The following is a 57047-nucleotide window of genomic DNA, read 5'->3' on the forward strand; positions in this document are numbered from 1 at the left end:
TCCGCAGCCGCGTGACGCCGACACCGCCGACGAGGACGGGCGCGGCCTCTTCCTCGTCGCCGCCCTCGCCCGCGCCTGGGGGCATCGCCCCGGTTACGACGGCGGGACCACCGTCTGGTTCGAGCTCGACACCTAGACCGCGCGGCGGGCGGGTGCGCCTCTCTCCGGACCCCGTCCGCCGTGTGACCCAACAAGACGAACGGCCCCGGCCCGCTGCGCGAACAGCGGGAGTTCCGGGGCCTCGGACAGACTCAGGAGGTCTGACCTATGGGCAAGCCTAAGCTCCCCGACACCCTGGACATCACGTTCGACGCCGAAGCCGGAACCATGTCGTGCCCGGCGACACCCCACACCGCTACCCGTACCGAGGGCGGCGACTGGGCGGTGTCCTGGCTGCCCGGCCGGCACCTCACGCGGGAGCGGGCCCGGGACGCCATCCGCGTCGCCGTCCTGGCCACCCTGCCGACCGGGGACCCGCGCCGCTGCCTCATCGGCGACCTCGCCGGGCCGCTCGGCCTGGACCCTGACGACGCGATCGTCCGGGCGTCCGCCCCGGTCGGTTCCGCTCTCCCGCCACGGCTGGAGCCGCCACGGCCCGGCCCGGAGTCCCGGCCGCCTGTCGCCGCGCCGCTCGCGCACGACCTGGCCGCCGCGCTGATCGAAGCGCACGCCGCGACGGTGGAGGCGTTCGCGATCCCCGCGGACCTCGGTGCCGTGGCGGCCCGTCGGCTGCTGGCGGCGCGGCGGGACGCGGTGCGGCTGCTGATCGCGCTCGACCGGCCCGGCCTGACCGCAGCCGGACTCCTGCACGACGTCGCCCGGCTGCGCGCGGAGATCGCCCGGACCGACCGGGAGATCGTCGAGCCCGAACGGACGCGGGCCGCCGAACGTGCGGCGCGTGCCGTCGCGCGGAAGGCGGCCAAGGGGGCCGAGCCGCAGGTCGAGGTCGCGAACGCCGCCGAGTCCCTGCCCGAGATCGGCGCCGCGCCTCAGGCCGACGTCGAAGCCGTTCCCGCGCTGTCGCCCGACGACGATCAGGAGCCGGTCGCCGAGCTGCGGCCGGTCACCTGGCTGGACGACCGTCGCCTCGCCCTCGCCCCCGCCTCGGCGTTGCCGTCCGTCGGCGCCCGCTCGGTGACGCTGTTCGATCGCGAGCTCCTGCGTGAGGCCCTCCGGCCGCGCGTCCTGGACCTGCTCGCCCGTCAGCCGCAGCCCGTTCCCGCCCATGGCGTTCGGGCCCGGTGGTCGGCGTGACCACTCTGACCGTTCGTCCGTCCGGTGCGTGGATCCCCGTCGGCGAGGACGGCGCGCGTGTGGTCCATCCGGGGGTGGCCCGGCGTGTCGGCGATGTGGCGGTGCGGGTGCGGGAGCGTGCGTTGGCTGAGGCGTTCCCGGGGGCGCTGGTCTGGTTCGGTCGGGGGCTCGGCGAGGACGGGTCCGGTACCGGGACCTGGTGGGCGATGGTGCCTGACCACGACCGTCTGATCGAGGCGCCGGGCCCGGTCGCTCTGGCCGCCGAGCTGCGCCAGATGACGCCGCCGCCGTCCAGGCCGGGGCCGGTGCGCGCCAGGCCGCGCACGCCGCTGCCTGCCGCCGCTGCGTCCCGTATGCGGCCGCCACCCGATCCGCCATGCCCCCCGATGAACATCAGCCGATGGCTCGACCCCGACCCCGATCCTGGCCCTGCTCGTCCGACCTTGCTCGCGCGGGCGCTCGCCTGGGTGCGGGCGTGGGCCGCATGAACTTCTTGGAGGTATCTGTGACAGATCATCCGCCCAGTGGTCATCCGCTTACCCGTGGCTGTCCTGTCGACTGTCTTATCCCGCATATCGCTGTGTTCGGGGGTGCGGGCAACGGCGGGCGGGTCGTGGTGGCGGTGAAGCACGCCGGGTGCCGGACGGTGGGTGATGTGGCCGATCGTGTCGCTGCCGGGAGGCTGACTCGGGTGGGGGGTGTGGGTGAGAAGGTTCTCGGCTGGACGGTCGCTGTTCTGGCCGAGCACGGGATCGTCGGCCTGTCCGCCTCCGATGTCTCGCGGCCCTGTGCTGATGTCGCGCCGTTGGGGGCCGCTGTGTCGGTCGGGTTGCGGGCACGTCTGACGGCGCTGCTCATCAGCGAGGGCCTGCTTGATCCGGCGTTCGGCACGGTGGCGGTGTCCCGTACTCATCACAGCCGGGATTGCGCGACCGACTGCCTCGCCCCCGACCTGGGGCACGGTCTTGTGGCGCCGCTGCGCGCACACGGCCTGGCCACCCTCGGTGACGTCATCGACCTCGCCCAGGGGCACGGCACCGACCTCACCTCGGTGCCCGGGATCGGCGACCAGAACCAGCAGCAGATCCGCGACCTCCTGCGGGAGTGGGGATTCCTGCCCCGCCCGCCCGAGCCACCCGGCCAGGACGACGCGTCGGCCAGCGTCATCGAGCGCCTTGACCGCATCGAACAGCACCTCGCCGACCTTGTCGCGGCGTCCAGGAAGGAATAGCGCGTGCCGCTCGATCACCCGTTGGGTGCCGACTGTGAACTGGCGTGCCTGGCCGTGCTCGTGAATGAGCACTCGTCTCGGAGCGGCCCTGGGAACGGTGCCCGTGTCATCAACGCGGCGCGGCGTGAAGGGTGCGCGACCGTCGGGCACATCGCGGTCATGGCCGCCAGCGGCGAACTGCGCGACCTGCGTAACGTCGGCCCGGTCAGTTTCGCCGCCGTCACCGAGATCCTCGCCGAGCACGGTATGGACGTCGCCCCGCCCGACCCGTGGCAGCAACTCATGCTGCACCGCATCGCCAGGATCGAGCGCCTCCTACGCGAGCGCCTCACCACCCTCACCCAGGAGGACTGACGAGCATGCATCTGCATCTGGACTCGCATGCCGAACCCCACCCTGTCGGCCGGGACTGTCTGGTCGCGTGCATGACCGCAGACATCGAGCGACATGGTGACGGACGCGGCGTCGGCCCCCGCGTGGTGAGTCTGGCGCGGCAGGCCGGTATCCACAACGTCGGCCAGCTCGTCGCCGCCGTGGTCGCGGCCCGCCTGGACGTTGTGCGGGGAATCGGGCCCCGGGCGATCCTCGCGGTTCGGGCCGCGCTCGCCGACCACGGTCTTGATCCCCTCCACACCCGCGACTGCCCCATCGACTGTCTCGGCGACGTCCTTGGCGGGCGGACTGTCACCGTGCTGCGTGCCTACGGCCTGCCCACTCTCGGGCACGTCACCGACCTGGCGGGTACACCCCACCCCGACGGGGACCGTCTCCTGGCCGTCCCGCAGATCGCGGCGGCCACCTCGGCCCGCATCCGGAACGTGCTACGGGACTGGGGCCTGCTGCCGCCCACGCCTGAACCTGCCGCGCCGGGTGCCTTGGCACCCTCGGTCCTGGAGCGGTTGGGCCAGCTTGAACGCCAGGTGGCGGCCCTACTCGCAGCGAAGGAGGGCGGGGCATGACCTCAGCGGGCCTGGTCGCCGCCCTCGTCCTCCTGCCGTTCGCCACCGTCATCCTGGCCGGGATCACCGCCGCCCACCTCGCCCTCACGATGGACGGAACCTCCTGAACCGGCCAGGGCGGTGAGAACCGGGTGCCCGGAGCGGAGGAGGGGCCGCACCGGGCACCTTCCGGCGTACACATCGCCACGGTGAGCAGGTTGGTTTGTTGGCCTGGGTTGCTGTTGATGTGGGGGGAGGGATTTTGGGGGATCGTTGTGCGGGGTGGGGGGGATTCTCGGATGATGGGTAGGGAGGGAGGGGTGGTTGTGGCACAGGAGCGGGATCCGAATATCAATGCGCGGAGGTTGGGGCTTTACCTGCAGCGGGTGCGGGAGTTTGTGGGGGGGTCGTATGGGGAGGTGGCTTTGGCGGTGGGGTGTGAGGTTGACTGGCTTGTTCGGGTGGAGACGGGGTTTGGGCGGCCCACGCCCGAAGAGGTTGAAGGGCTTCTTGTTGCTTATGGGGTGCGGGAGGCCAACGTCGCGGAGATCATGATTGATCTGGCGTCGCGGCCGGACGGGCCCGAGTGGCTCGCCGCGCACGAAGAGCGGTTCCGGCGCGGGCAGCGGGACGTGCTGATCTCCGAGTCGGAGGCTTCGGTGGTGCGGACGTTCGGGTCGTTGCTCGTCCCGTACCTCGCGCGGTCGGAGGTGTACTTCCGGTGCACCGAGCCGCAACTGCATCCGGACAACGACGTCGAACTGGAATGGGACCTGCTGAGCAACCGGCAGCGGTACCGGCCCGGCGGCCGCCGCAGGGAGCTCCAGGTGATCATCGACGAGCGGGTGCTGGACCCGCGCGGAGAAGAGGAGATGATGGAAGCCCAGCTCCGCCACCTGCTGGAACTCGGCGCGGGCCCGGACACGACGGTCCACGTCATCCCCAAGGAGGCGGCGTTCTACGAGGAGCGCGCCCACCCCTTCGACGTCCTCGAGTTCCCCGGCGTCGCCGACCACATCAGCATCGCGCACATGCCGCACGGCAGCGAGATCACCCCGTACGACCTCACCGACATCTGGCACTTCATCAAGGACAAGTCAGCCCTTTCCCCCTCGGACAGCCGCGACCTGATCGTTGACCACCTGGCCGGACGCCGCCGCGTCTGACCGGACGCGGAGAGCCGTCGCGGCCACCGCGCCTCAGAGGTCCAGGACCCGGGCGTGCAGGACGGTGCGTTGGTGGAGGGCGGCGCGGAGGGCGCGGTGGAGGCCGTCCTCCAGGTAGTAGGAGCCCTGCCAGTGGACGACGTGGGGGAAGAGGTCGCCGTAGAAGGTGGAGTCCTTGGCCAGGAGGGAGTGGAGGTCGAGTTCGCGTTTGGTGGTGACGAGCTCGTCGAGGCGGATCTGGCGCGGGGGGATCTTGGCCCAGTCCCGCGCCTGCAGGCCGTGGTCGGGGTAAGGGCGTCCGTCGCCCACCGCTTTGAAGATCACACTTCGGAGTCTAGGGCCGGAGGCCGGGGCCGGTCATCCGTGCCCACCCTGAGCCGGACCGCTAGATCGCGCCCCGGAACGTGTCGCATCGGGTCGGCTCCCCTGAGGAATAACCCGTAGTCAGCCATTTCACCCGCTGCTCGGACGTCCCATGCGTAAAGCCATCGGGACGGACATATCCCTGGGCGCGGCTCTGGATCCTGTCGTCCCCGACGGCCTCAGCCGCGCTCACGGCCTGATCGATGTCACGCTGCGTGATCTGCGCGAGGTAGCCCGTCTGGACGGCGTTGCGCATCCACACGCCCGCGTAGCAGTCCGCCTGGAGTTCGAGCCTTACCGCGCCGCTGGACGCGCCCGTGCTCCGGTCGACGCGGTTCATCACGCCGAGCAGGTTCTGCACGTGGTGCCCGTACTCGTGTCCGATGACGTAAGCCTGCGCGGCCGGGCCTCCCTGGGCGCCGAACTGCGACTGGAGGTCGTCGAAGAACGTGAGGTCAAGGTAGACCTTCTGATCCGCCGGGCAGTAGAAGGGGCCTGCTTTCGCCGTCGCGTATCCGCAGCCCGTCTGGGTGGCCGCCTCGAAGAGTTGGGTCTTGGCGGGCGTGTAGGTGAGGCCGCTGTTGGCGAAGACCTTCGACCAGTAGTCCTGGACGCTGTTGACGACGCCGACCACGAGGCAGTCGGCGTCCTTCTCGGCGTCCAGGCCGGTCAGGCACTTCTTCTGGACGTCGCTCGCCTCCTGCACCTGCTGCGGCGACCCCTGCGCGCCCGGCTGCTGCGGCTGGGGCTCCTCGAAGGGGTTCACGCCGAAGAACAGCACGGCGAGCAGGCCGAGGATGCCGACGAGGCCACCGCCCGCGGCGGCGGTCCGGCGGCCGCCGCCCCTGCGCACCTCGACCTGGGACGGGTCGAGCCGCACGTCGTCATTGAAATCCACAAATCCGCTGATAGCCGGAAAAGTCTCCAGGCAACCCCAAGCCCGTGCCTTGCTCACCCCACGGCGGCGGGCGCGCGGCGGTCACGGGGCCGTCACGGGGACGCCAGGGCGGCCGTGGGGGCCAGCCGGGCGGCGCGGGTGGCCGGGTACAGCCCGGCGAGCGCGCCGATCGCCAGCGTGGCCGTGAGGGCCGCGAACGGGGTCCACGGCGGGATCGCCACCGGCCAGGAGCGCGAGACCGCGTACAGGGCGGTGATGGCCGTCGAGAGCGCCACCCCGGCCACGCCGCCGAGCGCCGACAGCAGCAGCGATTCGGTGAGGAACTGCAGCAGCACCTGCCTACGGGTCGCGCCCAGCGCGCGGCGGAGCCCGATCTCCGCGCGCCGCTCCAACACCGAGATGATCATCGTGTTGGCCACGCCGACGCCGCCCACGAGCAGCGCGACGGCGCCCAGGCCGAGGAGCAGCCCGGTGAAAGCACGGTCGGTCGCCTGCCGGGCGGCGAGCACGTCGGACGGCCGCGAGACGTTCACCTCGCTCGGCGCCTCCGGGTTGGCCGTCGCCGCGAGAACCGCGCGCACCGCCTCCACGTGCGCGTCCCCCGACCGCGTGTAGACGGCGGTGGGCCGTCCGTCGAAGCCGAGGTGCTCGCGCGCGGCGGGCCAGCCGACCAGCGCGGAGGAGTCGAGCTCGGGGGCGAGTTCGACGGGCGCGAGGACACCGGCGACGGTGAACCAGGTGCCGCCGAGAAGTACGCGTGCGCCAGGCGAGCCGATGCCTAGTCGGGCGGCCGCGTCGGCGCCCAGGACGACGACGGGATAGCGCGCTGTCGCCTCGGTCAGCCACGACCCCGCCGCGACGCGGCCCGCCACGGTGCCGAGTAGGCCGAGGTGCGCGGCCTGCACCTGGAGGCCGCCGGTCTGCGCCGCCGGGATCTTGTCCGACCTGTACGCCTTGGCTCCCGGCACCGTGCCTGTGGCGGCGACCCTGCGCACGGGGCCTATCCGCGCGATCATCGCCACCGACTCCTCCGGCAGCACCGCCTGCTCACCGAAGACGGTCTGGCCGGGGGCGACGGTGAGCAGGTCGGTGCCCAGCGCGGCGAGCCTACGGTCCACTTCGGCGCGGCTGGAGGAGGAGATCCCCAGGACCGACACCATGGCCGCGATGCCGAGCGCGATGCCCAGCGCCGAAAGGAAGGCCCGCACCTTGCGGGTGCGTAGGCCGACGGCTCCGGTACGCAGCACGTCGCGCGGGGAGAGACGGGACGACGGGGTCACGGCAGCACCCTCCCGTCCCGCATCCGCACCCGGCGGGGCAGCGCGTCGGCGATCTCCCGGTCGTGCGTGATCACCACGACCGTCGTGCCGCCCGCGTGCAGCTCGCGCAGCAGCGCCATGACGCCCGCGCCCGACGCCGAGTCCAGGTTGCCCGTCGGCTCGTCCGCCAGGAGCAGCGCCGGTTCCCCGACGACGGCCCTGGCGATCGCGACCCGCTGCCGCTCCCCGCCCGAAAGCTGGTCGGGCCGGTGCCGCGTCCGATGGGCGAGCCCGACCCTCGCGAGCGACTCCTCGGCCCGCGCAAGCCGCTCCCGCAAGGGGACGCCGGTGTAGAGGAGGCCGTCAGCGACGTTGTCCAGGGCGGTGCGGCCCGCGGTGAGGTGGAACTGCTGGAACACAAAGCCGATCCGGTGCGCGCGCAGCGCCGACAGCCTCTGATCCGACAGCCGCGACACCTCGTGCCCCGCCACCCGCACCGTTCCCTCGGACGGCCTGTCGAGCGTGCCCATCAGATGCAGCATCGTGGACTTCCCAGACCCCGAAGGCCCGACGACGCCTACGAGCTCACCCTCCTCGATCGTGAGGGAGACGTCCCGGACGGCCGCCACACCGCCCCCATAACGCTTGCTGACACCGGCCAGTTCGAGGACGTGCCTTGCGTTCACGCGGGCACCCCCACCTTGTCGCCCTCGGCCAGCTCGGACGAGGCGACCTCGACCATGCCCGCCGCGAACAGGCCCGTCTCCACCGCGACGACCCGCGTGGTGCCGCCCCGCACGACCTCAACGCCGTACCCGCCTTCCGCCAGCGCAAGGAGGGCCTGGACGGGCACGGCGAGGACGTTCTCGCGTACCTCGGCGGTGAAGGAGACCGACACGGAAGCGTCCCCGAAGGAGGCGACGTCCTTGGGCCGGTCCAGGGAGACCGTCACCTTGATCTCCGTCTCCGGATCGGACCTGTCGTCGGGGGCGGGGGTGACCACGGTCTCGACCCCTGTGACCCTTCCGGTGGTCTTCTCGCCGTCCGGGAGGGTGAGCCCGACCCTCGCGCCCTTCTTCGCCAGGCGCTGGTCGTCCACGTCGAGGGTGACGGAGACGGCGCGGTCCCTTCCCGTCACCGTGAGGATCGTGCCTCCGGGCTGTACGGGGTCGCCCTTGGCCGCCTGAAGGGACTGGACGCGCAGGGGTCCGTCCGCGTAGTGGACGCGAGAAGGTTCGACGGTGCCCGTCTCGGGGAGTCCCAGGTCGTCCTGCCACTTCTTCACGGCGGCGGCCGTCGCCCACGTGTAGGCGTCGTCCACGGTGAAGCCCCGGTAGCCGAGCGCCCACAGGTTCTTCTCGAACTGGAGGACGTCCCTTCCGGACAGGCCGGTGGACAGCGTCCGATAGGCGGGCAGGCCGCCTTGGAGCAGGACGACCGGGTCGTCGTCCACCCGGTAGAGGGTCTGCCCACGACGGATCGTCCTTCCGCTCGTCGGCAGCCCGGTGACGACGCCGGACAGGCCCGTCAGGAGCTTCGTCTCCTTGCCGTGGCCCAGGGTGCCCGTCACGTTCTCGGTGTCCTTGAGGGTCTGCCGGACGACGTCGGCTGTCGCGGGCGGTAGCGCGGCGTCGCCCTTCGCGCCCGGCCCGTCGTCGCGGAGGCCGAGCGCGGCGGCGGACGCGGCCACAACGCCGACGGCGGCGAGCGCGAGGCCCGCGATCAGGGGGCGGCGCATCACTCGTCCTCGCGCGTCTCGGTCTTGACGTCGGGGCCCTTAGGACCGCACTTGGCTTCCGCCGCCTTGAACGCGGGGTCCGAGGGGTTCACCCCGGTCTCGGGGGTGAGCTGGATGCCTCCGTCGGGCGACGGGTCGGGGAAGTTCGGTACCCCGTTCTCCCGCATACAGCGGGACATCTCGCGCATCTCGGCCAACTGCTCGGGGTTCGGCTTGGCCATGGCGCCGCCGCTCGGCAGGAGCTTGCGGCATGTGTCCTCCGCCGCGTCCACCACGTCCTTGCCGACGCCCGACCCGTCGATCTTGATCGAGACCCCGCCGCCCGGACCGAACTCCGGGTCCTCCATCGGCACGCCGTTCTCGCGCATGCAGGCGGCGAACGCCAGATGCGCGTCCCGCTCGTTCGTCTCCGCGGAGCCCTGAGAGGCCGCTGTGGACGCCGACGGCGTGTTCCCGGCCGTCGCGACGCCCGGGGTCTCGGCCGAGCCGCAGGCGGCCGCCAGGAGGATCAGGGCCGCCGCGCACACGGTGCTGAGGCGCATGGTTCACCCTTCCGGCCGGGACCTTCCCGGCCTTCGGTGTGAAGTAGACCGAGCACGGCGTTTCCCGGCGGTTACCGTGGAACTTAACGCCGAGGCAACGCCGCGACCGGTATCGAAGGGCCATGAGGATCCTTGTGGTGGAGGACGAGCCGATACTCGCGGAGGCCGTCGCGGAGTGGCTGCGCGACGACGCGCACGCCGTCGACGTCGCCGGAGACGGCGCGGCCGCCCTGGAACGCATCGGAGTGCACGACTACGACCTCGTCGTCCTGGACCGCGACCTCCCGATCGTGCACGGCGACGACGTCTGCCGGAAGCTGGCGGGCGGCCCCGCGCGTGTCCTCCTATTGACGGCTGCGGGCGACATCTCCTCCCGCGTCGAAGGCTTCGCCCTCGGGGCCGACGACTACCTACCGAAGCCCTTCGCGTTCGCCGAACTCGCCGCGAGGGTGACGGCCCTGGGCAGGCGCGGCGGAGCCGGTGACGTGCCTCCGGTGCTGGAACGCGCCGGGATCAGGCTCGACCCGCACCGCCGCGAGGTGTACCGGGACGGCCGCTACGTCGCGCTGTCCCGCAAGGAGTTCGCCGTCCTCGCCGAACTGCTGCGCGCCGACGGCGGCGTGGTCTCCGCCGAACGGCTGCTGGAGAAGGCGTGGGACGAGCACGCCGACCCGTTCACCGGCGCGGTCAGGGTCGCGGTGCTCAAGCTGCGCCGCAAGCTCGGCCCGCCCGCCGTGATCACCACCGAGCCCGGCGCCGGATACCGGATCCCATGAGGGCCCGCCTGACGATCCGGATGCGGCTCACCACCGTGTTCGGTGTCCTGTTCCTGCTGGCCGGGATCGTCCTCCTGGGCGTCACCTACGTGCTCGTCTCCGCGAGCCTGCCTGAGGGATCGCAGGTGTTCGCGCACTCGAAGCGCCTGGCTGACGGCGGCGGAGGCACCCTCGTCCCCTCCCCGGAGCAGGCCATGGAGGTCGACCAGCTCCGCGTCAGGGCGGTGCAGGAGGGCGTCCTCGCCTCGGTGCTGAGCCAGGGCGCGGTCGCGCTTGTCGTCGTCGGGGCGGCGGCGACGGCTTTCGGCTGGCTGCTCGCCGGGCGGCTCCTCCAGCCGCTCCAGCGGGTCACCGAGACGGCCCGGCGCATCGCCCACGCGCCCGCCGCCGACCGTGGCCTGCACGAGCGGATCGGGATGGCGGGGCCGCGCGACGAGGTCAGGGAGCTGGCCGACACCTTCGACCTGATGCTGGAAAGGCTCGACGCGTCCTTCGACGGGCAGCGCCGCTTCATCGCCGACGCCTCCCACGAGCTGCGCACGCCGCTCACCCTGAACCGGGCGCTCCTTGAGGTGGCGCACCGGCGCGGGGCGTCGGCGGAGGTCGTCCAGCTCACTGAGACGCTGCTGGAGGTCAACGCGCGGCACGAACGGCTTATCGAGGGGCTGCTTATGCTGGCCCGCTCCGACGCGGAGATAGGAGAACGCGCTTACGTGGACCTCGCCGACATCGTTGAGCACGTCGCCTACCAGCTTCCGCGCGAAGGGGTCGTCCTGGAGGCCGACCTGAGGGAGGCGCCCACGATGGGCGATTCGGTGCTTCTGGAGCGGCTCGCCCTGAACCTGCTGGAGAACGCCTTCCGGCACAACCTCCCTACGGGCGGCTGGGTGCGCGTCGCCACGGACACCGGCCCTGACGGCGCCGCCTCCCTGACCATCACGAACACCGGCCCTCTGGTGGCGCCCTACGAGATCCCGTCTCTCTTCGCGCCCTTCCACCGCCGCAACAGGAGCAGGCTGCACGCGCCCGGGGCTGGCCTCGGGCTGTCCATCGTGAAGTCCATCGCGCACGCCCACGGCGCCCGCCTCCACACCGCGCCGCGCCCCGAAGGCGGCCTCACCCACACCCTCACCTTCCCGCCCGTCCCCGCCGGGGGTTACGCGGAGAGAGCGGCGTAGTCGTGGAGGGGACGGTCACCGGGGGAGGGGCCAGGCTTTGAGGTTCCACCAGGGGCCGCCGGTGAGGCCGTGGTCGTGGGGTTCGAGTTGGGTGGTGAGGTTGGAGTGGGGGGCGGCCACGACGTAGACGTGGTCGACGAAGGTGAGGAAGGTGTAGCCGGGGTTGTCGGCGAAGCGTTCCTGGACGGTGTCGTAGGCGACCTGCCGCTCGGTCGGGTCGCCGCTCTCGCGGCCGATCGCCAGCGCGTCGTCGACGGCGGCGTCGGCGTAGCGCGGCATGTTGTTCCAGCCGTCGCCCGCCAGCGACGAGTGCAGCGCCGGGTAGAGGTCGAAGTCGGGGTCGTGCCCGGCGCCGCCGCCCGCCAGCATCGCGTCCACGCCGAGTCGCGGTTTGACGACCTCGCGCGTCCCGGCCTGGACGTTCACCTCAACGCCGATCTTCCTGGCGTCGGAGGCGTAGGCGAGGGCGTGGTCCTGGCGGAGCCGGTCGCCGGAGAAGTACCAGAGCGTGAACGACGCGCGCCGCCCGTTCCTCTGGCGGACGCCGTCCTCGCCGGGCTTCCATCCGGCGTCGTCGAGGATCCGCGCGGCCTCGGCCGGGTCGTGCGCGACCTCGCCGCCGGTGCGGAACCACGGGTCGTCGCTCGGGATCGGCAGGTAGGCGGGGCGTCCCGCGCCCTTCAGGATCGAGTCGACCATGCGGGAGCGGTCCACGGCGCGGTTGAGCGCGCGCCGGATCGCCCGGTCGCCGGTCACCGGGTTGGCGGTGGGCAGCGTCACGGTCCGGTAGTCGACGGACCTGGCGGTCAGCACGGTGACGCCGTCACGGCCCCGGAAGGATTCGGCGAGCGCGGGCGGCAGCGTCGTGCCGTCGAGGTCGCCCGCCCGCATCCGGGTGGCGCGCAGGTCGTCGTCGGCGATGAACGCGACGGTGAAGTCAGTGATGGCAGGAGCGCCGCCCCAGTAGTCCGGGTTCGCCTTGAACGTCATCTTCTCGCCCCTGCGCCAGGAGACGAGGACGTACGGGCCGGTCCCGACGGGCTGGGTGTTGTAGGCGCCGGTGTTCGGGTCCTGCCCGCCTGCCGCCTGCGCGGACGCGATCGGCAGCACGGTCCGCTGGACGAACGGGGCATACGGGTACTTCAGTGTGAAGACGACCTTGTGTTCCCCGTCGGCGGCGACGTTCTTGATCGCGTCGAGCTCGTTGGCGTGGCCGTTGTTGGTGTTCGCGTCGAGGATCTTCGTGTAGGTGAAGACGACGTCGACGGCGGTGAACGGCTTCCCGTCGCTGAACCTGACGCCTTCGCGGAGCGTGTAGGTGTAGGTGAGCCCGTCGCCTGACACCTCGGGCAGGGCGGTGGCCAGAGCGGGTTCCAGCTCCATCCGCTGGTTCCGCTGGAGCAGCCCGTCGAAGATCTTGGAGTCGCCGTCCTTGCCGTAGCCGAGCAGCGGGCTGAGGCTCTCCGGCTCGTAGGGGACGCCGATGGTCACCGAGGCGCGGGCGGCGTCGTCCGGCGCGGAGCAGGCGCTGAGCCCCGCCAGCAGCACGGACGCCGCGACGGCCCCCATCCTCAGCACGCGCACGGATGCCCACCTCTCAGCAGTAATTGCAAAATTCTCGCAATAAGCCACTGCATGAGAGCACACCGGGACATATCTGTCTAATCAGGTATGTAAGTGGAGGAATCCCCGGGGTGCGCGGCCGATGTTTCACGTGGAACCTGCGGCGCGGGGCGTCACCCGCGCTACTGCACCGGCGTGAGCGCGAGCCGTGCCGCGCGCAGGCTGGCGCGCGCCTTGGCCAGCCGCGACGGCCTGGGCACCGGCGCGAACGAAGGCAGCGCGTCCAAGCGGCGCTGGAGCCTTACGAAGCTCTCCACCTGCCGCTGGAGCGAGGGGAGGTCGGTGAGTGACGCGTCATGCGAGGACTCGGCGAGCAGGTACTGCGGAGGAGTCACGAGGCACACCGCCGGGATACGGTGCTCGTAGAGCGGCTCGCCCTCCCCGAAGTGCACCAGCGGGCCCGGCGCGCACACGTGTGTCGGCTCGGGCTCCGAGCCCGTCCACTCCGCCAGGACGAGGTCGCGCAGCTGTGACGTCGTCGCGTACAGGAGTTCGGGTTCCAGGGCGCCCGTGGGGCCGTACACGCCCGTCCGGGGGTCGTCGGCGAACTCGCGGGCGCCCAGGTGCTCGATGACCAGCCCGGCGACGGCACGGGACCGGCCGGGGCCGCCCTCCCACAGCTCGGGGTGGGCCTCCAGCCACGCGGTCGTGGCCTGCCCGTGCGACGTCACGGCGGGGATGCGCAGGTGGCCCGACGTGAGCACGAACACCATCCGGCGCCGGTGCGGCCGCTCCACCGCGTCCCTCGCGAGCTCCAGCAGGCCGATATGCCCGTTCTCCTCGATCGCGTTGACGCCGTCGCTGTGCGTCACGGCCAGGAGGGACTCCTCGTCCGTCTCACCCTCGGAGACCGCCCAGAGGGTCTCGGTCGTGGTGTTCGGCGTGAGGTCGGCGTCCAGGGTGAGGTGCGCGTTGTCGCCCCTCCGCGCGGCCTCAAGGACGCGTTCACCCTCCTTGCCCGCCACCCACAGCGCAGGCAGATCCCGGTACGGGAAGGTGAAAGGCAAGTACTGGCCTTCGGCGTTGCCGGGGGACAGCCCGCGCCACACCGCCACGACAGCGAGGACACCCGCCTTCCGCGCCGCCTCCAGGGCGGGCCCGAACAGCGTCGCCGTCACCACGGGGTTGGCCACCGGGGGACGGCCGCCCGCGCCGCCGTCCCACTCACCGATGAGGAGGTCGTACGGGACGGCCCGGTGCGGCACCTCCACCACGGCGATGCCGCCACGAGCCCTGCTCCACCGCTTCACCAAGCCGTCAAGAAGGGTGAGCTGTCCGGAGACGCCCGCAGGGCCGGTCGTCCCGGAGTAGGGGTAGGCGGAGGAGACCCTGACGTCGGTTCCGCCGACGCTGAGCCGGGCCCTGCCCGCGCCCACCTCCCAGCGGGTGAAGGAGTGCTCGTCCCGGTGCACCTTCAGGCCGAGGTCGGACAGCCGCGCGGCCACGTCCTCCACCAGCGCCCGGTGCTGCGCGGAGCCGGTGGGCCGGGCCCCGAGCCCGACGAGGAAGCGCACCTGCTCTTCCAGGGCACTGATCTCCATGCGTCCTCCCGGGTGTGTTCGTCCGGCCCTGGACGGACCGCGCGGCGGCGGTCACTCCTCCGCAGGCAGGAGAACCTTGTCGATGACGTGGACAGTGGCGTTGCCCGTCCTGATGTTGCCACACACGATTGTGGCGTCCGCCACCTTGTAGGCCCCGTCTGCGCCGCTCACCTTCAACTCGCCGCCTCCGAGCGTCTCCAGTGCGCCGGAAGCGAGTTCGTCCGGGCCCTGGCGTCCCTCGACGATGAGGTTGAGGAGGATGCCGGTGAGCGCCATGCCGTCGTCGAGGTCGGCCTGGGGCAGCGCGGCCCAGGCGGCGTTGCTCGGGGCGAACACGGTGATCTCGGGCGCGGAGTCGAGCGTCTCCACCATGCCCGCCTTCTTCACCACGGTGGCGAACGAGTTCAGCTCCGGGCTCCCGGAGACGGCGGCGACGACCGGCGCGGCGGCCATGCCCGCGAACCCTCCGGCGGTGCTCGGCACGCCGGCGCAGCCGGTGCCGAACGTCTGCGCCGCCTCGGTGGCGACGGGCGCGGCGGGGGCGGCCGCCGGGGTCTCGGTGCGCTGCGGCGACGCGGCGGGCTCATCCCCGCCGCCGCACCCCGCGGCCCCCGAACCCAGTAGCAGCACGGCCCCCGCCGCCAGCACGAGACGTTTCATGATCCCCCCGAATCGCAGGTTTCCGGCCTTCACCGCCGTCCGGAACATTCGATGATCAAGCCCGTTCCCGCCCTTTCCACCGTTCACACCCGATCTCGCGGCCCGTGGTGTCCCGGCCGGGGGCGCCGGACCGCGTGGGTTTGGGCCGTGCGGCATCAGCCTGGACGTGCGACCCTGGGGAGGTGAAGACGGACAGCGCGCAACGGAGGGCGCGGCCCGCTCTCGGCAGGCCGCAGGTCACCTCACGGGCCGCCCTGGAGCGGCTCGCCTTCGAGCTCTTCGCCCGCGACGGCTTCGACGAGACCACGGTCGACGACATAGCCGCCGCCGCGGGGATCGGCCGCCGTACGTTCTTCCGCTACTTCGCCTCCAAGAACGACCTCGTCTGGGGCGACTTCGAGCACGAGCTGGCCCGGCTGCGGGCGCTGCTGGCGGAGACGGGCCCCGACGTCCCGATGATGGAAGCCGTCCGGGCCGCTGTCGTCGCGTTCAACCGGTACGACCCGCGCGACGTGCCCTGGCACCGGCAGCGGATGGAACTGATCCTGCGGGTGCCGACGCTCCAGGCCGACGCCACCCTCAGGTACGCGTCGTGGCGGGGGATCATCACCGAGTTCGTCGCCGCCCGCACCGGGCAGCCGCCCGCCGCGATGCTGCCCACGCTCGCGGGCCACACCGCCCTGGCGGCCTGCATCGCCGCGTACGAGCACTGGTTGTCGGCGGACACCCCCGAGGACCTCACGGACCTCCTGGACGCCGCCATCCGCCGTCTCGCGGACGGCCTCGACTCCGCCGACCCCACGCCGCCCTGACCGTCCGTCGGTTCGGCTCGGTTCGGCTAGGCGAAGGTCGGGGCGAGGAGTTCGGCGACAAGGACGGCGGTGTTGGCGGGGCCGCGCAGGGGGGCCGTCGGGAGGATCGAGGTGTCGGCGACCCGGAGGCGCGCGACGCCGTGGACCCGGCCGCGCGGGTCGACGGCGGAGCCCAGCGGGACGGTGCCGCAGGTGTGCTGCGCGGTGCCGAGACGGGTCCTGATCCACGCGTCGAGGGCGGCGTCGTCGGCCAGCACGGAAGGCGTCGGCTCGACCAGGCCGGAGGCGACCTCGGCGAAGGCGTCCGTGGTGATGACGGCGGCGGCCGTCCTGACGGCCTCGCGCAGCCTCCGGCGGTCGTCTTCGGTCTCCAGGTAGCCGTAGTCGATCTGCGGGGGCACCCTCGGGTCGGCAGCCACCGTGCGCAGCCTTCCGCCGCGCCGTGGGGTCTGCACGGAGGCGAGGAAGGCGAGCGGCGCGCCCGGCACCCCGGTGCGGCCCCCGACGAGCCCGGCCATCGGCACGAGCGACTGGAGCACCTCCAGGTCGCCCCGGTCGGCGGCCCCTGAGGACGTCGTGTGCAGCACCCCTCCGAGCCACGACCCCTGCGGCTCCGGTAGCGGCCCGCGCGGCGTCCACTCCACGACGACCTGGGGGTGATCGCTCAGCGCGGCCCCGATGGCGGGCACGTCGGAGGCCACCCGGATACCAGCGCGCGCGAGGTCGTGCGCGGGGCCGACGCCCGAGAGGTGCAGCAGGTGAGGGGACCCGAAGGCGCCCGCGCACAGGACGACCTCGCCCGCCTCGATGAAGGACTCCCGTTCACCCTGCACGACCATCACGCCGACGGCCTTACCGCCCCGGATGACGACCGACTGGACGGCACAGCCCCCTTCGACCGTCAGGTTCGGCCGGTGCAGGGCGTCGAGCAGGTAGGCGATCCCCGTGTTGATCCGCAGCCCGTCCACCGCGTTGGACGGCACGGGCCCGAACCCCGGCGCGTCCTGGGCGTTCTTGTCGGGTTCGGCGGGGAAGCCCAGCTCGTGGGACGCGGCCCGGAAGGCGGCGGCGGCCGGATGGCCGAGATCCGTCCGTCGTACAGCGACCGGCCCTGTGTCGCCGTGCAGGGGTCCCGCGCCGAGGTCGAGGTCGTTCTCCAGGGCGCGCAGGACGGGCAGCACTCTTTCGTACGACCACAGGGGATCGCCTGCGATCGCCGCCCATCGGGTGAAGTCCTCCCGACGGGCCCGGATGAAGTAGCCGCCGTTCACCGTCGTCGAGCCGCCCAGGTACCTCCCCCTGGGCGCGGCATACGCGTGGTCGGGGGTGAGCCGCGCGAGGTGGGTGCTGACCGCCGGGTGCCCCGCCTGCGCGCCGGGGACGAACCGGGCGTCGAGCAGGTCGTCCGGAAAACCCGACAAGGTGCGCGGCGCGGGCCCCGCTTCCAGGACCAGCACACGCCGCCCAGGATCCTCGCTGAGCCGCGCGGCGAGCGCCGCCCCGCTCGCCCCCGCGCCGACCACCAGCACGTCCGCACGGGTCATCTCAGGGCCGCCGAGCGCGGCGCCGCCGCAGGTGGTCCGCTGTTCATCCGGGCCCGCCCTTCCTTTTGGCACTCGATGTAACTAGTATCCGTCATATCAGCACCGGTGTGAGCGGCGTCTCAGTCGCCGCGCGCCACGAGCCAGGGAGGTCCCCGTGAACGAGAACCAGGAACTCGTCGAGTCGCTGATCGAGGAGGTCTCGATCGACGGCATGTGCGGCGTCTACTAGCCGACGCATGACAGTCCTCGACCTCGACCGCGCCTGGGACCTGCACCCGCAGGTCTCGGTGCGGCCGGAACCCTTCGGCGCGCTCCTGTACCACTTCGGGACCCGCAAGCTCTCGTTCCTCAAGGACCGCGTGCTGCTGGAGGTCGTCCGCGCACTGAAGGACGCGCCTTCCGCACGGGCCGCCTGCGCGGCCGCAGGGGTCCCCGACTCCGATCTGGCCCGGTACGGCGCCGCGCTCGGCGCGCTCGCCGGGTCGGCCATGGTCGTCGAAAGGACATCAGCATGACCGTCACCCCTGAGCGGGCCGCCTCGCCCGCGCCCGGGACACGGCTGGTCGACCTGTTCGAGCACGGGCTCGACGCGCCGATCTGCCTGACCTGGGAACTCACCTACGCCTGCAATCTCGCCTGTGCGCACTGCCTGTCGAGCTCGGGGCGGCGCGACCCGCGCGAACTGAGCACCGACGAGTGCAAGGCGGTCATCGACGAGCTCCAGCGCATGCAGGTGTTCTACGTGAACATCGGCGGAGGCGAGCCCACCGTCAGGTCCGACTTCTGGGAACTGCTGGACTACGCCACCTCCCACAGCGTCGGTGTGAAGTTCTCCACCAACGGTGTGCGCATCACCCCCGAGGCGGCCCGCCGCCTCGCCGCCAACGACTACGTGGACGTCCAGATCTCCCTCGACGGCGCCACGCCCGAGGTGAACGACGCCGTACGCGGCCCCGGCTCCTACGCGACGGCCATCCGCGCGATGGAGAACCTCGCCGAGGCCGGGATGAGGAACTTCAAGCTGTCCGTCGTCTGCACCCGGCACAACATCCCGCAGATGGACGCGTTCAAGGAGATCGCCGACAGGTACGGCGCCCAGCTACGGCTCACCCGCCTGCGTCCCTCCGGGCGGGGCGCCGACGTGTGGGACGAGCTGCACCCCCTGCCCGGACAGCAGCGCGAGCTGTACGACTGGCTCATCGCCAACGGGGACAAGGTCCTCACGGGTGACTCCTTCTTCCACCTGTCCGCTTACGGGCAGGCCCTTCCGGGCCTCAACCTGTGCGGCGCCGGGCGCGTCGTCTGCCTCATCGACCCCATCGGCGACGTGTACGCCTGCCCCTTCGCCATCCATGACGAGTTCCTCGCGGGCAACGTCAGGCAGCCGGGCGGCTTCGCCGAGGTGTGGCGGCAGTCGGAGCTGTTCCTTGGCCTACGCGAGCCGCAGACGGGCGGGGCGTGCAGCTCCTGCTCCTTCTACAGCACGTGCAAGGGCGGCTGCATGGCCGCCAAGTTCTTCACCGGCCTGCCCCTGGACGGGCCCGACCCCGAGTGCGTGCGCGGCCACGGAGAAGCACTCCTCGCCGGACGCCCCGAGGACCGCTCCTCCATCCCCAGGCCCTCCGCCGACCACTCCAGGACGGCGAAGCCGCGCAGGGCCGTCCCCGTGAAACTGTCGCTCACCCGCCCCGATCCCGAGCGCCGCCCCGTGAGCGCGTGCGAGGAGAACCCCCTGGCGGGGCTCACCCTCTGAACCCCCGGCAAGGAGAAACCCATGGGCAGGAACCCCTGGTTCGAAACGGTCGCCGAGGCCCAACGCAGGGCCAAAAAGCGGCTTCCCGGCATGGTCTACGGCGCGCTCGTCGCCGGATCAGAGCGGGGCCGCACCATCGACGACAACATCGACGCGTTCGCCAGGCTCGGCTTCGCCCCGCGCGTCGCCGGACACAAGGCCGAGCGCGACCTCAGCACGACGATCCTCGGGGTGGAGTCGTCGTTCCCGGTCATGATCTCGCCCACCGGCGTGCAGGCCGTCGACCCCGAGGGCGAGGTGGCCGTGGCGCGCGCCGCCGCGAACCGTGGCGTCATCATGGGCCTCAGCTCGTTCGCGAGCCGCTCCGTCGAGGACGTCGCCGCCGTCAACCCGAACGTCTTCTACCAGATGTACTGGATGGGCGACCGGGACACGATGGTGCGGCGGATGGAGCGCGCGCGCGAGGCGGGCGCCAAGGCGCTCATCGCCACCCTCGACTGGTCGTTCTCCAACGGACGCGACTGGGGCAGCCCCCAGATCCCCGAGAAGATCGACTTCAGGACGGCCGTGAAGCTCGCGCCCAAGGTCGTCAACCGGCCCGGCTGGCTGTGGCGGTTCGGCAAGGCAGGCAGGATCCCCGACCTGACCGCCCCCAACCTCCAGCCTCCCGGCGGCGAGGCGCCCACGTTCTTCGGCGCCTACTACGAGTGGATGCAGACGCCTCCGCCCAGTTGGGAGGACGTCGAGTGGATGCGCAAGGAGTGGGGCGGCCCGTTCCTGCTCAAGGGCGTCACCCGGATCGACGACGCCAAGCGCGCGGTGGACGCCGGGGTCTCGGCCATCTCCGTGTCCAACCACGGCGGCAACAACCTCGACACCACGCCCGCGACGATCCGGCTCCTGCCGGGCGTCGCCGAGGCCGTCGGCGACCAGATCGAGGTGCTGCTCGACGGCGGCGTCCGGCGCGGCGGCGACGTCGCCAAGGCGCTCGCGCTCGGCGCCCGCGCGGTGCTCGTCGGCCGCGCCTACCTGTGGGGCCTGGCCGCCAACGGCACGGCCGGGGTCGAGAACGTGCTGGACATCCTGCGCGGCGGCCTGGACTCGGCGGTCCTCGGGCTCGGCCACGCGTCGGTGCACGACCTGTCGCCCGCCGACCTGCACGTCCCCGCCGACTTCAAGGTCACCCTGGGCGCCTGACATGCCCTCTCCCGGCCCCCAGAACGCCGCCACGGCGCCCGTCACCCTCGGTACGGCAGTGACTACCGGAAAGCCCGGCTCGGGGCCGCACCGGCCCGCTCAGCGCCTCGCGACGCGCGGCGACGGCCAAGGCGTGGCGAGCGCTTTCGGGGAGTCTGTCGGCTTTGGGCGGGTGGTGCGGCTCGGCGACGTGGTGTGGCCGGAGGTGCCGGAGAAGACGCTGGTCGTGGTGCCGGTGGGGGCGACCGAGCAGCACGGGCCGCATCTGCCGGTGGACACCGACACCGTCGTCGCGGAGGCCGTCGCGGCGGGGGTCGCGGCGGCGCTCGCGGCGGACGGGCCGGTGCTGCTGGCCCCGGCGATCGCGTTCGGGGCCAGCAGCGAGCACGCGGGCTTCCCCGGGACGGTCTCGATCGGACACGAGGCGCTGCGCGCGGTGCTCGTGGAGACCGTGCGGTCGCTCGCGCTGTGGGCGGGCCGCACCGTCCTCGTCAACGGGCACGGCGGCAACGTCGCGACGCTGGAGACGGCCGTCGCCCAGTTGAGCGCGGAGGGCCACGACGTCCGGTGGGCGCCCTGCGCGGCGCCCGGAGGAGACCCGCACGCGGGCTTCACCGAGACCTCGGTGATGCTTCACCTCGCGCCGGAAAGAGTCCGCCTGGAGGCGGCCGTACCGGGCGACACGCGCCCGCTCTCCGTCCTGCTGCCCGAACTGCGCGCGCGCGGCGTCAGGGCCGTCTCCCCGACGGGAGTCCTTGGCGATCCCACCGGCGCGACGGCCGCCCACGGCGCCGAGATCCTGCGGACCATGATCACCACCGCCCTGACCGTCCTCGCCCATGCGTGACGCCGGCCCGCCGCCGCGCGGGGCGGCGCTGCCCGAGGGGTTCCGGGTGGCGTTGGCGGAAGGCACGCAGTTGTGGGCCGGGGGCCGGGTCGCGACCGGAGGCGCACCGTGGAAGGTGATCCGGCTGGGCGCGGCGGCGGTGCCGTACCTGGAGGAGCTGCGGGCGGCCGGGGAGCGCGGCGTCGTCCTCCGTGACGGCCTCGCGCGCGCGCTGGCCCGGCAACTGCTCGACACCGGGTTCGCCAGGCCCGTCCCGGCGCGGCGTCCGGGGCCGCACGACGTCACCGTGGTGGTGCCCGCCTACGGGCGGCCCACGGAGCTGGAACGGACGCTCAGGGCCGTCAAGGGGCTGCCGGTGATCGTCGTCGACGACGCGTCGCCGGATCCGGGGCCGCTGCGGCGGGTGGCGCGGGCGCACGGCGCGCGGCTGGTCCGGCACGCCGAGAACCGGGGCCCGGCGGCGGCCCGCGACACCGGCCTCCGGCTCGTGCGGACGGCCCTCACCGCGTTCGTGGACTCCGACTGCAGGCCGGAGCCCGGCTGGCTCGACCTCCTCGTCCCCTACTTCGACGACCCGAAGGTGGCCGTGGTGGCTCCCGAGGTCGTGGCGGACGCGCGGGGCGGCGGTCTCCTGGCCCGCTACGAGGCGGTCCGCTCCGCGCTCGACATGGGCCCCGACCCCGCTCTCGTGCGCCCCGGCGCCAAGCTGGGCTTCGTCCCCTCCGCGACGCTCCTGGTGCGGACGTCGGCTCTCGCCTCCCCGGCTTTCGACGCCGACCTACGTCTCGGTGAGGACGTGGACTTCGTCTGGCGCATGGCCGACCTGGGCTGGCACGTCCGCTACCAGCCCGAGGCGCGGGTCCTGCACACGCCGAGGCTCGACCCTCGGGAGTGGGCGAGGAGGCGGCACGAGTACGGCACGTCGGCCACGGACCTGGAGCGGCGCCATCCGGGACGGCTCGTCCCCGCCCGTCCCTCCGCGTGGAACCTCGCGACCCTCGCCTTCCTCGCCTACGGACGTCCCGTCCCGGCCGCCCTGGGCGCCGCCGCCACGACGTACCTGCTGCGCCGCTCCCTGGCGGGCGTCTCGGACGACTGGAGGTTGAGCGCCTCGATCGTCGCGAAGGGCGTCCTGGCCGACGCCTCCTCCGTGGGGCACGCCCTGCGCCGCGAATGGTGGCCCCTCGGGTTGGTCGCCCTGGCCGCCTCCCCGCGCAGCCGCCTGGCCCGCGCCGCCTCCGTGACGATGCTGACGCCCATCGCCCTGGAGTGGATCAGACGGCGACCGGCCATGGACCCCTTCCGGTACACCGTCATGCGGCTGCTGGAGGATGTCGCCTACGGCTCGGGCGTCACCGCGTCCGCCTACCGGGCCCGTACCTGGGCGCCGCTGCTCCCACGCATCCGCTTCCCCAACACGAAGAACCCCGCCAAGCCGTAGCGGGACGGCTTGACGGGGCTCCGTAGGTACGCGCGTTCAGGTGGTCACGGCACGGCCCGTGGCGGCGCGCCGCGCGGGCGCGTCGTACTCGGCGAGGTGCACGGCCGCCAGGTGGGCCGCCTGGGCGCGGATCTCCGGCACGGCGGTGGTCTCGTAGCGCAGGCCGCGCAGCGGCGGGCCGAGGGTGAACAGGCCGGGGCGGGACTCGCCCTCGGGGCCGAGGAGGCAGCCGCAGCCGTCGGCGGACAGGCCGAGGCCGAGCGGGTCGGCGGCGACGACGTCGGTGTCGATCAGGTCGCGCAGCAGCGCGTCCGTGCGCGGGTCGGCGGCCGGGCCGGTGCTGTTGACGATCCAGCCGACCTCGACGTCACGGCGCGTCCCGTTGGTCTCGACGGCGACGGTCAGGCCGTCCGGACGGGCGTCCACGCGGTCGAGGAAGCCCTTGATGACGCGGAGGCGGCCGGTGGCGCGCAGGTCGTCGATCCGGGCGACGGACGCGGGCGGGATCCGGTGCCGCCGGACCTCCCAGCCACGCGCGAAGAACGTGAGGAACCGCTGCTTCTCGGACAGGCTCAGCCTGCCCCACATCTCGGGGACGTGCGGCCTGAGCCCGTCGACGACCCCGCGCCACTCGCCGTCGTTGCGCTCGACGGCCTCGTGGTAGATCCGGTGAAGGTCGGCGACGGTGACGTCGCCCGAGGGAGGGGTGAAGGGGACGGCCGGAGGGTTCGGACATCGGTGCGGACGCGGCAGGAGCCCGTGCCGGGACACCGCGTAGACGACGGTCTCAGGGTTCCGGGACGTGAAGGTCGTCGCCAGGTCGACCATGGTCAGGCCGGTGCCTACGACGAGGACGTCACGGGCGTCGTCCACCCGGTCGAGCGCGCCGGGCGCCCACGGGTCGGCGATGTAACGCGGGTCGCCTTCGGGCTGCCACGGCCACGCGGTAGGCGCCCGGTTGCCTGTGGCGAGGACGACCGCGTCGGCTTCAAGCACTGTGCCGTCCGCGAGGGTGACGCGCCAGCCACGGCCGCCGGAAGCCACCCCGGTGACCGTGCCGGTGATCTCGGTCAGGTGCCCTGGACGGCGCTGCCCCGCCTCGTCGAGGAGGTCGCGTAGGTAGCGCCCGTAGGTCTGCCGGGGGAGGAAGTCGGCGCCTTCGGCGTCGATCCCCCGGGCCCGCGCCCACCGGAGCAGGTGGTCGGGGTCCTCCTGGAGGGCGCTCATCTTCGCGACGGGCGCGTTGAGCAGGTGGGCCGGATCGTCGGTCGAGTACGCCTGGCCGAGCGCGTGCCGCCCGTCCCGGTCCACGATGACGACCTTCGGGGGCACCCCCTCGCGCTCTCCGATCAGGAGGTGGGCCGCGGTGAGCGCCGCGCTGGCCCCCCCGCCCACGATGACCACCGATCCCGGCTCCGCGCTACTCATACCACCGAGCCTAGCCCATATTTCCTGTAAGAATGATTGACAATCTGTGACCGCCCCGCCGTATTTCCGGCGTCCCCGGCCTTCCGCCGCGCTTGACGATCTTCGCCCGGCAAAACCCTAAGAATCCGCATATTTCACCTATAGATGATCGTGCAGATGGGCGACGATCTCCGCGGCGTCGGACTCGATGCCGCACAGGAAGGTCGAGTTGCGGCGGCGCAGGACGGGCAGGCCGAGCGCGTAGAGGCCGGGACTGTCCAGGACGCCGCCATCGTGCTGGAGCCGGCCCTTGGCGTCCACCACGGGCACGTCCAGCCAGTCGTAGGCCGGGCGGAAGCCCGTCGCCCAGACGACCGTGGTGATCTCGCCGCGGTTCAGGTCGAGCTGGAGCCGGGGCGAACCGGGCACCTGGGTGGGTTCCGGACGCTCGGCGGGCCCGACGTCCACGGCCTGCCCCGAGTCGGCCGCCCACGCGTCGAACGTGTCGAGCAGCCGTCCCATCTTGAGGTCCGCGAGCGCCGTGACGTTCCGCAGGCCGCCGGAGAACAGCGCCCTGCCGTCCCGGACCGCCGCGAACCTGCCGACGAGCTCGACGCCCTCCGCGGCGAGCGCGTTGAGATCGAGGGCCGTCCGCTCAGGGGTGCCGACGAGCTGCGGCGACGGGAGCCGCCGCGCCCTGTCCAGATCCTCGACCTCGGTGTAGCGCTGGCCCCACACCCCTGCGGCTTCCATCCACCACAGCACGTCACGGCCGCGATAGGTGCGGGGCAGCCTTACGTGCTCGCCCGTCGCGAGCGTCACGGGCCTGCCCGAGCGGTGCAGCTCGGCCGCCAACTGCACGCCGGTAGCCGAGCCGCCCACCACGAGCACCCCGCCTTCCGGGAGCCGCGAGGGCTCCCGGTAGTCGAACGGCGTCACCTGGACGACCGACGCCGGCAGCGCCGCCGCGAACGGCGGCACCACCGGCCGGTTGCAGGCGCCGCTGGCGATGACCACCGTCCGCGCGTGGAGCGGTCCCACACTTGTCGTCAGCGCGTAGCCGCCGTCGGCGCGCCGGACCGACGTGACCTCCACGCCGGTCCGGACGGGCGCCGCCGACTCCTTGGCGAACCGCTCGACGAACTCCGCGACCTCGTGCGCGCTCAGGTAGCCGTCGGGGTCGGGCCCGTCGTAGGAGAGGCCCGGTAGACGGGTCTGCCAGTTCGGCGTGAGCAGCCGCAGCGAGTCCCAGCGCTCCGTACGCCAGGAATTGGCCACTTCGCCCCGTTCGAGCACCACGTGGTCGATGGACCTGGCGCTCAGGAAGTGGCTCGCCGCGAGGCCCGCGTGCCCGGCGCCGATGACGACGGTGGTGAACCGCTCGATGGCCACGCGTGCCTCAGGAGACCGCGACGGTGATGTTCGTCGGGTTGGCGAGCGCGTCGAAGACGGCGGAACGCTTCTGCGACTGGGCGACGAGCGCCTCGATGTCCTGCGGCGAGGCGTCGGCGTCGATCTTGAAGGTGACCTTGATGTCGTTGTAGCCGTTGCGGACGTCGCTGTCGACGCCGAGGATGCCCCGGATGTCGTGCTCGCCCTCGATGACCGCCTCGACCGAGCGGAGCTGGATGCCCCGGTTCTGCGCGACGGACGCGACACCGGCCGTCAGGCAGCTCGCGAGCCCGACGAGCAGGTACTCGATCGGGGTGATGCCGTTGTCGGCGGCGGCGAAAACCTCGGGGTGGTCGGCGTCGAAGACCGACTCGGTCTTGTGCGTCTGCTCCTGCCCGAGCCCGAAGAAGTTCTGGATCTTGGTGGTGCTGTGGACCCCGTCCTCCCACTTCGAGGTGGCCCGCCAGGTGAACTGCGCGGCCTCCGGCGCGCCCTTGAGCACCTCCCGCGCGTCGAGCAGCGCCTGGACGTTGACTCCGTTGGAAACCGTGGTCATGGGTGTGTTGCCCTCCTCCGTCATTTCCCCCGATTCCCTACTGGGAAGCTTGACAATACACCTGGTGGGGCGGGCAACATAGCCCCATGAAGGAGCCAGCCCTCACACTCGCGGCGGGCTCCGCAGGCACCGTCCGGACCCGCCACCTCGACCTGCCCGACCCCGTCGAACTCGACTGCGGCAGGCGGCTGCACGGCGTCCGGGTCGCCTACGAGACCTACGGCACGCTGTCGCCGGAACGCGACAACGCCCTCCTCGTCTGCCACGCGCTGAGCGGCGACGCGCACGCCGCGGGCATCGCGGAGGACCCCGGCGCGAGCGCCCGCGACGGGTTCGGCGCCGACACCGCGGCGCCCCGCGGCCTCGGCTGGTGGGACGGCATGATCGGCCCCGGCAAGGCGTTCGACACCGACCGGTACTTCGTCATCGCGACCAACGTGCTCGGCGGCTGCGGCGGCACCACCGGGCCGTCCTCGACCGACCCGGCGACCGGCGCGCCCTACGGCGCCGACTTCCCCGTCGTGACGGTTCCGGACATGGTCAGGACCGAGCGCGCGTTCCTCACCGAACTCGGCGTCACCAGGCTCGCCGCGGTGGCGGGCGGCTCACTCGGCGGGATGCAGGCCCTCGAATGGGCCGTGCGCTACCCCGACCAGGTCGACGCCGTCGTCGTGATCGCCAGCACGCACGCGCTGCACCCCCAGGGCGTCGCCTGGAACGCGATCGCCCGCGAGGCGATCCTCCGCGACCCCGACTGGCAGGGCGGCGCGTACTACGGGACGGGCCGCGCACCCGCCGCGGGCATGGGCGTCGCCCGAATGGTCGGCCACATCACCTACCTCTCCGCTCCCTCACTGCACGACAAGTTCGGCCGACGGCTCCAGTTCGCCGACGACATCCGGCACACCCTCACCGAGCCCGAGTTCGAGGTCGAGAACTACCTACGGCACCAGGCCGCCGCGTTCGTCGACCGCTTCGACGCCAACACCTACCTGTACCTCTCGCGCGCGCTCACCTACTTCGACCTGGCCCGGCAGCACGGCAAGGGCTCGCTCAGCCGGGCACTCGCCGACGTGTCCGCCCGGACGCTGCTGATCTCCTTCAGTTCCGACTGGCTGTACCCCCCTTCGGCGTCCCACGAGCTCGCCGAGGCGCTGCGCGCGCACGGCAAGCCCGTCGAATCGCACGTGATCGACGCGCCCTACGGCCATGACTGCTTCCTGCTGGAGGAGGCGCGCCAGACCCCGATCATCCGCCGCTTCCTGTCCTAGCCTGAGCCGCCAGTGCGGAAACTGGCCCCGAGGAGACAACCCTGTGACCGAAACACCCTCCCGCGCCGAGGAGTCCCGCGCGTTCGGGTTCGAGACGCGCCAGCTCCACGCCGGGCAGCGGCCCGACCCGAACACCGGCGCCCGCGCGGTACCGGTCTTCCAGACGGCGAGCTACGTGTTCGAGGACCCGGAGTCGGCGGCCGCCTACTTCAACCTCCAGGAGTACGGGAACACCTACTCGCGCATCATGAACCCGACGGTCGCGGTGTTCGAGGAGCGGGTCGCCAACCTTGAGGGCGGCTGCGGCGCCGTCGCGTTCGCCAGCGGCATCGCCGCGCAGGCCGCCGCGCTGTTCACGCTGCTGGAGCCCGGCGACCACGTGGTGTCGTCCGCGGCGCTGTACGGCGGCACGGTCAACCAGCTGAAGCACCTGTTCCGCAAGATGAGCGTGGACCTCACCTGGGTGGACCCGGACGATCCGGACGCCTGGCGCGCCGCCGTCCGCCCGAACACCAAGGCGTTCTTCGGCGAGACGATCGGGAACCCTTCCGGCAACGTCCTCGATATCGCGACGGTCGCCGCGATCGCCCATGAGAACGGCGTTCCGCTCATCGTGGACAACACGTTCGCGACGCCGTACCTGTGCCGTCCGATCGAGTGGGGCGCCGACATCGTCGTCCACTCGGCGACCAAGTTCATCGGCGGGCACGGGACGAGCATCGGCGGCGTTGTTGTCGAGTCGGGCCTGTTCGACTGGTCGAACGGGCGGTTCCCGGTCATCGCGGACCCGTCGCCCGCCTACCACGGGCTGCGGTTCCACGAGACGTTCGGCACCTACGGGTACCTCATGAAGCTCCGCGCCGAGACCCTGCGCGACCTCGGCGCCGCGCTCGCCCCGCTCAACGCGTTCCTGTTCCTGCAGGGCCTGGAGACGCTGTCCCTGCGGATGGAACGGCACGTCGAGAACGCGCTCGCGGTGGCGGAGTACCTGGCCGGGCACGACCTCGCCTCGAACGTCACCTACCCGGGCCTGCCTACGAGCCGGTACCGGCCGCTCGTAGACAAGTACCTGCCTCTCGGCGCGGGCGCGGTGTTCTCCTTCGACGTCGCGGGAGGCAGGGAGGCCGGCCAGCAACTCATCCGAGGGGTGACCCTCTGGTCGCACCTGGCGAACGTCGGCGACGCCAAGAGCCTCGTCATCCACCCGGCCAGCACGACGCACCGCCAGCTCGCCGACGACGAACTGCGCGCGGCGGGCGTCGGACCCGGCACGGTACGGCTGTCGGTCGGCACCGAATCCGTCGACGATCTGATCTGGGACCTGGAACAGGGGTTCGCGAGCGTCGCCGCGGCGGCGGAGAAGGGGGCGGCGCTGTGACGGACCTCCAGAGATACCAGGAGCCCCTGACAATCCAGCGGGTGCTGCACACCGCCCGCACGATCGCCGTCGTCGGCCTTTCCGGCAACGAGCTACGGGCCAGCCATTTTGTGGGCTACTACCTCAAACGCCACGGCTACCGGGTGATCCCGGTGAACCCCCGCGAACCGGAGATCCTGGGCGAGAAGTCCTACGCTTCCCTGCGCGACGTGCCCGTCCCGGTCGACGTCGTCAACGTCTTCCGCGCCCCCGACGCCCTCCCCGAGATCGCCCGCGACACCGTGCACATCGGCGCGTCCGCCCTCTGGTGCCAGTTCGGCGTCATCAACCAGGAGGGCGCCGACCTCGCCGAAGCCGGCGGCACCACCGTCATCATGGACCGCTGCCTCAAGATCGAACACGCCCGCTACCTGGGCCGCATGCACTGGCTCGGCTTCAACACCCAACGCATCACCTCAATCCGCACCGGCCTCCAATAACCCAACCCCCTAACAACGAGTCCGCCTACGCCGAACCCGCTCACCCCGCCAGGTGCCGCCGCACCTGGTTGCGGATCCCGGTGCCCAGCTCATCCAGGACGGCCTCGGCGCGCGGCCGGGGCAGCCCGCGCAGCAGCGCCGCGGTCCGCGCGGGCGGGGCGAACGCCAGCGCCGCCGCCGCGCGGGAGGCGCTGAACCACCCGAGCACGGCCACCGCGGTCGCCTGCGGGAGCGCCAGGAGGACGTCGGCGCACTTGCGCGGCGCGGCGGCCGAAAGCGCGCGGGCGGCGTCGGCGTCGGACAGCCGTGAGACGAGGAGGGCCGCGCGTTCGCGGGCGAGCCGGTTCAGGAGCCGCGCGGCGCCGTCCCGTTCGGACAGCAGCCGCAGGACCCGGCCCGCCGCGGGGTCGTCGGCCATCGCGTCGAGCCAGGGCGCCCCGACCTCCGACGGGGCGTGCCTGAGCAGCTCGGCGGCCCGCGCCGGGGTCTGCGCGAGCAGCACGTCGGCGGCGCGCCCGGTGTCGAGCGAGCCGAGCAGCGCGCAGGCGGCGGCGACGCCCCCGGTCGCGACCGCGTCGGCGAGCCCGGCGGACGACCTTGACCGCGCGCCCCCCGCCCCGGCCGCCTCCTCCGGTCGCTCTGGCCGCTTCTCCTCCGGCCGCTCCGGGGGATTCCGTTCTTCCCTGACGGCCTCCGGCCCCTCCCGGCGCCGGATCTCCTCGTGGCCCGCGCGGCTCCTGCTGAGCACCTTTGTGGGAGGCAGCCCGTGAGAGAGCGCGGTAAGCAACTCGGCGAGTTCGGCACCACCCGGGCGGGCCTGAGGCCGTCGATCCAGAAGTCGGGTGACGACCTCCCCGAGCTGCCCCCGGTGGCCGAGCGCGGGCGGGCGCTCGTTGAGGATCGCGTGGAGGATGGCCGCCTCATCCTGGTACTCGAACGGCCGGTGCCCCTCCAGCGCCTCGAACAGGGTGACGCCGAGCGACCAGAAGTCCGCGGGCACGTGGAGCGACCAGAAGTCCTCGGGGCGCTCGGCGGCACGGCTCGTCAGCCGCTCGGGCGCCAGGTAGGGGAGGGAGCCGAAGATCTCGCCCGTCCTGGTCAGGGGGCTGGCGCCCGCGACGCGCGCGATGCCGAAGTCCACGAGCCTGGCCACGCCGTCCTCGCCGAGCAGGATGTTGGCGGGCTTGACGTCCCGGTGCAGCACCCCGGCGCGGTGCACGGCGTCCAGCGCGTCACCGACCTGGACGGCGATCCGGGCGATGTCGCGTTCGGGGATCGGTTCGCTGGCGATCCGGTCGGCGAGTGAACCGCCCTTGATGTGCTCCATGACGATCCAAGGTTCGCCGTGCTGGTCGATGACGTCGAGGACAAAGACGACGGACGGGTGCCGTATCCGGGCCAGCGCGTTCGCCTCCCGCGCGGCCCTGGCCCGGTACTCGGCGAGCTTGGCGCGGGGCAGTTCGGCGTTGAGCGACTTGAGGGCGACGGTGCGGTCGAGCCGGGTGTCGGTGGCGCGCCACACGCTCCCCATCCCGCCCGACCCGATTAGCCCGTGCAGCCGGTACCGCCCGCCCAGCAGGTCCCCTTCGACGACCACGGCTCAGAACTCGTCGTCGGCGGCGAACAGGTCGCGGGAGGGGTCGACCCGGGTGTCCTCCAGGTTCTGGACGGCACGGTGCTCGACGGAGGTGCTTTCGGGCGCCGCCCTGAAGAGGCGGGCTTCCGTGGGCGTGGAGACGGGCTCGGGCGCGACCCGCTGGTCGGGACGCGGCCTGTCGCCCGAGGGTTCGGCGGGCTGGGCGGTGCCGCCCGCGTCGGCGAACACCTGCCGCATCGAGCGGGCCCCCGCCGCCTCGCCGCCCGCGCCGCGCCGGGAGTAGGCGGCGCGGGCGTGTCGGTACTCGCTCTGCTGGGCGTGTTCGAGGATGCGTTCGTAGTTGCCCGTCCGCAGCATCAGCTTGAAGGCGACGGGGAGGCACTCGATGAGGAGGAACAGCAGGAACAGGAGGAGGCGGGCCCCGCTGAGGCTGAAGTCGCCGGAGGTGATCTCGTTGAGCGCCTGGATGCGCAGGAGGAGGCCGCCGGACGCCTGGTTCTCCCGGTCGAACGAGGCGCGCAGGTCGTCCTGCCGCTGGACGGCGACGGCGAGCTGGCGCTGTGCCTCGGGCAGCGCGGTGGTGGCCTGTTCCAGGCGGGCCTGCTTGGCGTTGTCGTCGGTGGAGGTCAGCTCACGTTTCCGTGCCTCGATCTGGTCCGTGAGGGTCTGGACGCGCTTCTTGGCCTTGTCGTAGGCGTCCTCGCTGGCTTTCGCCAGGGGGCCGTCGCCGACCTTGGCGACGGAGCAGTCGTCACCGCCGTAGAGCTGGCACTGCCACTCCTGGTAGAGGTCGTCCGCGCGCTGCTGGGCGTCGGTCCGCTCCTTGGTGAGCGCCTTGATCCGAGGGTCGGCGGCGGGGTCGACGGGCACCTCGCCGCCGGACTGGACGATCTTGTTCAGGTTGTCGACGGTGTCGGTCCAGTTCTTGACCTCCTGGCCGACGGCGCTCGCGTTCTGCTCGGTGAGGAACGAGGTGGTGCGGCGCTGCTTGATCTCGGCGACCTGGGCGTCGATCTCGGCCCGGAAGATCTGGAGCACGAGCGGCGTGGAGACGACAAGGCCGAGCAGCATGGCCATGAGGATGCGGGGGACGGCGTAGGGCCACCGCCGCCCACTGGACGGCATCGAGGCGACGAGCCAGCGGTCGAGGCCGAGGATGGCGAGGCCCCACAGCAGCGCGAGCGGGGCGGCGAAGGCCGGGTGGACGCCGACGGCGCTCCAGAGCGCGAACCACATCGACAGGGCGGCGAGCACGCTCGTGGTGAGCACGGCGCCGCCGAGCCCCTGGAATTTGCCCCGTTCTGTCGGGCACTTCAGGAGGACATCCTTGTTCGCCCCGGAAAGCGTGATAAGTGGCTCTCTCATCTTTCCTTCCGGAATGCCGGTATTGACCGAGTATGCCGCGAGGTCGTCCTGCGCCTCCCTTGAATATCAACTGGACCTATCCGAGGTCGTGCCTATATGTAAGGCATGAACTACTTGTCCTGATGTGGCCACTCTTCCGTGTGTGCCGTCCGCAGCTTCCCCGCGAATCGCTGCTTTTGCGATATATCACCTTGAGGTATCCATGGACCGTGCCGAGAGGGGGTGGGGATTGCCCGCGTCTGACGGTCTGCGCGCCGCGCTCACGCGGACGCTGGGCGCGCTCGGCCCCGGCGACCGGCTCGTCGTGCTCGGCCTCGACGGCGTCGGAATCGGCGGCGTCGAACTGCGCCGGACGTCCGCCGGCATCGTCGAGGGAGCCGCCCTGCCACCCGGCCCGCACGAGCCGTCCCCCGAGGTGACCGCCGCCCTCGACCGGGCCGGCGCCGTCCACCTCGTCCGATGCGACGGCTCCCCGGCCGCCGCCACCGCGCTCGACCGCCTCCTGTCCCACCGCGGCGACGCCGAGACCGTCGACGCGCCGGGGGCGGACGTCGTCGCGGAGGTCCGCGCGGCGATCGCCGACGAACCACTCAGGTACCTGCACGAACTCGTCACCGTCCAGGTGGCCCCCGACGGACGGCTCAGCCTGGGCACCCAGCCGCTGTTCGCCCAGGACACCGTGCGGGGCCTCGCCGTCCCGATCTCCGTGCGCATCGCGCCGGGCAACCCCGACGGCACCGCGTTCGCGCTGGTGTGCCAGGTCGAGACGCGGCTGCGGCTCGTCTCCGTGCAGCGGCTGCGGCTGCCGCCCGGCGACCACGAGCTCATGGTGGAGCTGCGCGGGCCCGGCCGGGTCCGCATCCTCGGCGCGGCGGAACGGCCCGAACCCGACCACCGACCGTGGGAGGAGATCTGCGGCACGCTCCCGCCGGTGCTCGCCGAGCCGCGCCCGGCGCACCTGGTGTGCGCCATCGAGGACGGCCCCGGCTCCCCGGCCCGGATCTCCCGCGTGCGCGACCTCGTGGCGGAGACCCTGGCCGAGGGCGCGGGCCGCGACGTCAGGGTCTCCCTGGTGCGCTACGGCCCGCACACGCGCGACCCACGCTCGGCCGACCCCGGCGCCGAGGTGCTGCTGTGGGAGGGCGGGCCGCGCGACGCGCTGGACGCGCTGCGCGACCTGGCCGGGAAAGGCCCCGCCGACCTCGGCTACCACCGGTGCGCCCAGGTCGAGTGCGCGCTCACCCTGGTGCGCGCGCACGCCCGGCGCGGCCTGCCGCCGACCGCCCTGCTCGTCGCCGGCGACCGGCCCGCCCACCCGGACCGGACCGCGCCGCACGAGCGGTTCGTCTGCCCGCGCCGGACGGACTGGCAGCCGCTCATCCGTGCCTTCGAGGCGGAGGGGACGCGCCTCGGCGCGCTCGTAGGCGCCGCCCCTAGGCAGGCGGAACCGTTCTGGCGGACGCTCGGCCGCGACGTCCTCGCGACCACGGACACCGCGGACATGCGCGCGGTCGGCCGGTCCCTGGGCGTCCTGGAGGACGGACCCCGGCGCGTCCCGTTCCCCATCGTCGTCACCGCCCCGGAATGAGGCCAGCGTGCAACCATCCGTGACACCCGAGGCGCCCGAGGAGCGGATCGCGATGTGGGGGCCGACGGGATCGGGCAAGACGACGTTCCTCGGCGCGCTGAACCTCGCCCTGAACACGCAGGAAAGCCCGTGGCGGCTCACCGGCGCCGACGACGCCTCCACCGACGCGCTGATCGACATGACGCGGCGGCTCACGGAGGGCCAGGCGTTCCCGGAAGCGACACAGAAGATAGACCGCTACCGCTGGTATCTCATCCGCGAACTGGAGGAGCGGTACGGCCTGTTCGGGCGCAAGCGGCGGCAGCGGCAGCTACAGGTCGGCCTGGACCTCGTCGATCCCAGCGGGGGGCACTACGCGTCCCCCCATGAGGAGCTGGTGGAGTACCTCGTGAGCAGCAGGGGCATCGTGCTGTTGTTCGACCCCGAACGCGAGTACGCCTACGGCGACGCGTTCAGTTCGCTGCACGCCATGCTGAGCCGCGTCGACAAGCGGATGCTCGAAGACGGTCTTCTCCTGCCCGGGGGGAAACTGCCGCACCATGTGGCCGTGTGCGTCACCAAGTTCGACGAGTACCGGGTGCTGAAGACCGCCGAGCGCCTTCGCCTGGTGACGACGGACCTCACCGACAGGTTCGGGTTCCCGCGGGTGGAGGGGGAGGACAGGCGCGAGCTTTTCCGCGAGCTGTGCGCGGTCCGCTCGCCCGCGAACGCGCAGTTCATCACCAGCACGCTGGAAAGGTATTTTCGGGCAGATCAGATCTCGTATTTTGTCACTTCGGCGGTGGGCTTCCACGTGAACGAGCGAACGGAACTCTACGATCCCGACGACTTCTCCAACCTTGACGATCCCGCCTCGGGGCCGACGCGGATCAGAGGTCCCGTTTATCCGATCCAGGTATTGGAACCGGTGCTGTGGCTCAGTGAGCGGCTGACGGAGGGCTGAGGAATGGCCGGAGAGAGGGCCGTCCCGGTGGAGTGGGCGGAATGGGGCAAGCGGCCGGATGGCCGGGACTATGGGGTTGTCGGGCACAGTGTCGGTGCCCTGAGCAGCGCGAACTTTCATCGGCTCCTCACCCGGTTCTCCACGGGCAGCGCGGACCAGCCCCCCGTCGTCAGCGTCAACGGGACGAGCAGCACCGGCTGGATGGGGCTCGCCATCCAGGAGAACACCCCGGAACTCGACCACGTCGGCCGCGTCATCAAACGGACCCGCTACTTCTGCCTCCACCTCGACCGGCTGGAACACCCCGTGACCTACCGGGAGCTGCACAGGGCCGTCGCGGGCATCTACCAGCTCCCCGCCGACAGGCGGCCCCTCCGGCTCTCGCTGGCGCCCCTGGATCCCGACGCGCTCGCCGCCGAGCTGTACGAACAGGAACAGGCGATCACCACCGCCGCGCTGCTCCTACAGAGTGAACCGGTGATCCGGATCGTCGGCGCCGACCATATGCCCTGGCAGGAACGGCTCCGGCATCTCGACCTCGTAGCGGCCCTGCTGCCTTACGGGATGCGCCCGACGCTGTCGGCTTCCACCTGGGTGCGCAGCACCACCGAGACCGAGATCAGGCTTGCGTTCGCCGACGCCGCGCGGCCCGGCGTGACCGCCCTGACCTGGGGCGAGGAACCAGAGGCCACGCACCGGCTCACCCGTTACCAGGACTATCGGACGGCTGTCGACAAACGTGGCAGGGCGGGCTTCATCGACTACCTCTCGCGGCAGACCGAACCGCTCGATTTCTCCAAGAAAGGCCGCGCCGGCGCGATGGACGCGGTACGGCGGGCCAGCGACGTCGCGCACTCCCCCCGGGCCAACGGAGCGGGCCCCGTCGGCCCCCGCGTGGCCGCCACGCTCGCCGCCTGCGTCGAGTCCATCCGGACCCGCGACCCCGTGGCCCTGCGAGCGGCCGCGACGCGCCTGCGGGAGATCGAGAATTCGGGCGAGCGCGAGTACCGGCGCGATCTGCGCTCGCTCGTCCGCGAAGGACGGCTGCTGGACCCCGATGGCTGGCCCCGCGACGGCGAACCCCTGCTCCCCCCCGAGAAAGCCATGGGCTTTGTCGAGAGTGTGCTCTGGGCCGTCTGGGGGCACCAGCCGACGGCGGAGGACCTGCGCGAGATCGAAGCCGACCTCGGAACGCGGCTCACCCCTCGTGTGCTGTGGGCGCTGTGCGCGACCGAACCGGCGGGCGCGCTCGCCCGGCTCGAACTCTACGTAAGGATCGAGCGCGCCATGGCTCCGCAGCAGGCCGCCGAGAACAGGCTGCGACTCCTGGGCGGCGTCCCGGTCGGGGACCTCGTCGCCGCCGCCGTCGAACCGCCCGCCGACGCGCCACGGCTGGCCACCGCGATCGACGAACTGGTCCGCCGATGCGCCGCCGACGACGGCGAACGAAGCGAGATCGGCGGGCACCTGGCCGCGGTCGGCTACCTCGCCCGCCCCCTCGCCGAGGTTTACGACGCGGCGGGCCAGGCGACGTCCCTGCGGAAGCTGATCCAGGCCGTGCACGGAGGCGGGCTCGACGCGATGGGGCTCCGGGACGTCCTGCGGCCCACCGGCAGGAACGGCATGAACATGCCGACCGCGGTGCTCGTCACGGTCGCCGTCGACCTGCACGGGCCCAACGCGGGCGCCGCCCTGCTCACAGGACACCTCCCCGACGTGTTCGCGAAGGCGGGGGCGGCAGAGGACCAGGTGTGGTTCGCGACGCTGCTGTCGTACTCCGCCCTACCCGTCGGGCCTACCGAGCCCGCGCCTCCGCTCCCTCCGCCTGCGCACCACCAGAGGGAGGTCCCTACCCACGAGTTCCCGCCGCCGGGGCCCGATCCCTCCGGGGCCGCTTCCCAGGGTCACGCTCCCGGGCGTCGACGTCCACGGTTCGCCTTCTGGAAGGACCGGGCGCGGTGGTTCGCCTTCTGGAAGGGCCGGGCGCCGTCGCCGCACGGGCAGGCCGCCTCGGAGCCTTCGCCCAGGCCGGCGCCGCCGCCTTCCGGCACGCGGCAGGAACCACGCCCCATCTACGACCGCAAGAACATGGGCGCATCGATCGCGGCCATCCTGGTGGCCGTCATCATCGTTGTGGGACTCATCTACGCCGTCGTATCCATCTCTGGAACGCCCGAGCCCGCACCGCCGCCCGCCCCGACCCCCGCAGGCCCGTTCGGCGAGGGCTAGCGGGCGAGGGACCAGAGGCGGAGGGTGGTGTCTCGGGAGGCGGTGAGGGCTAGGGGGGTGCCGGTGAGGTCGGAGGAGGTGACGGACCAGACGCGGTCGGTGTGGCCGCGGAAGGGGGCGCCGAGCGGCTCTCGGGTGGTGGTGTCCCAGATTCGGGCGGTGTGGTCCTCGCCGCCGGAGATGATGATGTGGCGGTCCTGGAGGACGGCGGTGGAGACGGACCAGACCGTGCCGTTGTGGCCGGTGAGGGGGGCGCCGTCCTGGCGGCGGGCGTTCAGGTCCCAGACGCGGATCGTGCCGTCGTCGCCTCCGGTGACGGCGACGGGCTTGCCGTTCACCACGGTGAGGGAGAGGGCTCGGACGGGGCCTTCGTGGCCCGTCAGGGAGGCCAGTTCGACGGCCGCGCGGACATCCCAGAGGCGGACGGTGCCGTCCTCGCCCGCCGAGACGACAAAGGGCGCGCCGTCGAGTTCGGTCAGCGCGGCCGCCCAGACGGTGCCTTCGTGGCCGGTCAGCTTCACGAGCTGCTTACGGTCCTCCAGGGCCCAGATGTGGATGGACGCGTCCGCTCCGGCGCTCACCACGACGGGCCGCCTGTCGTACTCGCCTGTGGCGACGGCCTTCACATCACCGTCGTGGCCTGAGTAGACGCCGATGGTGCTTCCGTCGGTCGGATTCCAGACGCGCACCGTGTCGTCGTCTGAGGCGCTCACCACGACGGGCGCGCTACGCAGGCTCCCGAACGCGACGGAACGCACCCACCCCGTGTGGCCGCGCAGCACCGGGCCCGCCGCCTCGCCCGTCGTGAGGTTCCACAGCCTGACGGTCTGGTCGTCGGAGCCGGTCGCCGCGACGGGCGTGCCGTCCACCGTCCCGGCCGCGACGGACCTGATGTCGTTCCCGTGGCCGAGGACGGGCGCGCGGGCGGGCTGCCCGAACGTCGGCGCGGCCGCGGGCCCGGCCGACGGCTTGCCCTCCGGCCACGCGAACAGGGCGACCGCGACGAGCGCGACGGCCGCGCCCGCCACCACCGGGATCCACCGCCGCCGCCCACCACGCTCCACGACCTCCCGCGACACCCGCGTCGGCACCTCCGGCCCCGCGCTCCCGGCCCACGCCGCCCCCGCCGCGCCGGGGACCGGGGTGTGCTGGGCGGGGTGGCCTTCGACGGCGACGGTCGCGGGGCGGGTCTCCTGGACGGCTGCCGGCGGGTGGCCGCTGAGCAGCGTGTGGAGTTCCTCGGCTGTGGGGCGCGCCAGCGGGTCCTTGGACAGGCAGCGTAGGACGATCTCGCGCAGCGGGTCCGGTAGGCCGGAGACGTCAGGTGAGCCGTTCAGGATGGAGTGCAGCAGGGCCGGGAGGGTGTCGCCGGGGAAGGGGCGGTGCCCGGTCGCGGCGTAGACGATCGTCCCTGCCCACGCGAAGATGTCGGCGGCCCGAGTGACGGGCTCCTGGCCGAACTGTTCGGGTGCCATGTAAGCCGGGGTGCCTACCGCCGCCGTCCGGGTGCCCGCCTGGTCGAGCGCCCGCGCGATCCCGAAGTCGATGACGACGGGGCCCTCGGGTCCGAGGATGACGTTCGCGGGCTTGAAGTCCCGGTGCACGATCCCGGCCCGGTGGATGGCCGCCAGGGCGCTCGACGTCGTCACGGCGAGCCGGTGCAGGCCGCCTCCGGCGCGCGGCCCGTCGCGCCGCACGAGCGCCTCCAGGGAGTCGCCGGGCACGTACTCGCTGACGATGTACGGCCTGCCCTCGTGCACGCCCGCGTCCAGCACCCGCGCCGTGCAGAACGGCGCGACCCGCCGCGCGACCTCCACCTCGCGCAGGAACCGCCGCATCGCGTCGGCGTTGGCGGCCGCCCCCTCGTGCAGGATCTTCACCGCGACCCGTCCGGCGCCCCCGTCCGTCCCGAGGTACACCGACCCCTGCCCGCCGCTCCCCAGCAACCGCACAAGCCGGTACCCCCCGACCGCACCCGGCACCCCACCCACCACGGCTTCCCTCCTCCGCCCCCACCGAAGCTAGCCCCCCACCTGGGCCCACCCCCGCCTCCCACCAACAGTTCACCCCCCGTTCTCCGACCCCTCACACAGGAAGCGCCATCGGAGCACGAGCAGGTAGGCAGCCCTCACGCCAACGAGCGGAGGAGGCGGGCTCGGGTGAGGGCCAGAGCGAGGGCGGCGAGGGTGCAGAGGGAGATGAGCAGGAAGGTGGTGCGCACGTCCTCGGTAGAGAGGCGGTAGGCGGTGAAGTGGAGGAGGGCGGGGACAGCAAGGACGGCGGCCCAGCCGGTGTAGGTGGCCGAGGTCGTGCGGGCGGGGTCGGGGTGGAGTTCGTGCCACGTGAGCAGGGCGAAGGTGGTGAGGGCGGCCAGCCAGGCGCCCCAGGTGGACGCGCCCAGGGCGATGAGGAGGACGAGGGCGCAGGCGCCGCTGAAGAGGAAGGTCCGGCGTGAAGGGGACGTGACGCGTGGCCTCCGGTCGGCGAACAGGGCGGCCGCGCCGCACAGGGTGGCGACGGCCAGGGCGAAGTAAGGCAGGAACATCCAGCCGATGGTGTAGCCGATCTCCCTGATACGGCTGGCCAGGTCGAGGGACTGCGCGACGGTCAAGGGCGCGGCGCCCGCCAGGAGCGCGGGCCACACCCGTCCGCGCGGCACCGCCACCATCGCGACAAGCCCGGCCGCGAAAGGCAGCCCGGCCAAGGCGAGCAGCAGATAGTGGACGCTGTGCTCACCGAGCGCGCCGTCGCTCAGGTAGTGCAGCTCCTTCGACAGTTCAAGCGCGAACCGTATGTACCAGCTCTCGAACGGGTTGCTCTCGATGTCGAGATACGACCCGCCCACCGGGATCAGCCGCAGGCCGACCGTCATCCACTGGACCACCCACAGCACCGCGGCGGCGAGCAGCGCTGCGGCCGCGAGAAGCCGCCACACGAGCGCGCGCGACCTCGTGGACGGCGGCGCGACGACGGGCGCCGGGCGGCCGCCGCCCCCGAGAGTAGTGCGGCGCGGCGGAGGCACCGTCGCGGGCGTCTCAAGACGCGTCTGGAAGGCCGACGGCGCCGACTCCAGCACCGTCACCCCGGCGGACGGGGCGGCCAGCGCCGTCAGCTCGGACCGGATCAGGGCGACGTCAGGCCGCTCTTCGGGCGATTTCGCCAGGAGCGCGAACAGAAGCGGCTCCAGCTCGGGCGCCCGCGCGAGGAGCGGAGGGTCCTCCGTCAGGACGGCGGCCAAGGAGGCACCGAGGTTGCTACGGATGAACGGTGAGATGCCTTCGGCGGCGAAGTACAGCGTCACCCCGAGCCCCCAGAGGTCGGCCGCCAGCTCCGCCCGTTCTCCTCTGACCTGCTCGGGTGCCATGTAAGCGGGCGATCCAAGGACGGCCCCTTCGGCCGTCAGCGTGGCTTCTCCCTCAAGGCGGGCGATCCCGAAGTCGGTGAGCTTGACCCCGGTCGGCGGGACGAGGACGTTCGCGGGCTTGATGTCGCGGTGCACGATGCCGAGCCCGTGCGCGGCTTCCAGCACGTCGAGGATGGCGAGGCCCAGTTGGGCGACCCGGGCGACGGGGAGCGGCCCCTCCCGTTCGACGAGGTCCTGGAGCGACCCGGCGGCGACGTACTCCATGACGATGAGCACGCCCCCGTCGTCGCGGATGACGTCGTACACGGTGACGGCCCCGGGGTGGCTGAGCCGGGCCGCCGCCCGCGCCTCCCGGCTCATCCGCTCACGCCGCTCGGCCTGCGCCGTCCCGGTCAGGCCCGGCGCCGCGAGCACCTGCTTGATGGCCACCTCACGGCCCAGTTCGGTGTCCTCACCACGCCAGACGACGCCCATCCCGCCACGCCCGAGCTCGGCGACGACCCGGAACCTCCCCGCCAACATCTCGCCCTGCCCACCCATGAGGCTCCTCACCGCGACCCGAGATCCCCAACATGCCCCACCCCCCGATCCCCCGCAACCACCCACGTGTTACACGAAACCGACAAGACGCGACGCGCAGGCCGCGAACTTCAAGGGCTGCCTCGCCCGCCAACAGGGCAACCCGTGCGGCACTTCATGACCGCCTACCAGACCCCCGGCGCCCATCCCGCGCAGCGGTTCGGCGACGCCGTCCAGGCCGCGCAGGGCTACGCGCGGCTCGGCGAGGCGGCGGCCGCCCACCTGGCCGAGGGCCTGGACACGCCACCCGCCGACCAGCGAGGCGCTGAGTGGACGGGCGAGTACCGCGACGCCGACGCCGTCGCACCTCGGGGTGACGTGGAACGGGCCCCGGCCGGACGCGGGGCGGCGTCGTGGCGGGGGCCCGTGTGGGTGGGGTCAGTGGGCGGGGGTGCGGCGGCGGCGGGGGTTGGGGTTGCCGCGGCGGCGTTCGGCGTGGGGGGCCTTGGCGGGGGAGGGGATGACGACCGGGACGCCGGAGGGGGTGCGGGCACCGGTGACGCGGGCGAGGGTGTCGGCGACGGTGGCGTTGCCCTCGTGCGGGGTGATGCCGGCGGTGCGCATCAGGCGGCTGACCTCGCGGCGCTGGTCGGCCAGGACCAGCGTGACGACGGTGCCGGACTCGCCGGCGCGGGCGGTGCGGCCGCCGCGGTGCAGGTAGTCCTTGTGGTCGGTCGGCGGGTCGATGTTGACGACGAGATCGAGGCCGTCCACGTGGATGCCGCGCGCCGCGACGTTGGTGGCGACGAGTACGTCGACCTCCCCGGCGCGGAACTGCTCAAGGGTCCGGTTGCGCTGCGGCTGCGACTTGCCGCCGTGCAGCGCCGCGGCGCGGACGCCGCTGGAGAGCAACCGCTTGGTCAGGCGATCGGCCGCGTGCTTCATGCCGACGAACATGATGGTGCGCCCGTCCCGGGCGGCGATCCGTACCGTGGTGTCCAGCTTGTCGGCGTCCGAGACGTGCAGCAGGTGGTGCTCCATCGTGGTGACGGCGCCCTGCGACGGGTCCACGGAGTGCGTGACGGGGTCGTTGAGGAACCGGCGAACGAGCCTGTCGACGTTCCGGTCGAGCGTCGCGGAGAACAGCATCCGCTGCCCGCCCGGCCGCACCTGGTCGAGCAGCCGGGTGACCTGGGGCAGGAAGCCCATGTCGGCCATCTGGTCGGCCTCGTCGAGCACGGCGATGCCGACCTGGTCGAGGGTGACGGCGCCGCGTTCGATGAGGTCGGCGAGGCGGCCGGGCGTCGCGATGACGACCTCACGGCCGCGCTGGATCGAGGACGCCTGACGCCCGATGGACATGCCGCCCACAACGGTCGTAAGGCGGACCCGTACGGCGTCCGCGTAGGGGGTGAGCGCGTCGGTGACCTGCTGGGCGAGCTCCCGCGTCGGGACCAGCACCAGCGCCAGGGGCTTGCCCGGTTCGGCGCGCTTTCCGGCGATCTGGGAGAGCACCGCGAGCCCGAAGGCGAGGGTCTTGCCCGACCCGGTGCGGCCGCGGCCGAGCACGTCGCGTCCGGCGAGCGCGTTGGGCAGCGCCGCTGCCTGGATCGGGAACGGCGCGGTGAGGCCCTGGGCCGTCAGGGCGGCCAGGAGCGGTGCGGGCAGGTCCATCGCGGCGAACGTGTCCACCGCGGGGAGCGCGGGGACCGTCGCGACCGGCATGGCGAACTCGTCGTGGCCGCCGCGGTGGGCGGGGCCGGAGTCGCTGCGGCGCGGACTGCGTCGTGACGTACGGGTCAAGGGTTGGGCCTTCCTCGTGGCGGCACGTAGCGAGGTAGGCGAACCCAAGTACGAACCAAAGAATGGGTGAAGCGAACAGGCCGCAGGGGCTCGAACCACTCGGAATTCGAGCCCCCGCAGAGGTGAAGCTGAGGTGGAGCTGGTCAGGCCGGAACGATGTTCTCGGCCTGCGGGCCCTTCTGGCCCTGGGTGACGTCGAAGGACACCTTCTGGCCCTCCTGCAGCTCACGGTAGCCGCGGGTGGCGATGTTCGAGTAGTGGGCGAAGACGTCGGCGCCGCCGCCGTCCTGCTCGATGAAGCCGAAGCCCTTTTCCGCGTTGAACCACTTCACGGTGCCAGTAGCCATAACTGATCTCTCCTTGCAAGGCGATACGTGGAGCCCGCACTTTGCGAACTCCCCAAGCTGCTGAAATGACCCCGCCAGGAGGAACCTGCTAAACAAAAAAGGCGCCACCGCAAGCTAGTCATTCACTGCGGGGCGCACAAGAAATTCTGTAACAAGAAACTCATGGGAACCACAACCACAACTTTCACTCACAGTATCACGCCATATCACCGAACGCAAACGGCCCCGGGCGTCACCTCCGGCGGCGGCGCGCCGGAGTGTCCAGAATCTTGAACTCTTTCGCGGGCGGGGCCGACCTACCGTCGGCCACATCCGCCACGGCGGCCCCCGACACGCCCGACGCGAAGATCGTCTACGTCGGCAGCATGGCGGACTCGGCCATCAACGCCTACCTCATCGGCGCGGACGGCAAGCTTGCCCCGTTCGCCCCGGGCACGCTCAAGGCGGAGGGCCCCGTTGTCGGCATGGCCCTCACCCCCGACGGCTCTCGCCTCTTCGTCACGATCGGCGGCCTCCTCAGCACAAAGGTGCGCTCCTACAACATCGCGCCCTCCGGCGCCCTGACGGCGACGAACAAGCCAGCCAAGGAGGTCGCCGGGTCGATCTTCAGCCTGCCCGCCGTCTCGCCGGACGGCCGCTTCCTCTTCGTCGAGAGCTTCTTCGGCGGCACCATCACGTCCTACAAGATCGCCGCGGACGCGACGCTCACCCAGGTGGGCCAGCCCGTCAAGGCCGGGGACATGCCCGCGCTGCCCTCGATCACCCCCGATGGCAAGTTCCTGTACGTCTCCAACGAGGGAAGCTCCAACCTTTCGGGCTACGCGATCGGCTCCGACGGCAAGCTGACGCCCCTGCCCGGATCGCCCTACACGACCGGTGGGACGCCGCACGGTACGGCCATCACCCCTGACGGAAGCCGCCTCTACGTGCCCGAGACGATGGGAGGCGGCATCGCCGGCTTCACGATCGGTTCCGACGGCGCGCTCACGCCGCTTCCGGGCTCGCCGTACAAGGCGCCCTCCGGAGCCCTGCCGGGCCGTGTCGTCCTCACCCATGACGCGAGCCGCCTGTACGTCATCGACGCGCTCACCACCCAGATCAAGTCGAAGGTGCACACCTTCGACGTCGCCGCGAACGGCTCGCTCACCCCGTCCGGCCGCACCCCGGCCGACTCGGGCGTCATCTTCTCCGACGGCCCGTCCGGCTGGCTCACCCCCAACCAGGGCCCGACGGCTGCGGTCCGCCTCACCGGCTCCGACGGCCCGACCCTGACGTTCTCCGCCGACGGCTCCACCGACGCCGACGGCACGATCGCCCGCTACCGCTGGACGTTCAGCGACGGCACCTCAAAGACCACGACCACCCCGACCGTCACGCACACCTACCCGGCGTCCGGCTCGCGCTCGGTGCGCGTCACCGTCACCGACAACGAGGGCTGCTCCACCGACTTCATCTTCACCGGCCAGATCGCGAGCTGCACCGGCTCTTCGGCGGCCACCGCCACCCTCACCGCCGGTTGACTCACCGGACGGCCTCGCGGTTCGTCGAGCCGGGGGCCGTCCCCCTTTTTCGCGTCGCGTCACGGCGCGTGGAAAAAGCGCGTTCCGCGAAGCGATAAACGCGGTCGGGGCCGGTGGCCACTTATGGAATATTCCAGTTCCGGTCACCGGATAAATCCGACAAATCAACCATCTATATGAACGCCCCGGTATCGGATGGCGGAAATCCGTGCAGATCTCACGAACCGCCGGGCCATTAACTGATGTACATCTACCATCTCGGGCTAAGGCAAAACACTCAGCCCGGACGGTGAAGCATGAGCGCGCGTCTGCCCCTGGAGACCCACCGCGTCGCCGAGGAGATCGACGGCGTCCTCGTCGAGCGCCCCCGGACCCGCCTGCCCGCGATCCTCATGACGGGTGAGGGCGCCGCCGCGTTCGTCGCCCTCTACCTGGACCGGCCGGTCGACGGCTCCCACGGCGCCCTCGTCCCGTACTCCGACCTGGAACCGCCCGAACCGCCCGAACCCGTCGAGCCGGACGAGCCGGAGAACACCCCATCCGGCCCGCCAGCACCCGACCAGCCTTACATCGACCTGGTGGGCGCGATAGCCCGTCGCTTCCAGACGTCCATGCCGAAGGGTTCGGGGAGCCTGCGCCTCCCTACGGTGCGTGCCATCGAGAGCGTCCTCAACGCGCCGACCCCGTCCGGCCTCCTGGAGGACCGCGAACGGGAGCTGCGGGACCACCTGTTCACCATGCGCAGGCAACCCCTGGGCCGTCCGGCTGACGCGCACGTGCAGGGTGTGGCCGACCTCCACTGGACGGCACGGGTCGTCGCCTTCGCCGGGAGCCTCCTCGCCCGTCCGCTCTACGGCCTGCGCCTACGCGGCAGGTCGCTGCGCTGGGTGGGCGCGCTCAGCCCCGACGCCGGGCAGGGCTTCCTGCGCACCGCGCTACGCCTGACCCGGAACGGCGATCTGCGCGTCAACCATGACCTCGTCCAGCGGCTCCTGCTCACCGCCCTGATCCGGGACCTCAAGAAGGCCGTCAGGCCCAACCCGTTCTCGGTGCGCCGCAACCGGCGCCGCTGGAGCTTCCTGCTGGTGCTCGGCGAGGTCACCGACGCGCGCCCCCACGCGGTCGGCCTCCTGCGGAACTACATCGAGATCCTCGACGCCGAGTCAGGCAAGGACGGGAAGCACCCGCCGCTGCTTCTGCTCGGCGCCCTCGACGGCCCGGCGCCGCCCGGTGTGCGGCGGCTGCTCCCGGCGTCCGCGCCGCACACCGGCGAGGAGATCGCCCGGCGGCTCAACGACCTGTTCCTCGCACCGCGCGGCCTCCCGGCCGCTGCTTACGAGGTGCCGATGCCGTCCGGCGGGGAAGGCGGGCTCGAAGAGTGGCTGGCCAACAACCCGCCGCCCGCCCGGCCGCCGCGCTTCTGGGACGGAGCCCGCCGCCGCGCCTACCTCTGGCGGCTCGTGGCCGGGGTGGCCGCCGTCGCCGTGGCCGTCCCGACCTGGACCTACGCCCTCGGGCCGCTCTACGAGAGGCTGACGACGGAACCGTGGTGCGCGAAGGTCGCCGACGGCCAGATCGTCGGCGTGACCGACGGCCTGGAATGCTCGCTCGCCGTTCCGGGACCCGACGGCAGGGAACTGCGTGAACTGGAGAAACTCACCGGCCAGAACAACAGGGCGATCGGTGACGCGCCCTCCCGCACCGTCGTCTTCTACGCGCCGGTCAGCGCCCGGGACGGCGCCGGGAACACCACGCTGAACGGAATCCACAGCCTGCGCGGCGCCATTCACGCGCAGCAGCGGATCAACGGCACCACCGGCAAGGACCATCTGAAGGTCAGGCTGCTCATCGCCAATCCCGGTGACGGATTCGCCTACGCTGGCAGCGCCGCCGATAAGACCCCCGACGTCACCGGAATGATCCTCAAAAGGGCGGCGAAGGACAGGATCGTCGCGGTCATTGGCATCACGCAGAGCCGGGAGACGTCCCTAGCGGCCATTCGCCGACTCGGCAGGGAGAAGATCCCCGTCGTGGCGAGTTCCACAACGGGGAGCGCGATGGTCGACCCGGACGATCCGGCGCTGCTCCGGTACTTCCAGGTGTCCCCGACGAACGCGTCGATCGCCGCCGTGATGGCCGCGTTCGTCAAGGACTCCGCCCAGGTGAAAGCCCTCGTCAAGGGCGCGCCGGACGGCCCCCCGACGGCGATTCTCGTCTACCACCCGGACGACCCGGTGTTCAGCGCCGACCTCGCGCACAAGTTCGAGGACGCCTACGGAACGGCGAACACCTCGCTCGTCGCCTACAGCGAGGGGGACGGGATCAGCGCGTCCGACGCGGCGAAACGGATCTGCGAGAACGTCGCGATCACCCGCGGCGTCGTCGTCTACGTGGGCCGTGCCGCCCGGCAGGAGGATCTGCTGAACCGGATGAGCAAGGAGCACAACTGCCGGAAGGACAGGCCGGTGATTCCGCTGCTGGTCGAGGCGCCCACAAGCGGTTTCCTCAACGACCCCGCCGCGTGGATGAAACGCCATTCGTTCGTCTCGCTGTTCTCGACGCCGTTCGACGCGTCACTGGCCGACGAGAACGACGGCTACACCGAGTTCGAGGACGAGTTCACCGAGTACTTCGACGGCAAGGGATTCGCCTATCGGCCGAACAGCGACGCGGCGGGCGCCTATGACGCGCTCGACATCGTCTCGCACGTGACGGACGTCGCCTACGGCATCACGGGCGACGCCGTCTCGGCCGACCATGTCTTTTTTGTCCTCAACGATCCGGGGGTCGGCGGCACCGGCGAGTGGCGCGGCGCGACCGGACCCATCACCCTCAACGGGGCGAACCGGTACCCGCCCGACAAGGAGATCTACGTGATCGGCACCGGCGCGGACGGCGAGAACACGGTGCTCCTCCGCTGCGGCCACCTCGCCCGCACCTGGGGCCGTCCGGAGGCCGTCCACGCCTGCCCGTGACGGGTCAGTGCCGGGTTCCGTTGACGGTGATCGCGCGGAACTCGGCGACGGCGTCCTCGCTGTAGACGCCGACCGCCCCCGACGGGTAGGGCCGCTCGTGGTCGGTGAACTCCGTCAGGTCGTCGCCCCCTACGGCGACGCGTAGGGTCGCGCCCCGCTGTGAGATCCGCACGGCGTACCAGGAGCCGAGCGGGTAAGGCTCGTCGCCGGTAGCGAGGAAGCGCTGCCCTCCCGGATAGGCGGGGTCCCGCTTACCGAGTTCCCAGCCGTTCGGTTTCAGCGCCAGATAGTAGAAGTGCTCCGGGTCGGTGTAAGCCCAGACGATCCAGGCCACCTCCCACGGGTTGCCCTCAGGTTCGCGCAGTGCCTTCACCGTCCGGGCTTCCAGCTCGAAGTCCAGCTCGGTGAAGGCCGCCACGGAGACGATGAGCCCCGCGTGCGTGGCGCTCGGCCGCGCGGGCGCCTGCGGCCGGAGGCTGAGCACGCCGTCCCGCGCCCCGTTGCGCCCGTGCCCGTCGAAGACCGACTTCCACGGCCCGTGCACGCTCCCGTCCTTCCACCGCGTGAACGTCCCCGGCGCGCGCTCGTCGGCGCGGGAGAACGGCTGGATCCACAGCAGCGCCGGGACGAGCAGCGCGGCCAGCACGAGGGGCCAGCGCCGTCGTGGCGGACGGCGGTGCCTGGCACGTTCGCGTACGGTCAACGGGCGCCTGCCAGAAGGGTGGGACGGTCAGGTCGGCGCTCCCACGGGCAGGAAGCCGTGGTCGTGGGTCAGCGCCGCGATGATGCGCTCGGCCGCCCTTCCGTCGCCGAACGGGTTGACCGCGTTCGCCATGGCGGCGTACGCGGCGGCGTCGTCGAGCAGCCGGGTCGCCTCATCGTAGAGGACGGCGGCGTCGGTGCCGATGAGCTTGGCCGTGCCCGCCTCGACGGCCTCGGGACGCTCCGTCGTCGCGCGCAGCACGAGCACGGGCTTGCCGAGGCTGGGCGCCTCCTCCTGCACGCCGCCGGAGTCGGTGAGGACGAGGTCGCAGGCGGCGAGCGTCGCGGCGAAATCCGCATAGCCGAGGGGTTCGACTATTGTCACCCGAGGGTGACCGTCGAGGACGGGCAGCAGGGATTCCCGGACGGCCGGGCTCTTGTGCAGCGGGAGCAGCAACTCGCAGTCGCCCCGGTCGGCGAGCCGCCGCAGCGAGCCCGCCATCGCCGCCATCTCCGCGCCCTGGCTCTCGCGCCGGTGCAGCGTCACGAGGACGCGGCGCAGCCCGGTCCGGAACGCGGGGACGCCCTGGCCGCGCGGCAGGATCCACAGCAGGTTGTCGATCACCGTGTTGCCCGTCACCGCGATCCGCTCGTCCGGCACGCCCTCGCTGCGCAGGGACCCGGCGGACCGCTCGGTGGGCGCGAAGTGCCAGCGCGAGATCCGGCCGATGAGCTGCCGGTTGATCTCCTCCGGGAACGGGTTGCCGAGGTCGCCGGTGCGCAGCCCCGCCTCGACGTGCGCGACGGGCACCTTCTGGTAGCTCGCGGCGAGCGCCCCGCACATCGCCGTGGTGGTGTCGCCCTGGACGACCACAAGGTCGGGCCCCGATTCGGCGATGGTGCGGCCCAGGCCGTCCACCAGCCTCCCGGTCAGCTCGGCGAGCCCCTGCCGCTCGCGCATCACCGCGAGGTCCGCCGCCGCCTTCATCTCCAGCAGGTGCAGCATCTGTTCGAGCATCTCGCGGTGCTGCCCGGTGCTGACGACGACGGGCTCGAAGCGCGGGTCGGCGGACATGGCGCGCACGACGGGGGCGAGTTTGATGGCCTCCGGACGCGTACCGAGGACGACCATGGCACGGATCGGCTCAGGGACGGTGGGCATGCGTGCTCCCGACAGGTGAGAGGGGGGTCAGGTCCGTGCGGTCTTGAGCCAGCCTTGCTTGCCGGAGAGCGCCCGCCACAGGGCCCACCACCCGGCGAGGAACCAGAGGTAGCCGTACAGGACGTAGGCGTGTCCGAGGAGGAGGACGCGCAGCCGTCCGACCTCCTTCTCCCGCTTCCGGTAGACGTACGCGTACACGCTCGCCAGCCCGAACGTGATCGTGTAGAACCACACGAACCACAGCGGGCTGAGCGCGCCGCGCCACACCGCGTCGGCGAACGCGACGGCGAAGCTGACCGGCAGCAGCGAGGTGAGCAGCAGCAGCGCCGGGCTCGACAGGTGGTAGAGGAGGTCGGCCGCCGCCCTGCCGTCGATCGTGCGCAGGATCAGCGGGTAGAGCTTGCGGGCGGCCTGCATGTGGCCCTGGAACCAGCGGGAGCGCTGGCGGACCAGTCGGCCCGGCGTGAGGACCGCTTGCTGGGAGACGGCGGCCGCGCCGCAGAAGGCGTTGGTCCAGCCTGCGGCGATGAGCCTTACGCCGAGATCGAGGTCTTCGGTAAGGCAGTCGCTCCAGGGGTCCTCGTTCAGGGAGTCCAGCGCGGAAAGCCGCATGAACTGCCCGTTCCCGCCCATGCCGACGCTGCCCAGGTGTCGCCGGGCGTTCTGGAAGATCTCGCCGTAGACGACGAACTCCATGTCCTGGAGCCGGGCCAGCACACCGCGGTCGCGGTTGTACATGCGGACGCCGATCTGCACCGCGCCGATCCGTGGGTCGTCGAAGTACGGGTCGACGGCCTGGACGGCGTGCGGGTCGAGCCTGCCGTCGGCGTCCACCACACAGACGACGACGTCGGCGGGGTCGTGGCCGTCGAGCAGGCCGGACGCGCGCAGGTGGGCGAGGCCCGCGTTGAGCGCGGCGCCCTTGCCGTGGCGGGCGTCCGGCGGCGTCCGGCGGTAGAGGACGGCGTCGCCCGCGGCCCGGACGAGCTCGGCGGTCCGGTCGTCTGAGGCGTCGTCGACGACGACGGTGAGGGTCTTACCGGGCAGTCCGGAAAGTCGGTCGAGGCTGGACCGGATAACGGCTTCCTCGTTCAGGCAGGCCACCAGGAACACATAAAAACGTGGATTTCTGGTCTGCCCGTTATGTGCCCTGTAGCGCCGTCGGGACAGCAGGAACATGCCGCTGTTGTAGCCGACCGCCAGCGCGATCATGGCGAGGCTGAGGGCGACGCCGACGATGGTGATCACAGCGCGCGGCCCGGCCTGGATCGTGTCGCGCGCAGTCGAAGGCGGGCGATGAAGACGCCGACAAAAAAGAGCAGATAGAGGCCAAAACCCAGTCCCGCGACGGTGAGCAGGACGCGCGCCACCTGGACCGGGGGCGACGCACCGGGCAGGGCGGCGACCCCCAGCAGGGCAAGGAGCGTGCCGAAAGGCACCTTCACATACATTCCATCCCCGTTAATCAAATGTCCATAGACCGGACCTTTGGTGTGCATGACCGTGCCGGAAGGCCGCACCTCCGACGTGACGCCCCCTGACGATCAAGCGACGACCGCAGGATATCTTGATCATCCATATTTGGCTAGAAGAGTTCATATTGCTAATGAACTGTTCACTTTTATTACATTTGATGAACTACGTTAAGCATGGACTGGGTTGTTCCGTGCCGTTCATACTGTCGCGCGGGGGTCCCTCGGGGCAGGGTCAGGGCCGCCAATAGGGACAATCGGAGGGCTAAGTCCAGAGATATGCGGATAAAACGGATACTTGTCGCGTTCGCCGTGCTCGGGGGGCTGCTGGCGGCACCGGGCGGGACCGCCCACGCGGGGTCGTTCGCCGCCCCCTCGAAGTTCACGATCCCCGCGGCGGGCGAGCGCAGCACCGTCTTCAACGCGCTGGCCGACCAGATCCGGCTACGCGAACGCGCCCGCCGGAAGGACCCGCGCGGCACCGTCAAACCACTGCCCGAGGCCAAGCGGAAGCGGATCGCGCAACCCGCCGCGCTCCGGCTCCGGCTCGTCTCCGGGCCACGTGTGGTCACCGCCGCCGCCGACCCCGCGCCGTCCGCGCTCGTGCTCTACGACAACGCCGGACCCTACGGATTCCTCGGCGAGCTGTACGGCATCGCGACCGCCAACCTCGCTGGCCACTTCGGGACGGTCACCGTCAAACCGGTACAGGATTATGTCGAAGGGGAAACGGAGGATTACACCGCCACGATCTACATCGGCTCGACGTACTACGGCGGCGGTATCCCCGACGCGATCCCCGACGAGTTCTACGGCGACGTCGCCAGCACCACCAAGCCCGTCGTGTGGATCGGGATGAACATCTGGAACCTCGCCAACAAGATCGGCGTGTCCACGTTCAGCACCAAGTACGGGTGGGACGCCACCAACTCGTTCTTCGGCGGCGTCGGCACCGCGCGCGTCGACTACAAGGGCCAGCCCCTCACCCGGACCATCCCGACGGCGGGCGACGGCGGCGTCATCAAGCCCTACGTCACCAACCCCGGGATCGTCACCCAGCTCGCCACCGGCCAGGACCCGGTGACGACACCCGCGACGCCCTTCCCGTGGGCCATCCGCTCGTCCAACCTGACCTACCTCGGCGAGATCCCCTACGCGTACGTCAACGAGACCGACCGCGTCATCGCCTGGCATGACCTCCTGTTCGACGCGCTTGCCCCGGGTACCACGACCAGGCACCGGGCCATACTGCGGCTGGAGGACATCAGCCCGAACAGCGACCCCGAGGAACTCCAGGACATCGCCGAGTACCTCGCGCAGGCCGACATCCCCTACGCGTTCCAGCTCGTCCCGCGCTACGAGGACCCCAACGGCACCTACAACGACGACGTGCCCGAGACCGTCCAGCTCCAGGACAGCCCCGACCTCATCGAGGTCCTCGAATACATGCTCAACAACGGCGGCCGCCTCATCCAGCACGGCTACACCCACCAGAACGGCAGCGCCCCCAACCCGTACAACGGGGTCACCGGCGATGACTTCGAGTTCTACCGGGCACACGTGGACGAGAACGACAGCGTGATCCTCGACGGGCCCGTCATCGGCGACTCCGTCACCTGGGCCACCAACCGGATCACCACCGGACGGGCGCTGTACGCCCAGCACGACCTGCCCACCCCGACGATCTGGACGACCCCGCACTACGCCGCCTCGATCGACGACTACACGGCCATCAAGAACATCTTCGCGGCAGCGCTCGAAAGGCGGATCTACCCGTCCGGGACGCTCGCGGGCGGCACCCTCGACTACACGAGGATCATCGGCCAGTTCTTCCCCTACCCGGTGACCGACGTGACCGGCGGCAAGGTCCTGCCCGAGAACCTCGGCAACTACGAGCCCGAGGCGTACAACAACCACCCGGCGCGCTTCCCGGAGGACCTCATCCGGGCCGCCGAGTACAACCTCGCCGTACGCGACGGCTTCGCCTCGTTCTTCTACCACCCGTACTTCCCGGTGGCCCCCCTCCAGGAGACCGTCGAGGGCATCCAGAACCTCGGCTACACCTTCGTGGACCCGGCTACCGTCATCCCGTGACGACCGCACGTCCGGCTTCGGCGCTGGCGGCGGCCCTCCTCCTGGGGGCCGCCGCCTGCGCCGCGCCGCACGCCGCCGCGCCGCCGCGCCAGTACGGCTTCGCCCTCCCGTCCTGGACGGAGACGGACTACGCCTCGCCGGTGGCGGCCACCCATGTCGCGTCCCTCGCCGCGACGGGCGCGGGCTGGATCCAGCTCACCCCGACCTGGTACCAGTCCGACCCCGCCGCGTCGGCCATCGGACGCACCGAGGAGACCGCCTCGGACGCGTCACTCCGCCACGTCGTCGCGCTGGCCCGCAGGCACGGCCTGAAGATCCTCCTGAAACCGCACCTCGATCTTCCCGACGACCGCGACAGGGCCGAGATCCGCCCCCACGACCTCGCCGCCTGGTTCACCTCCTATCGCGCATTCCTCCTCCACTACGCCCGCCTGGCCGCCTCCCTCAACATCGAGGAGTTCGCCGTGGGCACCGAACTCGCCGGAGTCCAGGCCCACCGCACCGAGTGGCTGGACGTCATCGCCGCCGTCCGCGCCCTCTACCCGGGCGAACTCACCTACGCCGCCAACTACGACTCCTACAGCTCCGTCCCCTTCTGGGACGCCCTGGACCTCATCGGCATAGACGCCTACTGGCCCCTCGCCTCAAGCCCCACCACCTCCGTCGCCGCCCTACGCCGAGCCTGGTCCCCCCACGTCAAAGCCCTGTCCTCCTTCTCCGCCACCCACAACAAGCCCATCCTCTTCACCGAAGCCGGTTACACCAGCCAACGCGGCACCACCACCGCCCCCTACTCCTGGACCCTCTCCACCACCCCCGCCCCAAAAGAACAAGCCGCCGCCTACAAGGCCCTCCTCACCACCTTCACCCCCCACCCCTGGTGGCACGGCGTCCACTTCTGGATGTGGGACGCCTTCCCCAACAGCGAAGACCCCACCCCCTCCCTCTCCTACACCCCCCACAAAAAACCAGCCGAAAAGCTACTCCCCCCTTACTTCCAGCACCCCACCCGCTCCCCATGAACACCAGCGTCGAGCGAACACTGCGCCACCGCGTCGCCGAACTCGACGCCGCACACCCCTGGTTCGACAGCGACCTCGACCACTTCGCCGACGTCATGTCCGAGCACACCGACACCAGGGCGGCAGCGGAATGTGGGGACGGGGTCGGGGATCCGGAGGCGGCGGATCGGATCGTCGGGGGCTGTCGGCTGCTTGACGTCATCGCCGAACGTGACGCGGACCTGGTCGCCGGGCCGCTGTGCCTGTCACGTCAGCACTGGACGGGGACGGGCCGGGAGGACGTCGCGCCGGAGCCACGGCTGACGCCGTCGAAGGCGCTCTTCGTTCCTCCGGAGACGGCGCAGGGGGATCTTCTCAGCGCCAAGCCGTTCGACGTCGGTCTGTTCACCTCGACGTGTGCGAGCGAAGGCCGCAGCATGTGGCGCGCCTACCTCGACGGTTACCTAGGATCCGACCTCTTCCCGCTGCCGTGGCGGACCTGGCATCTTCGGCCCGGCGGTGGGGGGATTCGGGTGCGGGAGATCACGGATGCGAAGAGCTGGGTGGAGTTTGTGGCTGAGTATCCCCGGGGGGACGGCGGGATCGTCTATCCGGACTGGCGGCGGGTTGGTCGGGACTTCGCGGGGGTGCACATGACGTTGCGGGCGATAGCGGCCACGCAGGGGTTGTGCTTTCCCGTGTCGGGCGGGTTGACGGCGGCGCCGTACTGGGACGTCGAGTCGACGTTGTGGCTTCGGTGGGTGTTCGGTGGGGACGCGGTTCTTCAGGAGGTCGTCGAGGAGGAATGACCGAGCACGCGGTGGGAGCGGCGTTCCGGTGCCGGAGGCTTGGGCGGATCGGTCATGGGGTCAGGTGGGGGGTGAGGAGGGTGGCTACTTCGGGGGTGGCTTGTTCGGGGATCCAGTGGCCGGTGTTGGGGAGGATGTGGAAGGTGTAGGGGGCGGTGACGTGGTGGCGGGTGAGGGTGGCGGCTTTGGGGCCCAGGGCGGGGTCGGCGTCGCTCCAGACGTACAAGGTGGGGACGGTGACGGGGGCCAGGCGGCCCGGGGGGTTGAAGGGCATGGCGCGGTACCAGTTGAGGGCGGGGGTGAGGGCGCCTGAGTGGGCTAGGAAGTCGGCGTCCCGGGTGGCTTCGGCTTCGGTTTTGCCGCTTCGCACGAGTCCGGCGATGAGGCGTGGGCGCGCGCGGCGGTGGAGGGTGCGTAGGGCCACCTCGGGTAGCCACGGTAGCTGGAAGAAGAACATGTACCAGGACATGAGGGCCTGGCGGCTGGTGAAGAGGGCGCGCATGAACGCGGCGGGGTGCGGGACGGACAGGGCGGTCAGCGTGGCGACCAGATCCGGCCGGGTCGCGGCGAGCGTCCAGGCGACGGCGGCGCCCCAGTCGTGCCCGACGACGTGCACCTTGCGCCCGCCCAGCCGTGCCTCCTCGATGAGCGCGACTACGTCGGCGACGAGCTCGGACAGCCGGTAGGCGAACCGCCCGCGCGGCCGGGCCCGTGGCGAGTACCCGCGCTGGTCGGGCGCCAGCGTCCGGTAGCCCGCGGCGTGCAGCAGCGGCGCGAGCCGGTCCCAGGAGCTGGACGTCTGCGGGAACCCGTGCAGAAGCACCACGACGTCCCCGTCCAGCGGCCCCCCGTCCACGACGTCGAACACCCAACCGCCCCGCGCGAACGACGTGATCCGCTCCGCACCCATGCGTGTCCGCCCTCTCCTCGATGTGATCGATGATTACATTCGCTCCCGGCGCGGGTGTCAAGGTGTGGTACGACTTGTCCGGTGAGTTCCCGGGAGACCGGTCGGCCCTACCACCACGGATCCCTGCCGGAGACGCTCGTCGCGCACGCGGTCGAGCTGCTGGACGAGGCGGGGCCGGAGGCGGTCGTCGTCCGCGAGGTGGCGCGCCGGGCGGGTGTCTCCCCGGCGGCGCCGTTCCGGCACTTCGCCGACCGGGCGGCGCTGATGACCGCCGTCACCGAGGCGGTCGCGGTCGATTTCAGCGGGATCCAGCGCGCCGCCGTGGAGTCCGCCGACGACCTCCCGTTCCGCGCGCTCGGCACCGCTTTTGTGCACTACGCCCTGACTTATCCGCACCGGTTCGCCCTGCTGCGCGCCGCCGTCTTCGGCGCGACCCGCGCCCCGGCGCTGGAGGCGGGCCACCGCGCCTTCACCGAGGCCGTCACCGACCTCATCGTCGCCGGGCAGCGCCGCGGCGACCTCCGCGCGGCCGACCCCCGCCTCGTCCGCGTCACCGCCCAGGCCCTCGTCTACGGCCTCTCCCAGATGTTCGTGGACGGCTACCTGGACCCCACCGACGCCGACACCCTGATCACCGAGACCATCGCCCTCTTCGGCCTGGGCGTCCTCCCCGAAACCCACCCGGCCCGCCCCACCTAGCCGACGGACCATCACCGAACCGCCACACGGCACGGCGGGCGGTCGGTGGGAACGGGGGAGCCCTGCGGGTGGGCCGGGGAGAGGCCCGCCCGCAGGGCGGTGGGGGTGGGAGGGAAGGGTTAGCGGCCGGTGAGGGAGTGGGCGGGGCCGCCTACCTTGGTCCAGGTGGTGCCGGAGCCGGTCCACTGGAAGACGGCGGTGCGGTCGGGGCTGAGGCCGTAGACGTGGTTGCCGGTGACGGCGAACTGGGCGCCGGGGCCGCCGATCTTGGACCAGTTCTCGGGGGTGCCGTTGTAGCGGTAGAGGTCGCCGGTGGACGGGTTGGTGGCGAAGAGGCCCGCGCCGCCCGCGTAGAGGGTGGCTGCGGCGCCGCCCACCTTGGTCCAGGTGGTGCCGGAGCCGGTCCACTGGAAGACGGCGGTGCGGTCGGGGCTGAGGCCGTAGACGTGGTTGCCGGTGACGGCGAACTGGGCGCCGGGGCCGCCGACCTTGCTCCAGTTCTCGGGGGTGCCGTTGTAGCGGTAGAGGTCGCCGGTGGACGGGTTGGTGGCGAAGAGGCCCGCACCGCCCGCGTAGAGGGTGCCTGCGGCGCCGCCCACCTTGGTCCAGGTGGTGCCGGAGCCCGTCCACTGGAAGACGGCGGTGCCGTCGGGGGAGAGGCCGTACAGGCGGTCGCCGGCGACGGCGAACTGGCGGCCGGGGCC

53 protein-coding genes (2 of these 53 cut by a window edge) are annotated in these 57047 nt (G+C 71.8%); 28 read left to right on the top strand and 25 right to left on the bottom strand.

Annotated features, from left to right (window positions below; all coding sequences use genetic code 11):
* The 7 genes from LO762_RS29350 to LO762_RS29380 all read left to right on the top strand — a co-directional run.
* Positions 1-136: the 3' portion of an ATP-binding protein gene (locus tag LO762_RS29350; RefSeq protein ID WP_230619385.1), read on the top strand. The gene continues 287 nt to the left of window position 1, outside the view; the window shows 136 of its 423 coding nt (coding positions 288-423); the start codon falls outside the window, past its left edge; it ends in the stop codon at positions 134-136.
* 131 nt (positions 137-267) lie between these two features.
* Positions 268-1254, top strand: coding sequence for a hypothetical protein (locus tag LO762_RS29355; RefSeq protein ID WP_230619386.1), 987 nt, complete (start codon positions 268-270; stop codon positions 1252-1254).
* Positions 1251-1742 (top strand): hypothetical protein, encoded by a 492-nt coding sequence (locus LO762_RS29360; RefSeq protein ID WP_230619387.1) that lies wholly within the window; start codon positions 1251-1253, stop codon positions 1740-1742. The genes LO762_RS29355 and LO762_RS29360 overlap by 4 nt, the downstream gene beginning before the upstream one ends.
* Positions 1743-1954: 212 nt before the next feature.
* Positions 1955-2485, top strand: coding sequence for a hypothetical protein (locus tag LO762_RS29365; protein ID WP_230619388.1), 531 nt, complete (start codon positions 1955-1957; stop codon positions 2483-2485).
* A gap of 3 nt (positions 2486-2488) precedes the next feature.
* Positions 2489-2839: a hypothetical protein gene (locus tag LO762_RS29370; protein WP_230619389.1), complete on the top strand. Its 351-nt coding sequence runs from the start codon at positions 2489-2491 to the stop codon at positions 2837-2839.
* 71 nt (positions 2840-2910) lie between these two features.
* A complete protein-coding gene (locus LO762_RS29375) occupies positions 2911-3444 on the top strand; it encodes a hypothetical protein (protein ID WP_230619390.1) in 534 nt (177 codons plus the stop codon).
* 281 nt (positions 3445-3725) lie between these two features.
* A complete protein-coding gene (locus tag LO762_RS29380; protein WP_255688045.1) occupies positions 3726-4589 on the top strand; it encodes a helix-turn-helix transcriptional regulator in 864 nt (287 codons plus the stop codon).
* 33 nt (positions 4590-4622) lie between these two features.
* Here LO762_RS29380 and LO762_RS29385 read toward each other — a convergent pair whose 3' ends face one another.
* The 6 genes from LO762_RS29385 to LO762_RS29410 all read right to left on the bottom strand — a co-directional run bounded on the left by LO762_RS29385 (position 4623) and on the right by LO762_RS29410 (position 9389).
* Positions 4623-4913 carry a type II toxin-antitoxin system VapB family antitoxin gene (locus tag LO762_RS29385; protein WP_230619392.1) on the bottom strand — a complete coding sequence of 97 codons (291 nt, stop codon included), beginning with the start codon at positions 4911-4913 and terminating at the stop codon, positions 4623-4625.
* A 61-nt stretch (positions 4914-4974) separates the two neighbouring features.
* Positions 4975-5850, bottom strand: a complete 876-nt coding sequence (locus LO762_RS29390; RefSeq protein WP_230619393.1) for a neutral zinc metallopeptidase — start codon at positions 5848-5850, stop codon at positions 4975-4977.
* Between the two features lie 92 nt (positions 5851-5942).
* Positions 5943-7130, bottom strand: a complete 1188-nt coding sequence (locus tag LO762_RS29395; protein WP_230619394.1) for an ABC transporter permease — start codon at positions 7128-7130, stop codon at positions 5943-5945.
* Positions 7127-7795, bottom strand: a complete 669-nt coding sequence (locus LO762_RS29400; RefSeq protein ID WP_230619395.1) for an ABC transporter ATP-binding protein — start codon at positions 7793-7795, stop codon at positions 7127-7129. Before LO762_RS29400 ends, LO762_RS29395 begins: the two co-directional genes overlap by 4 nt.
* A complete protein-coding gene (locus LO762_RS29405) occupies positions 7792-8847 on the bottom strand; it encodes an efflux RND transporter periplasmic adaptor subunit (protein WP_230619396.1) in 1056 nt (351 codons plus the stop codon). The genes LO762_RS29400 and LO762_RS29405 overlap by 4 nt, the downstream gene beginning before the upstream one ends.
* Complete coding sequence (locus LO762_RS29410; protein ID WP_230619397.1) at positions 8847-9389, bottom strand: hypothetical protein; 543 nt, start codon at positions 9387-9389, stop codon at positions 8847-8849. Before LO762_RS29410 ends, LO762_RS29405 begins: the two co-directional genes overlap by 1 nt.
* A 122-nt stretch (positions 9390-9511) precedes the next feature.
* On the opposite strand from LO762_RS29410, the gene LO762_RS29415 reads away from it, so the two are divergent.
* Both LO762_RS29415 and LO762_RS29420 read left to right on the top strand, forming a co-directional pair.
* Positions 9512-10165 carry a response regulator transcription factor gene (locus tag LO762_RS29415; RefSeq protein ID WP_230619398.1) on the top strand — a complete coding sequence of 218 codons (654 nt, stop codon included), beginning with the start codon at positions 9512-9514 and terminating at the stop codon, positions 10163-10165.
* Positions 10162-11343, top strand: coding sequence for a HAMP domain-containing sensor histidine kinase (locus LO762_RS29420; protein ID WP_230619399.1), 1182 nt, complete (start codon positions 10162-10164; stop codon positions 11341-11343). Before LO762_RS29415 ends, LO762_RS29420 begins: the two co-directional genes overlap by 4 nt.
* A gap of 15 nt (positions 11344-11358) precedes the next feature.
* Here the strand turns inward: LO762_RS29420 and LO762_RS29425 are convergent, their stop codons facing one another.
* The 3 genes from LO762_RS29425 to LO762_RS29435 all read right to left on the bottom strand — a co-directional run bounded on the left by LO762_RS29425 (position 11359) and on the right by LO762_RS29435 (position 15167).
* Entirely contained in the window at positions 11359-12927 is a 1569-nt protein-coding gene (locus tag LO762_RS29425) for an ABC transporter substrate-binding protein (RefSeq protein WP_230619400.1), read from the bottom strand.
* Positions 12928-13088: 161 nt separating this feature from the next.
* Positions 13089-14507, bottom strand: a complete 1419-nt coding sequence (locus LO762_RS29430) for a hypothetical protein (protein ID WP_230619401.1) — start codon at positions 14505-14507, stop codon at positions 13089-13091.
* Between the two features lie 51 nt (positions 14508-14558).
* Complete coding sequence (locus LO762_RS29435; protein WP_230619402.1) at positions 14559-15167, bottom strand: fasciclin domain-containing protein; 609 nt, start codon at positions 15165-15167, stop codon at positions 14559-14561.
* Between the two features lie 182 nt (positions 15168-15349).
* Between LO762_RS29435 and mftR the strand changes: the two genes are divergently transcribed.
* Entirely contained in the window at positions 15350-15979 is a 630-nt protein-coding gene (gene mftR / locus LO762_RS29440; protein WP_230619403.1) for a mycofactocin system transcriptional regulator, read from the top strand.
* Positions 15980-16005: 26 nt separating this feature from the next.
* Here mftR and mftG read toward each other — a convergent pair whose 3' ends face one another.
* Positions 16006-17523 carry a mycofactocin system GMC family oxidoreductase MftG gene (gene mftG / locus LO762_RS29445; protein ID WP_230619404.1) on the bottom strand — a complete coding sequence of 506 codons (1518 nt, stop codon included), beginning with the start codon at positions 17521-17523 and terminating at the stop codon, positions 16006-16008.
* A 154-nt stretch (positions 17524-17677) separates the two neighbouring features.
* On the opposite strand from mftG, the gene mftA reads away from it, so the two are divergent.
* From mftA to mftF, 6 genes are read left to right on the top strand one after another with little or no spacing between them, the layout of a single operon-like run.
* On the top strand, positions 17678-17752 hold the full coding sequence (gene mftA / locus LO762_RS29450; protein WP_230619490.1) for a mycofactocin precursor MftA: 75 nt from the start codon (positions 17678-17680) through the stop codon (positions 17750-17752).
* A gap of 7 nt (positions 17753-17759) precedes the next feature.
* Positions 17760-18038: a mycofactocin biosynthesis chaperone MftB gene (mftB, locus tag LO762_RS29455; RefSeq protein ID WP_230619405.1), complete on the top strand. Its 279-nt coding sequence runs from the start codon at positions 17760-17762 to the stop codon at positions 18036-18038.
* Positions 18035-19276: a mycofactocin radical SAM maturase gene (gene mftC, locus LO762_RS29460; RefSeq protein WP_230619406.1), complete on the top strand. Its 1242-nt coding sequence runs from the start codon at positions 18035-18037 to the stop codon at positions 19274-19276. Before mftB ends, mftC begins: the two co-directional genes overlap by 4 nt.
* Before the next feature lie 21 nt (positions 19277-19297).
* The gene (gene mftD / locus LO762_RS29465) at positions 19298-20473 is read left to right on the top strand and encodes a pre-mycofactocin synthase MftD (RefSeq protein WP_230619407.1); all 1176 of its coding nucleotides are present in this window, start codon (positions 19298-19300) and stop codon (positions 20471-20473) included.
* Between the two features lie 58 nt (positions 20474-20531).
* A complete protein-coding gene (gene mftE, locus LO762_RS29470; protein ID WP_230619408.1) occupies positions 20532-21320 on the top strand; it encodes a mycofactocin biosynthesis peptidyl-dipeptidase MftE in 789 nt (262 codons plus the stop codon).
* The gene (mftF, locus tag LO762_RS29475; RefSeq protein ID WP_230619409.1) at positions 21313-22761 is read left to right on the top strand and encodes a mycofactocin biosynthesis glycosyltransferase MftF; all 1449 of its coding nucleotides are present in this window, start codon (positions 21313-21315) and stop codon (positions 22759-22761) included. Before mftE ends, mftF begins: the two co-directional genes overlap by 8 nt.
* Before the next feature lie 36 nt (positions 22762-22797).
* Here mftF and LO762_RS29480 read toward each other — a convergent pair whose 3' ends face one another.
* From LO762_RS29480 to LO762_RS29490, 3 genes are all read right to left on the bottom strand, one after another.
* Positions 22798-24189, bottom strand: coding sequence for an FAD/NAD(P)-binding protein (locus LO762_RS29480; RefSeq protein ID WP_230619410.1), 1392 nt, complete (start codon positions 24187-24189; stop codon positions 22798-22800).
* Positions 24190-24327: 138 nt separating this feature from the next.
* Entirely contained in the window at positions 24328-25560 is a 1233-nt protein-coding gene (locus tag LO762_RS29485; RefSeq protein WP_230619411.1) for an NAD(P)-binding domain-containing protein, read from the bottom strand.
* A gap of 7 nt (positions 25561-25567) precedes the next feature.
* Positions 25568-26116, bottom strand: a complete 549-nt coding sequence (locus LO762_RS29490) for an OsmC family protein (protein WP_230619412.1) — start codon at positions 26114-26116, stop codon at positions 25568-25570.
* A gap of 86 nt (positions 26117-26202) precedes the next feature.
* Between LO762_RS29490 and LO762_RS29495 the strand changes: the two genes are divergently transcribed.
* The 3 genes from LO762_RS29495 to LO762_RS29505 are packed head-to-tail and all read left to right on the top strand — an operon-like array spanning position 26203 to position 29244.
* On the top strand, positions 26203-27387 hold the full coding sequence (locus tag LO762_RS29495; RefSeq protein WP_230619413.1) for a homoserine O-acetyltransferase: 1185 nt from the start codon (positions 26203-26205) through the stop codon (positions 27385-27387).
* Positions 27388-27430: 43 nt separating this feature from the next.
* The gene (locus LO762_RS29500) at positions 27431-28765 is read left to right on the top strand and encodes an O-acetylhomoserine aminocarboxypropyltransferase/cysteine synthase family protein (protein WP_230619414.1); all 1335 of its coding nucleotides are present in this window, start codon (positions 27431-27433) and stop codon (positions 28763-28765) included.
* On the top strand, positions 28762-29244 hold the full coding sequence (locus LO762_RS29505) for a CoA-binding protein (protein ID WP_230619415.1): 483 nt from the start codon (positions 28762-28764) through the stop codon (positions 29242-29244). Before LO762_RS29500 ends, LO762_RS29505 begins: the two co-directional genes overlap by 4 nt.
* 40 nt (positions 29245-29284) lie before the next feature.
* Here the strand turns inward: LO762_RS29505 and LO762_RS29510 are convergent, their stop codons facing one another.
* Positions 29285-30841 (bottom strand): serine/threonine-protein kinase, encoded by a 1557-nt coding sequence (locus tag LO762_RS29510; protein WP_230619416.1) that lies wholly within the window; start codon positions 30839-30841, stop codon positions 29285-29287.
* A 3-nt stretch (positions 30842-30844) separates the two neighbouring features.
* Positions 30845-32206 (bottom strand): DUF4407 domain-containing protein, encoded by a 1362-nt coding sequence (locus LO762_RS29515; RefSeq protein WP_230619417.1) that lies wholly within the window; start codon positions 32204-32206, stop codon positions 30845-30847.
* A gap of 229 nt (positions 32207-32435) precedes the next feature.
* Here LO762_RS29515 and LO762_RS29520 point away from each other — a divergent pair, with 229 nt between their 5' ends.
* Genes LO762_RS29520 through LO762_RS29530 form a run of 3 tightly spaced genes read left to right on the top strand, consistent with a single transcriptional unit; the run spans position 32436 to position 36966 of the window.
* Entirely contained in the window at positions 32436-33794 is a 1359-nt protein-coding gene (locus LO762_RS29520; RefSeq protein ID WP_230619418.1) for a hypothetical protein, read from the top strand.
* 7 nt (positions 33795-33801) lie between these two features.
* A complete protein-coding gene (locus LO762_RS29525; protein ID WP_230619419.1) occupies positions 33802-34737 on the top strand; it encodes a hypothetical protein in 936 nt (311 codons plus the stop codon).
* A gap of 3 nt (positions 34738-34740) precedes the next feature.
* The gene (locus LO762_RS29530; protein WP_230619420.1) at positions 34741-36966 is read left to right on the top strand and encodes a hypothetical protein; all 2226 of its coding nucleotides are present in this window, start codon (positions 34741-34743) and stop codon (positions 36964-36966) included.
* Here the strand turns inward: LO762_RS29530 and LO762_RS33765 are convergent.
* The 4 genes from LO762_RS33765 to LO762_RS29555 all read right to left on the bottom strand — a co-directional run bounded on the left by LO762_RS33765 (position 36963) and on the right by LO762_RS29555 (position 42999).
* Positions 36963-38960, bottom strand: coding sequence for a serine/threonine-protein kinase (locus tag LO762_RS33765; RefSeq protein ID WP_308104764.1), 1998 nt, complete (start codon positions 38958-38960; stop codon positions 36963-36965). The genes LO762_RS29530 and LO762_RS33765 overlap by 4 nt on opposite strands.
* A 134-nt stretch (positions 38961-39094) precedes the next feature.
* The gene (locus LO762_RS29545; protein WP_230619421.1) at positions 39095-40870 is read right to left on the bottom strand and encodes a serine/threonine-protein kinase; all 1776 of its coding nucleotides are present in this window, start codon (positions 40868-40870) and stop codon (positions 39095-39097) included.
* Between the two features lie 417 nt (positions 40871-41287).
* Positions 41288-42652, bottom strand: coding sequence for a DEAD/DEAH box helicase (locus LO762_RS29550; RefSeq protein WP_374201605.1), 1365 nt, complete (start codon positions 42650-42652; stop codon positions 41288-41290).
* A 143-nt stretch (positions 42653-42795) separates the two neighbouring features.
* The gene (locus tag LO762_RS29555) at positions 42796-42999 is read right to left on the bottom strand and encodes a cold-shock protein (protein ID WP_230619422.1); all 204 of its coding nucleotides are present in this window, start codon (positions 42997-42999) and stop codon (positions 42796-42798) included.
* Between the two features lie 269 nt (positions 43000-43268).
* Between LO762_RS29555 and LO762_RS29560 the strand changes: the two genes are divergently transcribed.
* Complete coding sequence (locus LO762_RS29560) at positions 43269-44519, top strand: beta-propeller fold lactonase family protein (protein WP_230619423.1); 1251 nt, start codon at positions 43269-43271, stop codon at positions 44517-44519.
* A 296-nt stretch (positions 44520-44815) separates the two neighbouring features.
* A complete protein-coding gene (locus LO762_RS29565) occupies positions 44816-47494 on the top strand; it encodes a hypothetical protein (RefSeq protein WP_230619424.1) in 2679 nt (892 codons plus the stop codon).
* A gap of 4 nt (positions 47495-47498) precedes the next feature.
* Here LO762_RS29565 and LO762_RS29570 read toward each other — a convergent pair whose 3' ends face one another.
* From LO762_RS29570 to LO762_RS29585, 4 genes are read right to left on the bottom strand one after another with little or no spacing between them, the layout of a single operon-like run.
* Positions 47499-48197: a family 16 glycoside hydrolase gene (locus LO762_RS29570; protein WP_230619425.1), complete on the bottom strand. Its 699-nt coding sequence runs from the start codon at positions 48195-48197 to the stop codon at positions 47499-47501.
* Between the two features lie 27 nt (positions 48198-48224).
* Entirely contained in the window at positions 48225-49358 is a 1134-nt protein-coding gene (gene wecB, locus LO762_RS29575; protein WP_230619426.1) for a non-hydrolyzing UDP-N-acetylglucosamine 2-epimerase, read from the bottom strand.
* A gap of 27 nt (positions 49359-49385) precedes the next feature.
* Positions 49386-50606, bottom strand: a complete 1221-nt coding sequence (locus tag LO762_RS29580) for a glycosyltransferase family 2 protein (protein WP_230619427.1) — start codon at positions 50604-50606, stop codon at positions 49386-49388.
* Positions 50603-50803 (bottom strand): hypothetical protein, encoded by a 201-nt coding sequence (locus LO762_RS29585; protein ID WP_230619428.1) that lies wholly within the window; start codon positions 50801-50803, stop codon positions 50603-50605. The genes LO762_RS29580 and LO762_RS29585 overlap by 4 nt, the downstream gene beginning before the upstream one ends.
* A gap of 306 nt (positions 50804-51109) precedes the next feature.
* On the opposite strand from LO762_RS29585, the gene LO762_RS29590 reads away from it, so the two are divergent.
* The 3 genes from LO762_RS29590 to LO762_RS29600 are packed head-to-tail and all read left to right on the top strand — an operon-like array spanning position 51110 to position 54734.
* On the top strand, positions 51110-52924 hold the full coding sequence (locus tag LO762_RS29590) for a DUF2334 domain-containing protein (RefSeq protein WP_230619429.1): 1815 nt from the start codon (positions 51110-51112) through the stop codon (positions 52922-52924).
* Positions 52921-53946 carry a hypothetical protein gene (locus LO762_RS29595; RefSeq protein WP_230619430.1) on the top strand — a complete coding sequence of 342 codons (1026 nt, stop codon included), beginning with the start codon at positions 52921-52923 and terminating at the stop codon, positions 53944-53946. Before LO762_RS29590 ends, LO762_RS29595 begins: the two co-directional genes overlap by 4 nt.
* Entirely contained in the window at positions 53943-54734 is a 792-nt protein-coding gene (locus LO762_RS29600) for a hypothetical protein (RefSeq protein ID WP_230619431.1), read from the top strand. The genes LO762_RS29595 and LO762_RS29600 overlap by 4 nt, the downstream gene beginning before the upstream one ends.
* 52 nt (positions 54735-54786) lie before the next feature.
* Here the strand turns inward: LO762_RS29600 and LO762_RS29605 are convergent, their stop codons facing one another.
* The gene (locus LO762_RS29605; RefSeq protein WP_230619432.1) at positions 54787-55644 is read right to left on the bottom strand and encodes an alpha/beta fold hydrolase; all 858 of its coding nucleotides are present in this window, start codon (positions 55642-55644) and stop codon (positions 54787-54789) included.
* 81 nt (positions 55645-55725) lie between these two features.
* Here LO762_RS29605 and LO762_RS29610 point away from each other — a divergent pair, with 81 nt between their 5' ends.
* On the top strand, positions 55726-56343 hold the full coding sequence (locus tag LO762_RS29610) for a TetR/AcrR family transcriptional regulator (RefSeq protein WP_230619433.1): 618 nt from the start codon (positions 55726-55728) through the stop codon (positions 56341-56343).
* Between the two features lie 119 nt (positions 56344-56462).
* On the opposite strand, the gene LO762_RS29615 is transcribed toward LO762_RS29610, so the two are convergent.
* Positions 56463-57047: the final stretch of a peptidoglycan DD-metalloendopeptidase family protein gene (locus LO762_RS29615; RefSeq protein WP_230619434.1), read on the bottom strand. 747 nt of this gene lie beyond the right edge of the window; 585 of the gene's 1332 nt are visible here — the last part of the coding sequence; its start codon lies beyond the right edge, outside the window; its stop codon occupies positions 56463-56465.

This window comes from Actinocorallia sp. API 0066 (assembly GCF_020991275.1).
Taxonomy (GTDB): domain Bacteria; phylum Actinomycetota; class Actinomycetes; order Streptosporangiales; family Streptosporangiaceae; genus Actinocorallia.

Bases quoted from the DNA above. Each gene is read 5' to 3' on its own strand.
- LO762_RS29355 (WP_230619386.1), top strand. From the start codon at position 268: ATGGGCAAGCCTAAGCTCCCCGACACCCTGGACATCACGTTCGACGCC.
- LO762_RS29375 (WP_230619390.1), top strand. From the start codon at position 2,911: ATGACCGCAGACATCGAGCGACATGGTGACGGACGCGGCGTCGGCCCC.
- LO762_RS29380 (WP_255688045.1), top strand. From the start codon at position 3,726: ATGGGTAGGGAGGGAGGGGTGGTTGTGGCACAGGAGCGGGATCCGAAT.
- LO762_RS29405 (WP_230619396.1), bottom strand. From the start codon at position 8,847: ATGCGCCGCCCCCTGATCGCGGGCCTCGCGCTCGCCGCCGTCGGCGTT.
- LO762_RS29410 (WP_230619397.1), bottom strand. From the start codon at position 9,389: ATGCGCCTCAGCACCGTGTGCGCGGCGGCCCTGATCCTCCTGGCGGCC.
- LO762_RS29415 (WP_230619398.1), top strand. From the start codon at position 9,512: ATGAGGATCCTTGTGGTGGAGGACGAGCCGATACTCGCGGAGGCCGTC.
- LO762_RS29420 (WP_230619399.1), top strand. From the start codon at position 10,162: ATGAGGGCCCGCCTGACGATCCGGATGCGGCTCACCACCGTGTTCGGT.
- LO762_RS29430 (WP_230619401.1), bottom strand. From the start codon at position 14,507: ATGGAGATCAGTGCCCTGGAAGAGCAGGTGCGCTTCCTCGTCGGGCTC.
- LO762_RS29435 (WP_230619402.1), bottom strand. From the start codon at position 15,167: ATGAAACGTCTCGTGCTGGCGGCGGGGGCCGTGCTGCTACTGGGTTCG.
- mftG (WP_230619404.1), bottom strand. From the start codon at position 17,523: ATGACCCGTGCGGACGTGCTGGTGGTCGGCGCGGGGGCGAGCGGGGCG.
- mftB (WP_230619405.1), top strand. From the start codon at position 17,760: ATGACAGTCCTCGACCTCGACCGCGCCTGGGACCTGCACCCGCAGGTC.
- mftC (WP_230619406.1), top strand. From the start codon at position 18,035: ATGACCGTCACCCCTGAGCGGGCCGCCTCGCCCGCGCCCGGGACACGG.
- mftD (WP_230619407.1), top strand. From the start codon at position 19,298: ATGGGCAGGAACCCCTGGTTCGAAACGGTCGCCGAGGCCCAACGCAGG.
- mftF (WP_230619409.1), top strand. From the start codon at position 21,313: ATGCGTGACGCCGGCCCGCCGCCGCGCGGGGCGGCGCTGCCCGAGGGG.
- LO762_RS29480 (WP_230619410.1), bottom strand. From the start codon at position 24,189: ATGAGTAGCGCGGAGCCGGGATCGGTGGTCATCGTGGGCGGGGGGGCC.
- LO762_RS29490 (WP_230619412.1), bottom strand. From the start codon at position 26,116: ATGACCACGGTTTCCAACGGAGTCAACGTCCAGGCGCTGCTCGACGCG.
- LO762_RS29495 (WP_230619413.1), top strand. From the start codon at position 26,203: ATGAAGGAGCCAGCCCTCACACTCGCGGCGGGCTCCGCAGGCACCGTC.
- LO762_RS29515 (WP_230619417.1), bottom strand. From the start codon at position 32,206: ATGAGAGAGCCACTTATCACGCTTTCCGGGGCGAACAAGGATGTCCTC.
- LO762_RS29530 (WP_230619420.1), top strand. From the start codon at position 34,741: ATGGCCGGAGAGAGGGCCGTCCCGGTGGAGTGGGCGGAATGGGGCAAG.
- LO762_RS29545 (WP_230619421.1), bottom strand. From the start codon at position 40,870: ATGGGTGGGCAGGGCGAGATGTTGGCGGGGAGGTTCCGGGTCGTCGCC.
- LO762_RS29555 (WP_230619422.1), bottom strand. From the start codon at position 42,999: ATGGCTACTGGCACCGTGAAGTGGTTCAACGCGGAAAAGGGCTTCGGC.
- LO762_RS29565 (WP_230619424.1), top strand. From the start codon at position 44,816: ATGAGCGCGCGTCTGCCCCTGGAGACCCACCGCGTCGCCGAGGAGATC.
- wecB (WP_230619426.1), bottom strand. From the start codon at position 49,358: ATGCCCACCGTCCCTGAGCCGATCCGTGCCATGGTCGTCCTCGGTACG.
- LO762_RS29590 (WP_230619429.1), top strand. From the start codon at position 51,110: ATGCGGATAAAACGGATACTTGTCGCGTTCGCCGTGCTCGGGGGGCTG.
- LO762_RS29600 (WP_230619431.1), top strand. From the start codon at position 53,943: ATGAACACCAGCGTCGAGCGAACACTGCGCCACCGCGTCGCCGAACTC.
- LO762_RS29605 (WP_230619432.1), bottom strand. From the start codon at position 55,644: ATGGGTGCGGAGCGGATCACGTCGTTCGCGCGGGGCGGTTGGGTGTTC.